The organism is Ruegeria sp. HKCCE4148 (genome assembly GCF_017872495.1).
Classification (GTDB): Bacteria; Pseudomonadota; Alphaproteobacteria; order Rhodobacterales; family Rhodobacteraceae; genus Ruegeria.
Genome location: NZ_JAEDOS010000001.1, coordinates 571,880 through 628,515, shown reverse-complemented (window position 1 = coordinate 628,515; position 56,636 = coordinate 571,880). Strand labels below are relative to the sequence as shown.

57 protein-coding genes and 1 riboswitch (2 of these 58 running past the window's edge) are annotated in these 56,636 nt (G+C 56.5%); of the genes, 25 read left to right on the top strand and 32 right to left on the bottom strand.

The features are described from left to right. Positions 1–197, top strand: the 3' portion of a protein-coding gene (locus I9187_RS03120) for a nuclear transport factor 2 family protein (RefSeq protein WP_171178054.1). It extends 160 nt beyond the left edge of the window; 197 of the gene's 357 nt are visible here — the last part of the coding sequence; its start codon lies beyond the left edge, outside the window; its stop codon occupies positions 195–197. Positions 198–219: 22 nt separating this feature from the next. Here the strand turns inward: I9187_RS03120 and ychF are convergent, their stop codons facing one another. Next, positions 220–1,317 (bottom strand): redox-regulated ATPase YchF, encoded by a 1,098-nt coding sequence (gene ychF, locus I9187_RS03115; RefSeq protein ID WP_171178056.1) that lies wholly within the window; start codon positions 1,315–1,317, stop codon positions 220–222. A 200-nt stretch (positions 1,318–1,517) separates the two neighbouring features. Here ychF and I9187_RS03110 point away from each other — a divergent pair, with 200 nt between their 5' ends. The 7 genes from I9187_RS03110 (at position 1,518) to I9187_RS03080 (ending at position 7,529) form a co-directional block, all read left to right on the top strand. Next, a complete protein-coding gene (locus I9187_RS03110) occupies positions 1,518–2,006 on the top strand; it encodes an acyloxyacyl hydrolase (protein WP_209509523.1) in 489 nt (162 codons plus the stop codon). 78 nt (positions 2,007–2,084) lie between these two features. Next, positions 2,085–2,876 carry a tryptophan synthase subunit alpha gene (gene trpA, locus I9187_RS03105; protein WP_171178058.1) on the top strand — a complete coding sequence of 264 codons (792 nt, stop codon included), beginning with the start codon at positions 2,085–2,087 and terminating at the stop codon, positions 2,874–2,876. 147 nt (positions 2,877–3,023) lie between these two features. Next, positions 3,024–4,190 carry an alpha-hydroxy acid oxidase gene (locus tag I9187_RS03100; RefSeq protein ID WP_171178060.1) on the top strand — a complete coding sequence of 389 codons (1,167 nt, stop codon included), beginning with the start codon at positions 3,024–3,026 and terminating at the stop codon, positions 4,188–4,190. A gap of 247 nt (positions 4,191–4,437) precedes the next feature. Further along, positions 4,438–5,091, top strand: coding sequence for a 50S ribosomal protein L25/general stress protein Ctc (locus I9187_RS03095; RefSeq protein WP_171178062.1), 654 nt, complete (start codon positions 4,438–4,440; stop codon positions 5,089–5,091). A gap of 126 nt (positions 5,092–5,217) precedes the next feature. After that, entirely contained in the window at positions 5,218–5,898 is a 681-nt protein-coding gene (pth, locus tag I9187_RS03090; RefSeq protein WP_171178064.1) for an aminoacyl-tRNA hydrolase, read from the top strand. Positions 5,899–5,981: 83 nt separating this feature from the next. Next, on the top strand, positions 5,982–7,145 hold the full coding sequence (locus tag I9187_RS03085; protein ID WP_171178066.1) for a serine hydrolase: 1,164 nt from the start codon (positions 5,982–5,984) through the stop codon (positions 7,143–7,145). Positions 7,146–7,154: 9 nt separating this feature from the next. Continuing rightward, the gene (locus I9187_RS03080; RefSeq protein WP_171178068.1) at positions 7,155–7,529 is read left to right on the top strand and encodes a DUF2237 domain-containing protein; all 375 of its coding nucleotides are present in this window, start codon (positions 7,155–7,157) and stop codon (positions 7,527–7,529) included. 28 nt (positions 7,530–7,557) lie between these two features. Here the strand turns inward: I9187_RS03080 and I9187_RS03075 are convergent, their stop codons facing one another. The 10 genes from I9187_RS03075 to I9187_RS03030 form a co-directional block, all read right to left on the bottom strand. Next, positions 7,558–9,504 (bottom strand): Ig-like domain-containing protein, encoded by a 1,947-nt coding sequence (locus I9187_RS03075; RefSeq protein WP_209940056.1) that lies wholly within the window; start codon positions 9,502–9,504, stop codon positions 7,558–7,560. 521 nt (positions 9,505–10,025) lie between these two features. Continuing rightward, the gene (gene trpB, locus I9187_RS03070) at positions 10,026–11,273 is read right to left on the bottom strand and encodes a tryptophan synthase subunit beta (protein WP_171235355.1); all 1,248 of its coding nucleotides are present in this window, start codon (positions 11,271–11,273) and stop codon (positions 10,026–10,028) included. Positions 11,274–11,342: 69 nt separating this feature from the next. Next, positions 11,343–11,678 (bottom strand): hypothetical protein, encoded by a 336-nt coding sequence (locus tag I9187_RS03065; RefSeq protein WP_171235356.1) that lies wholly within the window; start codon positions 11,676–11,678, stop codon positions 11,343–11,345. A gap of 47 nt (positions 11,679–11,725) precedes the next feature. Then, positions 11,726–12,367, bottom strand: coding sequence for a phosphoribosylanthranilate isomerase (locus tag I9187_RS03060; RefSeq protein WP_209509884.1), 642 nt, complete (start codon positions 12,365–12,367; stop codon positions 11,726–11,728). An 11-nt stretch (positions 12,368–12,378) separates the two neighbouring features. Continuing rightward, a complete protein-coding gene (locus I9187_RS03055) occupies positions 12,379–12,729 on the bottom strand; it encodes a LapA family protein (RefSeq protein ID WP_171235358.1) in 351 nt (116 codons plus the stop codon). A gap of 7 nt (positions 12,730–12,736) precedes the next feature. After that, the gene (ihfB, locus tag I9187_RS03050) at positions 12,737–13,021 is read right to left on the bottom strand and encodes an integration host factor subunit beta (protein WP_050603110.1); all 285 of its coding nucleotides are present in this window, start codon (positions 13,019–13,021) and stop codon (positions 12,737–12,739) included. Positions 13,022–13,291: 270 nt separating this feature from the next. Further along, on the bottom strand, positions 13,292–14,968 hold the full coding sequence (gene rpsA / locus I9187_RS03045; protein WP_068337749.1) for a 30S ribosomal protein S1: 1,677 nt from the start codon (positions 14,966–14,968) through the stop codon (positions 13,292–13,294). A gap of 263 nt (positions 14,969–15,231) precedes the next feature. After that, positions 15,232–15,534, bottom strand: coding sequence for a DUF6525 family protein (locus I9187_RS03040; protein ID WP_256368693.1), 303 nt, complete (start codon positions 15,532–15,534; stop codon positions 15,232–15,234). Positions 15,535–15,680: 146 nt separating this feature from the next. Next, a complete protein-coding gene (locus tag I9187_RS03035; protein WP_171181428.1) occupies positions 15,681–17,366 on the bottom strand; it encodes a tryptophan halogenase family protein in 1,686 nt (561 codons plus the stop codon). Between the two features lie 310 nt (positions 17,367–17,676). Beyond that, positions 17,677–18,225, bottom strand: coding sequence for a hypothetical protein (locus tag I9187_RS03030; protein WP_171181430.1), 549 nt, complete (start codon positions 18,223–18,225; stop codon positions 17,677–17,679). Between the two features lie 218 nt (positions 18,226–18,443). Here I9187_RS03030 and I9187_RS03025 point away from each other — a divergent pair, with 218 nt between their 5' ends. Further along, positions 18,444–18,920 carry a YHS domain-containing (seleno)protein gene (locus tag I9187_RS03025; protein ID WP_171181432.1) on the top strand — a complete coding sequence of 159 codons (477 nt, stop codon included), beginning with the start codon at positions 18,444–18,446 and terminating at the stop codon, positions 18,918–18,920. A 24-nt stretch (positions 18,921–18,944) separates the two neighbouring features. Here the strand turns inward: I9187_RS03025 and cmk are convergent, their stop codons facing one another. From cmk to miaB, 11 genes are all read right to left on the bottom strand, one after another. Next, complete coding sequence (gene cmk / locus I9187_RS03020; protein ID WP_171181433.1) at positions 18,945–19,562, bottom strand: (d)CMP kinase; 618 nt, start codon at positions 19,560–19,562, stop codon at positions 18,945–18,947. Then, the gene (gene aroA / locus I9187_RS03015; RefSeq protein WP_171181435.1) at positions 19,559–20,905 is read right to left on the bottom strand and encodes a 3-phosphoshikimate 1-carboxyvinyltransferase; all 1,347 of its coding nucleotides are present in this window, start codon (positions 20,903–20,905) and stop codon (positions 19,559–19,561) included. The genes cmk and aroA overlap by 4 nt, the downstream gene beginning before the upstream one ends. A gap of 85 nt (positions 20,906–20,990) precedes the next feature. Then, on the bottom strand, positions 20,991–22,064 hold the full coding sequence (locus tag I9187_RS03010; RefSeq protein ID WP_171238955.1) for an amidohydrolase family protein: 1,074 nt from the start codon (positions 22,062–22,064) through the stop codon (positions 20,991–20,993). 85 nt (positions 22,065–22,149) lie between these two features. Then, positions 22,150–22,863, bottom strand: coding sequence for a tRNA (guanosine(46)-N7)-methyltransferase TrmB (gene trmB, locus I9187_RS03005; RefSeq protein WP_171181440.1), 714 nt, complete (start codon positions 22,861–22,863; stop codon positions 22,150–22,152). 97 nt (positions 22,864–22,960) lie between these two features. Continuing rightward, complete coding sequence (gene metK / locus I9187_RS03000; protein WP_209940055.1) at positions 22,961–24,142, bottom strand: methionine adenosyltransferase; 1,182 nt, start codon at positions 24,140–24,142, stop codon at positions 22,961–22,963. 5 nt (positions 24,143–24,147) lie between these two features. Continuing rightward, a riboswitch (SAM-SAH riboswitch) is annotated at positions 24,148–24,196 on the bottom strand. Positions 24,197–24,233: 37 nt separating this feature from the next. After that, positions 24,234–25,742 (bottom strand): apolipoprotein N-acyltransferase, encoded by a 1,509-nt coding sequence (gene lnt / locus I9187_RS02995; RefSeq protein WP_171181445.1) that lies wholly within the window; start codon positions 25,740–25,742, stop codon positions 24,234–24,236. Next, positions 25,739–26,626, bottom strand: a complete 888-nt coding sequence (locus tag I9187_RS02990) for a hemolysin family protein (RefSeq protein ID WP_171181446.1) — start codon at positions 26,624–26,626, stop codon at positions 25,739–25,741. Before I9187_RS02990 ends, lnt begins: the two co-directional genes overlap by 4 nt. A gap of 35 nt (positions 26,627–26,661) precedes the next feature. Then, a complete protein-coding gene (ybeY, locus tag I9187_RS02985) occupies positions 26,662–27,156 on the bottom strand; it encodes an rRNA maturation RNase YbeY (protein WP_171181455.1) in 495 nt (164 codons plus the stop codon). Between the two features lie 36 nt (positions 27,157–27,192). Further along, positions 27,193–28,215 (bottom strand): PhoH family protein, encoded by a 1,023-nt coding sequence (locus I9187_RS02980; protein ID WP_171181457.1) that lies wholly within the window; start codon positions 28,213–28,215, stop codon positions 27,193–27,195. 124 nt (positions 28,216–28,339) lie between these two features. Continuing rightward, entirely contained in the window at positions 28,340–29,104 is a 765-nt protein-coding gene (locus I9187_RS02975) for an outer membrane beta-barrel protein (RefSeq protein WP_348540065.1), read from the bottom strand. A gap of 173 nt (positions 29,105–29,277) precedes the next feature. After that, entirely contained in the window at positions 29,278–30,597 is a 1,320-nt protein-coding gene (miaB, locus tag I9187_RS02970; RefSeq protein ID WP_171181461.1) for a tRNA (N6-isopentenyl adenosine(37)-C2)-methylthiotransferase MiaB, read from the bottom strand. 122 nt (positions 30,598–30,719) lie between these two features. Between miaB and I9187_RS02965 the strand changes: the two genes are divergently transcribed. Continuing rightward, positions 30,720–31,583: a hypothetical protein gene (locus I9187_RS02965; RefSeq protein WP_209509883.1), complete on the top strand. Its 864-nt coding sequence runs from the start codon at positions 30,720–30,722 to the stop codon at positions 31,581–31,583. A 6-nt stretch (positions 31,584–31,589) separates the two neighbouring features. Here the strand turns inward: I9187_RS02965 and I9187_RS02960 are convergent, their stop codons facing one another. After that, on the bottom strand, positions 31,590–32,387 hold the full coding sequence (locus I9187_RS02960; protein ID WP_171181465.1) for a phytanoyl-CoA dioxygenase family protein: 798 nt from the start codon (positions 32,385–32,387) through the stop codon (positions 31,590–31,592). Positions 32,388–32,471: 84 nt separating this feature from the next. Between I9187_RS02960 and I9187_RS02955 the strand changes: the two genes are divergently transcribed. Next, positions 32,472–33,368 (top strand): LysR family transcriptional regulator, encoded by an 897-nt coding sequence (locus I9187_RS02955; RefSeq protein WP_171181467.1) that lies wholly within the window; start codon positions 32,472–32,474, stop codon positions 33,366–33,368. 4 nt (positions 33,369–33,372) lie between these two features. On the opposite strand, the gene irrA is transcribed toward I9187_RS02955, so the two are convergent. After that, positions 33,373–33,789 carry an iron response transcriptional regulator IrrA gene (gene irrA, locus I9187_RS02950; RefSeq protein ID WP_171181570.1) on the bottom strand — a complete coding sequence of 139 codons (417 nt, stop codon included), beginning with the start codon at positions 33,787–33,789 and terminating at the stop codon, positions 33,373–33,375. Positions 33,790–33,976: 187 nt separating this feature from the next. Between irrA and fabA the strand changes: the two genes are divergently transcribed. The 4 genes from fabA to I9187_RS02930 are packed head-to-tail and all read left to right on the top strand — an operon-like array spanning position 33,977 to position 36,799. Next, complete coding sequence (gene fabA, locus I9187_RS02945) at positions 33,977–34,486, top strand: bifunctional 3-hydroxydecanoyl-ACP dehydratase/trans-2-decenoyl-ACP isomerase (RefSeq protein ID WP_093964585.1); 510 nt, start codon at positions 33,977–33,979, stop codon at positions 34,484–34,486. Between the two features lie 48 nt (positions 34,487–34,534). Beyond that, positions 34,535–35,764 carry a beta-ketoacyl-ACP synthase I gene (fabB, locus tag I9187_RS02940; RefSeq protein ID WP_171181469.1) on the top strand — a complete coding sequence of 410 codons (1,230 nt, stop codon included), beginning with the start codon at positions 34,535–34,537 and terminating at the stop codon, positions 35,762–35,764. 5 nt (positions 35,765–35,769) lie between these two features. Further along, on the top strand, positions 35,770–36,561 hold the full coding sequence (locus I9187_RS02935) for an enoyl-ACP reductase (RefSeq protein WP_171181471.1): 792 nt from the start codon (positions 35,770–35,772) through the stop codon (positions 36,559–36,561). Positions 36,562–36,619: 58 nt separating this feature from the next. Then, on the top strand, positions 36,620–36,799 hold the full coding sequence (locus tag I9187_RS02930) for a hypothetical protein (RefSeq protein ID WP_171181473.1): 180 nt from the start codon (positions 36,620–36,622) through the stop codon (positions 36,797–36,799). A gap of 33 nt (positions 36,800–36,832) precedes the next feature. Here I9187_RS02930 and I9187_RS02925 read toward each other — a convergent pair whose 3' ends face one another. Further along, positions 36,833–37,261 carry a peptidylprolyl isomerase gene (locus I9187_RS02925; protein ID WP_171721911.1) on the bottom strand — a complete coding sequence of 143 codons (429 nt, stop codon included), beginning with the start codon at positions 37,259–37,261 and terminating at the stop codon, positions 36,833–36,835. A 126-nt stretch (positions 37,262–37,387) separates the two neighbouring features. Between I9187_RS02925 and I9187_RS02920 the strand changes: the two genes are divergently transcribed. The 9 genes from I9187_RS02920 to I9187_RS02880 all read left to right on the top strand — a co-directional run bounded on the left by I9187_RS02920 (position 37,388) and on the right by I9187_RS02880 (position 45,579). Continuing rightward, positions 37,388–38,074 (top strand): haloacid dehalogenase type II, encoded by a 687-nt coding sequence (locus tag I9187_RS02920; protein WP_209940054.1) that lies wholly within the window; start codon positions 37,388–37,390, stop codon positions 38,072–38,074. Continuing rightward, the gene (locus I9187_RS02915) at positions 38,074–38,904 is read left to right on the top strand and encodes an alpha/beta hydrolase (RefSeq protein ID WP_171181479.1); all 831 of its coding nucleotides are present in this window, start codon (positions 38,074–38,076) and stop codon (positions 38,902–38,904) included. The genes I9187_RS02920 and I9187_RS02915 overlap by 1 nt, the downstream gene beginning before the upstream one ends. Then, complete coding sequence (locus tag I9187_RS02910; protein ID WP_171181481.1) at positions 38,901–39,875, top strand: threonine/serine dehydratase; 975 nt, start codon at positions 38,901–38,903, stop codon at positions 39,873–39,875. The genes I9187_RS02915 and I9187_RS02910 overlap by 4 nt, the downstream gene beginning before the upstream one ends. Positions 39,876–39,936: 61 nt before the next feature. Then, a complete protein-coding gene (gene pcaD / locus I9187_RS02905) occupies positions 39,937–40,725 on the top strand; it encodes a 3-oxoadipate enol-lactonase (RefSeq protein WP_171235377.1) in 789 nt (262 codons plus the stop codon). 12 nt (positions 40,726–40,737) lie between these two features. After that, positions 40,738–41,454 carry an alpha/beta fold hydrolase gene (locus I9187_RS02900; RefSeq protein WP_171181485.1) on the top strand — a complete coding sequence of 239 codons (717 nt, stop codon included), beginning with the start codon at positions 40,738–40,740 and terminating at the stop codon, positions 41,452–41,454. A gap of 96 nt (positions 41,455–41,550) precedes the next feature. After that, positions 41,551–42,750 carry a TCR/Tet family MFS transporter gene (locus I9187_RS02895; protein WP_171181487.1) on the top strand — a complete coding sequence of 400 codons (1,200 nt, stop codon included), beginning with the start codon at positions 41,551–41,553 and terminating at the stop codon, positions 42,748–42,750. Between the two features lie 82 nt (positions 42,751–42,832). After that, positions 42,833–43,927: a Zn-dependent alcohol dehydrogenase gene (locus tag I9187_RS02890; protein ID WP_209940101.1), complete on the top strand. Its 1,095-nt coding sequence runs from the start codon at positions 42,833–42,835 to the stop codon at positions 43,925–43,927. A 19-nt stretch (positions 43,928–43,946) separates the two neighbouring features. Further along, positions 43,947–45,179 carry a mandelate racemase/muconate lactonizing enzyme family protein gene (locus tag I9187_RS02885; RefSeq protein WP_171181491.1) on the top strand — a complete coding sequence of 411 codons (1,233 nt, stop codon included), beginning with the start codon at positions 43,947–43,949 and terminating at the stop codon, positions 45,177–45,179. A gap of 112 nt (positions 45,180–45,291) precedes the next feature. Continuing rightward, complete coding sequence (locus I9187_RS02880) at positions 45,292–45,579, top strand: metalloregulator ArsR/SmtB family transcription factor (protein WP_171181572.1); 288 nt, start codon at positions 45,292–45,294, stop codon at positions 45,577–45,579. Between the two features lie 4 nt (positions 45,580–45,583). On the opposite strand, the gene I9187_RS02875 is transcribed toward I9187_RS02880, so the two are convergent. Further along, positions 45,584–48,580, bottom strand: coding sequence for a cyclic nucleotide-binding domain-containing protein (locus I9187_RS02875; RefSeq protein ID WP_171181574.1), 2,997 nt, complete (start codon positions 48,578–48,580; stop codon positions 45,584–45,586). 245 nt (positions 48,581–48,825) lie between these two features. Here I9187_RS02875 and I9187_RS02870 point away from each other — a divergent pair, with 245 nt between their 5' ends. Beyond that, a complete protein-coding gene (locus I9187_RS02870; protein WP_171181576.1) occupies positions 48,826–49,188 on the top strand; it encodes a DUF3307 domain-containing protein in 363 nt (120 codons plus the stop codon). A gap of 5 nt (positions 49,189–49,193) precedes the next feature. Here the strand turns inward: I9187_RS02870 and I9187_RS02865 are convergent, their stop codons facing one another. The 6 genes from I9187_RS02865 to I9187_RS02840 all read right to left on the bottom strand — a co-directional run. Then, on the bottom strand, positions 49,194–49,925 hold the full coding sequence (locus I9187_RS02865; RefSeq protein WP_171181492.1) for a hypothetical protein: 732 nt from the start codon (positions 49,923–49,925) through the stop codon (positions 49,194–49,196). A 56-nt stretch (positions 49,926–49,981) separates the two neighbouring features. After that, positions 49,982–51,286 (bottom strand): FAD-dependent oxidoreductase, encoded by a 1,305-nt coding sequence (locus I9187_RS02860; RefSeq protein ID WP_171181495.1) that lies wholly within the window; start codon positions 51,284–51,286, stop codon positions 49,982–49,984. Beyond that, complete coding sequence (locus tag I9187_RS02855; RefSeq protein ID WP_171181497.1) at positions 51,283–51,957, bottom strand: TetR/AcrR family transcriptional regulator; 675 nt, start codon at positions 51,955–51,957, stop codon at positions 51,283–51,285. Before I9187_RS02855 ends, I9187_RS02860 begins: the two co-directional genes overlap by 4 nt. Beyond that, entirely contained in the window at positions 51,958–53,502 is a 1,545-nt protein-coding gene (locus I9187_RS02850; protein WP_171181500.1) for a trimethylamine methyltransferase family protein, read from the bottom strand. Between the two features lie 2 nt (positions 53,503–53,504). Continuing rightward, positions 53,505–55,907: an FAD-dependent oxidoreductase gene (locus I9187_RS02845; protein WP_171721908.1), complete on the bottom strand. Its 2,403-nt coding sequence runs from the start codon at positions 55,905–55,907 to the stop codon at positions 53,505–53,507. Positions 55,908–56,020: 113 nt separating this feature from the next. Then, on the bottom strand, positions 56,021–56,636 hold the 3' portion of the coding sequence (locus tag I9187_RS02840; RefSeq protein WP_171181504.1) for a glutathione S-transferase. Its footprint extends 14 nt past the window's final position; 616 of the gene's 630 nt are visible here — the last part of the coding sequence; its start codon lies beyond the right edge, outside the window — the gene reads right to left on this strand; the stop codon is at positions 56,021–56,023.

Sequence of the window (56,636 nt, the reverse complement as noted above, 5' to 3'; positions counted from 1 at the left end):
ATGCCGCGTGGATAGAAGAGGATGCCAAGTCCAAAGCTATCGAGGTCGTACAAGCCGATATCAACGGCCATATTGGCTGGTGCCTTGCGCGTTTCAGCGAAGGCGAAGCCGATCATGGGACATTGCTCAACGTGTTATACAAACAGCCGGACGGCAGGTGGCTGATCACCCACTGCAGTCTAAACGAAACGCCCTGAAATACGCGTTTAACAAGCGACCTTAAGTATTAAACAAGAAATGCATCACATCGCCGTCCTTGACGATGTAGCCCTTACCCTCTGCCCGCATCTTGCCCGCCTCTTTCGCGCCCTGCTCGCCATTGGCGGCGATATAGTCGTCATAGGCAATTGTCTCGGCGCGGATGAAGCCTTTCTCGAAGTCACCGTGGATCACGCCAGCGGCCTGTGGCGCGGCGGTGCCGGTGCGGATCGTCCAGGCGCGGGCCTCTTTCGGGCCGACGGTGAAATAGGTTTCCAGCTTCAGCAGGTCGTAACCAGCGCGGATCAGACGGTCGAGGCCGGGTTCTTCCAGACCCATCTCTTCCAGGAACATCTGGGCTTCGTCTTCTTCCAGCAGGCTGATCTCTTCTTCGATCTTAGCGCTGATAATGACGTGGGAATTGCCCTGCGCCGCAGCCATCTCGGCCACTTTCGCTGAATACTCGTTGCCCTCAGCAGCTTCTTCTTCGGACACGTTGCAGACATAAAGCACCGGTTTGGTGGTCAGCAGTTGCAGCATCTTCCATGCCTTTGCGTCTTCGTCGCTCACTTCGACCAACCGCGCCGGCTTACCGTTTTCCAGCATAGCTTGCGCCTCGGCCAACAGGCGATCCTGCTGCTGCGCCTCTTTGTCGTTGCCCTTGAGCTTGCGCACCAGGTTCGCGCGACGCTTTTCGATGCTTTCCAGATCGGCCAGCATAAGCTCGGTCTCAATCGTATCAGCATCGGCCACCGGATCGACACGGCCATCCACGTGGGTCACGTCGCCGTCTTCGAAACAACGCAGCACATGCGCAATGGCGTCAGTCTCGCGGATGTTGGCCAGAAACTGGTTACCCAGACCCTCACCCTTTGAGGCGCCTTTGACTAGGCCGGCAATATCCACGAACGTCATCCGCGTTGGGATGATCTGCTTGGACGACGCTATCGCGGCCAGCTTGTACAGTCGATCGTCCGGCACAGCCACGTCGCCCACGTTGGGCTCGATGGTGCAAAACGGGAAGTTCGCCGCCTGCGCGGCTGCGGTTTTGGTCAACGCGTTGAACAGGGTCGACTTGCCTACATTCGGCAAACCCACGATTCCCATTTTAAAGCCCATCACGGCCTCCTGCATAGAATACGAACGCAGCTTCTATGCAGGTCAGCCTCAATGCGCAAGCCATTGCTGGGCTTGCCACGGCTGAGTCCAAATCGTCACATCACAAAAACGTTCCAAAAACGTGTTCTAGGCTGAAATGAAAAAATGCCCCTTCGATAACCAACTAGCATTGAACGTCGAGAATTCACTGGCAGAATAAAATGAAACAGCTCTTACTTGCGACCGCGTTGACAGTATCCGCATATGCGACAGCCCAAGCCCAACAAGTCATATTTGCCGCTGGACATGCAGACTTCTCTGACAATGCATCCGAGGACCAAGCGCTTTTCTCCCTTGAATACCACCATAAGCCGTTTCATCAGGCGACCCGGTTCAGCGTAGGTTGGGGAACAGCATTGTCTCTTCATGAGAATGGCGATTTTCACATCGGCCTGGGGGTGGTCGGACTGTATGCGCTGAACGAACGCTGGTTTGTCGAAGGCAGCGTTATGCCAGGGTATTTTAACCCAAGTATTGATCTGAACGACTTGGGGGGTGACTTTCAGATCCGCAGTCTCCTTGGCCTTGGCTATGCACTGGACAACGGAAACAGCGTGTCGTTTGCGATCACACATAAATCCAACGCCAGCACAAACGACGATAACCCTGGCGTAAACGCGGTGCTACTGCGCTATCATCTGGGCTTCTGATCTATTCCTGCCCTGGCGGGATTGATTTTCGGTCAAAGTTTCTGCACACGGGTCGAAACCCGACTGCAAGGACATCCGATGACCCGTATCGACGCCAAGTTCGCCGCCCTGAAAGCCGAAGGTAAAAAGGCTTTTGTTGCTTATGTCATGGCAGGAGACCCCAACTATGACACCTCGCTTGAAGTGGTCAAAGGCCTGCCGGGTGCTGGAGTGGACATCATCGAACTGGGTTTGCCCTTCACCGACCCGATGGCCGATGGCCCCACGATTCAAGCCGCGGGGCAACGCGCGCTGGATGGTGGCATGACCTTGCAGCGCACCTTGGATTTGGCACGTGCGTTCCGGGAAACCGACGATACAACACCAATAGTGCTGATGGGGTATTACAACCCGATTTACAGCCGGGGCGTTGACGCATTTCTGGCGGATGCCAAAGAAGCCGGAATCGACGGTCTGATCGTTGTCGACCTTCCCCCCGAGGAAGATGAAGAACTGTGCCTGCCTGCACAGGCAGCAGGTTTGAATTTCATCCGTCTGGCAACCCCCACCACAGATGACAAACGTCTGCCACGCGTTCTGCAGAACACATCGGGCTTCGTATATTACGTTTCGATCACCGGGATCACCGGAGCGGCCGAGGCGCAGGCGACGGATGTCGGCCCAGAGGTCGCCCGCATAAAGGCCGCAACAGATTTGCCCGTGATCGTAGGCTTTGGCATCAACACGCCCGAGAAGTCCCGCAATATTGCATCAGTGTCCGACGGTGCTGTGGTCGGATCCGCCATTGTCAGCCAGATCGCCGCGGGCAAGCCGGTCGCTGAAGTCTTGGATTTCGTAAAATCCCTGTCGGATGGGGCACACAGCGTCTGATCTCAGCGATACATCTCAAAGCTCAAAAAAAACCGTCGCAGTGCCTTGTGCGGCGGGTTTTTGACACCTAGGCACAGGGTCAATCCGTTGCAGGCGGCGCGCTGGATTGGTAAGAAAAAATAACCAGACAGCCCGGAGGTCCGCCGCATGCCCGTAATAACCAATATCGAAGACCTCAGGCGTATATACGAACGCCGTGTACCCCGGATGTTCTATGATTACGCTGAAAGTGGCAGTTGGACAGAACAAACGTTCCGCGAAAACAGCAGCGATTTTGAACAGATCCGCCTGCGCCAGCGGGTTGCGGTCGATATGTCCGGGCGCTCGACGGCCTCACATATGATTGGCGAGGATGTCTCGATGCCGGTCGCGCTGGCTCCGGTCGGGTTGACAGGAATGCAACACGCGGACGGAGAAATGAAGGCCGCAAAAGCGGCCGAGGAATTTGGCGTACCCTTCACGCTTTCGACCATGTCAATCAACTCGATCGAAGACGTGGCTGAACACACCATCAAGCCATTCTGGTTTCAGCTTTATACGATGAAGGACACGGATTACGTCAGCCGACTGATCCAGCGCGCCAAAGACGCCAAATGTTCAGCGCTGGTGATCACTCTGGATCTGCAGATTCTGGGCCAACGTCATAAGGATCTGAAAAACGGCCTTTCCGCCCCGCCGAAGCTGACTGCCAAAACCATTGCAAACCTAATGACAAAATGGGCTTGGGGAATAGAAATGCTGGGTGCCCAAAGGCGTGAGTTCGGCAATATCGTCGGCCATGTCGACGGGATATCGGATGCGTCTTCCCTTGGTGCCTGGACCGCAGAACAGTTCGATCCCAGCCTGGATTGGGCCAAGGTCGAAAAACTGATGGAACAATGGGGCGGCAAAGTAATCCTGAAAGGTATCCTGGACGCAGAGGATGCAAAAATGGCGGCCAAGCTGGGCGCAGACGCCATAGTCGTATCAAACCACGGCGGTCGTCAGCTTGACGGCGCACTCAGCTCGATCCGCGTCCTGCCCGAGATCATGGACGCCGTTGGCAGTGATATCGAGGTTCATCTCGACAGTGGTATCCGATCTGGTCAGGACGTGCTTAAGGCTTTGGCGCTTGGGGCCAAAGGTACCTATATCGGCCGTGCTTTTGTCTATGGCCTTGGCGCAATGGGTCAGAATGGCGTGACCACCGCGCTTGAGGTTATCCGGAAGGAATTGGACACGACAATGGCGCTCTGCGGTGAAAAAACTATCGAAGGGCTGGGGCGTCACAACCTGCTTGTCCCCGAAGACTTCGGAGGCCGTTGGCAAGGCTGAACCGGCTGGACATTGGGGGCTCTGCCCCCGTCGCCCTAAGGGCGCCTCCCCCGAGGTATTTTCCGCCAGATGAAGTAGGGATCCTGTATTCATCTGGCTAAAAATACCTCGGAGCGCGAGGCAGAGCCTCGCAAAACAAAAAACGGACTAAAACCCCCTTTCCAAACCAATTGAATCAAGCTAAGGACGCGGCTTCACGCGGGCATACAGCCTTGGAGGATGCCCGCCCTAACATTGGAGAATTATCATGGCTGGAGAGATTCCTGATCTCGTAGCTCTGGAACGGACGGGGACAGGCAAGGGCGCCGCTCGTCAGGCACGCCGCGACGGCATGGTTCCGGGCATTGTTTTTGGTGGCGATAAAGAGCCGCTTCCTATTCAGATCCCGTTCAACGAGTTGTTCAAGCGCCTGAAAGCGGGCCGCTTCAAGTCGACACTGTGGAACCTGAAGGTTGACGGCCACGAAGATGTCCGCGTCATCTGCCGCGATGTCCAGCGTGATATCGTCAAAGATCTGCCGACCCACCTGGACTTGATGCGTCTGCGCCGGACCACCAAAATCGCGCTGTTCATCCCCGTTGAGTTCATCAACGAAGACGAAGCGCCCGGCATCAAGAAAGGCGGCGTTCTGACTGTTGTCCGCCCTGAAGTCGAACTGGTCTGCACCGCGGGTGATATCCCTGAGAAGATCACCGTTGATGTGACCGGTCTGAACATCAACGACGTTGTCACCATTTCGTCGGTTGACCTGCCCGCAGGCACCAAGCCGACCATCGACCGTGATTTCGTGATTGCCAACATCTCGGCACCCACAGGTCTGTCCACAAGCGACGACGAAGAAGGTGAAGAAGTGGCAGCTGACGAGGTTGAAGTCGTCGGTCAGGACGCTGCAGAAGAATAAGCTCGAACTTCAAGAGTTCGGATTTGGAAACGGGGCCCTGTTGGGTCCCGTTTTCTTTTGCCGCTCGGGCTGGAAACAGGTGGCATTCCGTGCCATCAACCACCTGCATCGCACAAGGATGAGACTATGAAACTGTTTGTCGGATTGGGGAACCCAGGGTCGAAATACGCCCGCAACCGGCACAATATTGGCTTCATGGCCGTGGAGCGGATCGCCGAGGATCACGGCTTTGGCCCATGGAAATCCAAATTCCAGGCCGAAATCGCTGAGGGGCGTTTGGGCGATGAAAAAGTTCTGCTGATCAAACCGCAGACCTTCATGAACCGGTCGGGTCAGTCGGTGGGAGAAGCGATGCGGTTCTACAAACTGGATTCGACCGATGTGACCATCTTTCACGACGAGCTGGACCTCGCCCCTGGCAAAGTCCGTGTGAAGGCGGGTGGCGGCCATGCCGGGCATAATGGCCTGCGCTCGATCCATGATCATATCAGCCCGGCCTATGACCGCGTTCGGTTGGGGATCGGGCATCCAGGGCGGAAAGAGATGGTCTCACCCTATGTTCTGGGTGATTTCGCCAAGGCGGATGCCGACTGGCTGGATGATGTTCTACGCGGGGTTTCAGACGGCGCTGCATATTTGGCAAACGGAGATGGAGGCAAATTCATGAACGCAGTCGCGCTGCGCACTGCTCCGCCGCGATCTTCAAAGACCTCGACTCCGAAATCCCAAACAAAGCCTGATACACCAACCGAACCAGTGGTTGATGACCGCTCTGCCATGCAGAAGCTGTTGGACAAATTCAAATAGCAGATCCAAAACGTTCCGTTACGTAGCCATTGCAGAATGAAGGCGTCCGCGATCCAATACCCAAGAATAAGGGAGGCTATGCGATGAGATCCATCTTGAAATGGGTGCTGCGCATCGTTTTGGCGCTGGCTCTGGCCAGTGTTGTCGTTGGGCTGTGGAAACGTGAAGAATTGCAGCGCCTGATGGCTGTGAACTCTCTGTTTTCAGCAGAAAAGATCGTTCATAATTTTTCGCATATGGACGAGGCTTTTTTAACCGTTGACCTGCCTCGTGGCGACGCCCCTACTTGGGAGTTGCCTTATGGGGATGGGTTCGATCTGCCGGACGGCGCTGACGCCTGGATCGAAGAGCGCTCTGTAACCTCGTTGTTGGTGATGCAGGGCGGAAGTATCCGGTTCGAGGAGTACTATCTGGGAACAGGCCCGGATGATCGTCGAATTTCGTGGTCGGTGGCCAAAAGCTATTTGTCAGCGCTGTTTGGGATTCTGCTGGATGAGGGCGCAATCAAGTCGCTGGACGATCCGGTGGTGAAATACGCGCCAAAACTCAAGGGCAGCGCCTATGACGCCGCGACAATCCGCAATGTTCTGAACATGGCCAGCGGGGTCACGTTTGACGAGGATTACCTGGACCCAAACTCTGACATCAACCGCATGGGCCGCGTGATCGCCTTGGGCGGTGAACTGGACGATTTTGCGGCATCTTTGAAAGACAGCTTTGCGACACCGGGCGAAACCTGGCAATACGTCTCGATCGATACGCATGTGTTGGGCATGGTGATACGCGGCGCGACTGACCGGAGCGTGGCAGAGTTGTTGACTGAAAAAGTCATTCAGCCTTTGGGCCTGGAACACGGCGGGTATTACGTTACTGACGGTACTGGTGTTGCTTTTGTTTTGGGCGGCCTGAACTTCACCACGCGTGACTTTGCACGGTTCGGGCAAATGATCCTGCAGGACGGTAAAGTGAATGGGCTACAAATGGTCCCCGCCGAATGGATATTTGAGGCCACGCAACCCAGCGCCCCCACAGCACAGGGCAAGATCGGGTATGGCTATCAATGGTGGATACCCCGCGGCGCACATGAGGGTGAGTTTCTGGCACGTGGCGTTTACGGTCAGTATGTCTATTTCAATCAGCCCCGCGGCGTCTTGATTGTCTCAACCGGTGCAGACCGACTGTTCCGTGAACCCGGCGTTAATGATCAGAACATCGAAATGTTCCGCAAGATCGCAGAAAGCCTGTAAGGTAGCCTCATGCAAAAGCAAGACAGTATCAATGTGCTGGGTGGTGTCCTCGCCCCCTGCTCAAGAAACCCCTTAACCGGCTTTTTCCGCGACGGCGGGTGCAACACCTGCCCCGAAGATCAGGGCAGCCACACCGTCTGTGCAGTGATGACAGCCGAGTTTCTGGCATTCTCAAAATATGTCGGCAATGATCTGAGCACGGCACGGCCCGAATTCGACTTTCCGGGCCTCAAACCCGGTGACAGCTGGTGCCTGTGTGCCAGCCGCTTTATGCAAGCGCACGACGAAGGATGTGCGCCGCAGGTCCATCTGGAGGCCACACATCAGCGCGCGTTAGAGATTGTGCCATTGGATGTTCTGCAACAGCACATAGCCGAAGAGTAACGATTCTCTGCGGCGCACCTAAGTTGGTTCAGAAGGACATTTGCCAGATCAGGCTGAGGCTGTAGTTTTCGAACCCGCTTTCACCAATGCCGTCATAGAACACATTGGCCGCAAGCAAGCTGTTGTTTTCCAAGAGGTAGTCAAAGCCCAGATCCGCACGCGCACGCGCCGTGTCGCCAATCGGCGTTACGCCGGGGACAGTGCCCGTGCCCGAAGTCGTGCTCCATATGCCTGACAGGCCACCCGTCAGCATAAAGTCACCGCGCGAAACCTGAACGGGGTGTTTGAAATCCATACCCAACCGCGCCGTGGTTAGACTGAAGTCCTGCTGCGGTATCAGATTCCCCAGACTGTCGGTGTAGCTTTCTTGATCATCGCTGGCATAGCTGACGTCCAGCAGTGGCATCAGCGTCAGCGCACCGCGTTTGATTTCGCCGGTCACACGTGATTGCACCAACCAACGCTCGCTGTCGAAACTGTCAGTATAGGTCCCAAGCGGAGAGATGTCGTTGTCAGCCTGTCCATACAGAGCGCGCCCTTCAAAAAACACCGGCTGGCTGGGCAACTTGGCGACCACGTAAGGGCCAATCAGCCACCCTGTACCGTCCACGCTGGCCGGTCCGTTATCCGTTTCTGCATAGTCGAGTTGCAGCATTGCCCCGATCAGAAGGTTCGCGTTGATCTGACGATGTGCCCCCAAAACAGCCAGCGCATAGGAGCTGTCGAAATCGTCCTGAGAGCTCCAGTTGCCGGTCAAATTGAACCAGACCGGGTTGGATGGATCTGAGGCAAAATTCAGATAACCCGAACCTCGCGTCACCGACGTGTCCAACACGCCAGAACCCGACCGCTGCAAGAACCGGGTCAATCCCGGCTGGTTAGTTGCAAGGCTGGTGGCCCGCGCATTCTGAAACGCCTGTATCAGTCGCCTTGTATCGGCAACTATTTCGTTGACAACCGTAACTTGGTCCGAAGCAACACTTGGGTTACCCGCTAAATCCACGGCGGCACCTGCCAGTACGACAAGAGAAAGGTTGCCCGACCCAGATGGCGTTACGGTTGCCATGTAAGTTTGCGGCCCCCCTGAAACCGCACCAATCGTCCCGTTTGTCACTGAAATACCGGCGGTACTGAAATTTGTGACCTCTTCAGAAAACGTAAAGGTGACGGTGATTGGGTTTAAGTCAGTGAAATTTGGCGGAAGGCCGCTAATAGTGACCTTTGGCGCGTTCGCGTCGTAGATCACGTTGACGACGTTAGAAGCCAGATTTGCGTTTCCGGCCGCGTCCGTGAAGACCCCGGCAGGAATGGACAACTCAACAAGCCCGTTTGCTTGTGCTGTAAGTGTCGCCGTATAGTTGCTGCCCGACCCGGACAATGTCGCTGTAGCGTTGGTCAAAGCCAGATCGCCCACCGAGAAATCGGTGCTGGGATCGCTAAGAGTGATCGACGCTTGAAACGTACCGTTTCCGGTGGCTGTCAGTGCACCGATTGTGGCCGTCGGTTGGGTTGTGTCCACAAGCGTCCGTGTGTTGATAACCTGAGTGGTCGTGACACCCGACAGCGCGATCTCATAGCGGTACAGCGGTCCACCAACGGTTTCCTGAGCTGTGAAAACCACGCCAAGATACCCATCAATTGCGTAAGTCGAGTCCGCGCCGTTTTGGTTGATGTTGGTTGCGTTGAGGTACCCCAAAGTCGCCAAACCACCTGGTGTAATCGCGCTTGCCGGGATGGTACCGAAATTGAAATAGAAAGATCCTCCGGGAACTTCTGCCGAGCCACCCAAGGATATGAAGGCGGTTTCAGTACCTTGGAGATTGCTTAGGAAAATCTGCCCACCATTTGGGGTCGTAATGATCTGAGCAGGAAATGAAGGTCCGCCAAGTGCATGGCTTTCCTTGGCGTTTGTGAGGATAAGCATCGAAACCAGAAGCACGAGGCTCAAAAACCTCAACATAGAAGACCTTACCATTTTACCTCCTACAGCATTCCTTGGGCGCCAAACAAAGAGTGGCTTGAGTCAAAACAGCAACCCAAGCGTGTCACCTCTTGTTCCAACAAGTAGAGACATCCCCAAAAAACCGGCCCCATAAGCCGATTATCAAAACGTTAAAACAATTCTTATAAGTTGTATAGAATTTGAAGTCGCTCGACTGAACACTTAGTGCAGCGAATGTGTTTTGCTTGTTTTGCAGTACACAAGCGCCACGCAATACAAATGGCCATAATTGAGTGATTTGGGCTTAAAACCACCGCGTAGCAACGTACACAGAAGCGGCTACAAAAGTACAATCGAACCCGCCAAAAACTAGCAAAATTGCAACAGTTGAAGGGATTGCGTCAGTCTTTGTCCGATCAGGAAACACGCGTGTTCATGCCAACTACTAGCTGAGAACCACGCGCTTCCTGGCTTTAGACGACTCAATCAAAAGAAGAGTTCCACAGTGCAGCTGCCCGGAAATGAAAAACCGTGGCAACATCTGCGGCTTTACTTTAGTCAGCAGTGCGGCCTTCGGTGTCTGACATGTCGAAGTTCAGATATTTTGCCACGGTCTGAACGTCCTTGTCGCCCCGCCCGCACATGTTCATGCAGATCAGGTGATCCTTGGGCAGATCGGGCGCAATCTTCATCACATGGGCCAGCGCGTGGCTGGGCTCCAGCGCGGGGATGATGCCTTCAGTCGCACAACACAGTTGGAACGCCTCAAGCGCCTCTTTGTCGGTGATCGAGACATAATTGGCGCGGCCAATGTCATTCAACCAGGAATGCTCGGGCCCGATTCCCGGATAATCCAGACCAGCTGAAATCGAATAGCCCTCAAGTATCTGACCATCATCATCCTGCAGCAGATAGGTGCGGTTACCGTGCAGCACGCCCGGACGGCCTCCGGTCAGCGAAGCGCAATGCTCCATCTTCTCGTTCACACCTTTGCCACCAGCTTCAACACCGATGATGTTCACCTCTTTGTCGTCGAGGAAGGGGTAGAACAGACCCATCGCATTCGACCCACCACCGATGGCAGCGATGATCGTATCGGGCAGACGGCCTTCGGCCTTCATCATCTGCTCTTTCGCTTCTTTTCCGATGATCGACTGAAAATCGCGGACCATCGCCGGATAGGGATGCGGACCGGCCACGGTACCAATGCAGTAGAACGTGTCGCGCACATTGGTCACCCAATCACGCAGAGCGTCGTTCATCGCATCTTTCAGCGTACCACGACCAGAGGTTACTGGAATCACCTCGGCCCCCAGCAGACGCATGCGGAATACGTTCGGGGCCTGACGCTGAACGTCATGCGCACCCATGTACACGATGCATTTCAGACCAAACTTGGCGCAAACGGTTGCAGTTGCCACGCCGTGCTGCCCTGCCCCAGTTTCAGCTATGATCCGGGTTTTGCCCATGCGCCGCGCCAGAATGATCTGGCCCAACACGTTGTTAATCTTGTGCGCGCCGGTATGGTTCAGCTCGTCACGCTTCAGGTAGATCTTTGCGCCACCCAGATGCTCAGTCAGGCGTTCCGCAAAATACAGCGGCGAAGGGCGACCAACGTAATTCGCCCAAAGATCATCCATCTCGGCCCAGAAGGTGGGGTCATCCTTGGCTTTGTTGTATTCCTCTTCCAGCGACAGGATCAGCGGCATCAGCGTTTCGCTGACAAATCGCCCGCCGAAGATGCCAAAGCGGCCTTGCTCGTCAGGGCCGGACATGAAGGAATTGAAAAGATCGTTGGCCATGGGTGTCTCCACTCGTCGTACCCGTTGTTCATAGGTTGTGGCGACAAGATTTGCCATGGGCAAAACGCATCATTCCGCAACCCGTATGTTTTGTCGCCAGACCTGAATTGCCTGTTCCGCAGAGGGCACGCCTATGCACGGAAAGTGGTAGAACCGGTTCACATCCGCCAGCCGATCGGCTGCCAGCATGACACGTCGATGAGGACCCGATTGTGCAAACGTCAGCATCGCCTCGATATCGTGCCAAACGCTCAGCGAAAAATAGAGCCCATCCTGCCGGAACACAGCTGCGTGCAGACACAACGGGTCGCCTTTTGCTTGCCTGTACGCCTGACCCGCGCGCCAGAAAAATTCGGGCGCGTTGTACCAGTGTCTCAGGGAAACACCACCTATTGCCGCCAACATACTGTCTTCCTCCCCAAACGGGGATACGCGGCAACTAAAGGATCAGATCACTGCAAAGCGGCTGCAAATTCGCCGATCAGGGTTGCGTCCTTTACACCCGGCGCGCTTTCCACGCCCGAAGAGACATCGACCTGCCGCGCGCCGGTCATCCTGGCAGCTTCAGCAACGTTCTGCGGCGTCAGACCACCGGCCAGCATCCAAGGACGCCGCCAGTATTTCCGACCGGCCAGCAAGCGCCAGTCAAACGCCAGCCCGTTGCCTCCTGGCAGTTCCGCGCCCCGAGGCGGCTTTGCGTCGATCAACAATTGATCGGCCACTTCGGAATACAGATCTATTGCGTCCAGATCCTCGGCCTCGGCAACACCTATCGCCTTCATCACAGGCAAACCGAACCGGTCCCGGACCTCAGAAACCCGTTCAGGACTCTCTTTACCGTGTAACTGCAGCATATCCAGCGGAACCGCAGACACGATGCTGACCAGCTCTTCGTCAGTGGCGTTTACCACCAATGCCACCTTGGCGACGCCGGGCGGAACCATTTTGGCCAGTTCCGCAGCCTGCGCAACGTCCAGATGGCGAGGTGACTTCGGAAAGAAAACAAAACCGACATAGCCTGCCCCGACCTCAACGGCTGCACGCACGTGATCAGATGCGGTCAAGCCGCAGATTTTGAACCTAACATCGGGCATGGGAATTGGGCTCAGCTTGCCTCATCCAGAAGGGCCAGAACGTCATCTTTGCCCTCGTTTTGCTTTTTCTTGAGCTTATTGACCTCTCGCTCGAGCTTGCGCACTTCGCTTTTCTTCGCGGTCGCGTCACGGCGATGCTTGTGTTCACGCATCCATTCCCAAATGAAGCCAATGATCAGACCGGCCACAACACCACCCAGAACCACCAGGAACAACGGAAGCGAAGCGGTCAGATTGAATCCCAACAACTCAGCCAGCGGATCCGGCATCAGCTTGAGTTCAACCGACTCAACATTGGCCAGAGACACCGAAATCAGGATGATCCCAAGCGTCCCAAGAAAAGCATATCGAATGTAGCGCATCATACGGTCAGGCTTTACCGTTCAATCGGTCCCTAAGCAACTTACCAGTTTTGAAAAACGGTACACATTTTTCCTCGACCTGCACCGTCTCTCCTGTGCGTGGGTTACGCCCCACACGCGCATCGCGCTTTTTGACCGAAAACGCGCCGAAACCACGCAGTTCAACACGATCGCCGCGGGCCATGGCGTCGGTGACTTCTTCGAACACGGTATTCACAATCCGCTCAACATCACGCTGATAGAGATGTGGGTTTTCGTCAGCGATTTTCTGAATCAATTCTGAACGGATCATGCGTGATACCCTCCCAGGCAGCCGGTGTGTCAGGTCTACTGATTTGACAGTATAGGAAAAAATCCGGTTTGGGGGAACGCATACTCTGCGCGCTGAGGCTTTATTTTGCCATATTCTCACGCGATTTTTTGCCGGACAGGGGTTTTTCCGCACTTAAAGCGCAAACATTACCGAAATTAACACGACCGATTGGAACACATTGATTCGCAACAAAAACGGCCCCGCGCTGAAGCGCGAGGCCGAAAAGCTTGTTTGGGATGTGTCCCGGAATTAGTCGCCCGACTTCAGCGCTGCACCCAGGATATCGCCCAGCGACGCGCCCGAATCGGAAGAACCGTACTGTTCCACGGCCTCTTTCTCTTCGGCGATCTCGCGTGCCTTGATCGACAGGCCCAGACGGCGGGTCTTGCTGTCAACGTTGGTGACGCGGACGTCGACCTTGTCACCGACCGAGAAACGCTCGGGGCGCTGTTCGGCACGGTCACGCGACAGGTCGGAACGACGGATGAACGACTTCATGCCTTCGTACTCGACCTCGATGCCGCCATCTTCGATTGCGGTCACTTCGACAGTGATAACCGAGCCACGTTTCACGCCGCCCACGGCTTCGGCGAACTTGTCACCGCCCAGGGCTTTGATCGACAGCGAAATACGCTCTTTCTCGACATCCACTTCCGAGACAACCGCCTGAACGACGTCGCCTTTGCGGTAGTTCTGGATCGCATCCTCGCCACGCTCGTCCCAGGACAGATCCGACAGGTGAACCATGCCGTCGATGTCGCCTTCGAGGCCAATGAACAGACCGAATTCGGTGATGTTCTTGACTTCGCCTTCGACCTCGGTGCCCTCGGGGTGAGTTTCTGCAAACACTTCCCATGGGTTGCGCTGAGTCTGCTTCAGGCCCAGAGACACGCGACGCTTGGCGCCGTCGATTTCCAGAACCATGACGTCGACTTCCTGGCTGGTCGAAACGATCTTGCCGGGGTGGACGTTTTTCTTGGTCCAGGACATCTCGGAGACGTGCACCAGACCTTCGACACCGGCTTCCAGCTCGACGAACGCTCCGTAGTCGGTGATGTTGGTGACGCGACCCTGATGAACAGAGCCCAGCGGGTATTTCGCAGCAACCAGATCCCACGGATCTTCCTGCAACTGCTTCATGCCCAGGCTGATGCGGTGGGTTTCTTTGTTGATCTTGATGACCTGAACCTTGATGGTTTCGCCGATCGTCAGGATCTCGGACGGGTGGTTCACACGACGCCATGCCATGTCGGTGACGTGCAGCAGGCCGTCAACGCCGCCCAGGTCAACGAATGCACCGTATTCGGTGATGTTCTTGACAACACCCTCGACGGTCTGACCTTCGGACAGGTTGCCGATGACTTCGGCGCGCTGTTCGGCACGCGATTCTTCCAGGATTGCGCGGCGCGAAACAACGATGTTGCCACGGCGGCGGTCCATTTTCAGAATCTGGAACGGCTGCTTCAGACCCATCAGCGGGCCAGCATCGCGCACAGGGCGAACGTCAACCTGCGAACCGGGCAGGAACGCAACTGCGCCACCCAGATCGACAGTGAAGCCACCTTTGACGCGGCCAAAGATCGCACCTTCGACGCGCTGGTCGTCGGCATATGCTTTTTCCAGACGGTCCCATGCCTCTTCACGGCGGGCCATCTCGCGCGAGATGACGGCTTCGCCACGGGCGTTTTCTGCGGCGCGCAGGTAGACTTCGACCTCGTCACCAACAGCGATTTCAGGGGCTTCGCCGGGATTTGCGAATTCTTTCAGATCAACGCGGCCTTCCATTTTGTAGCCTACGTCGATGATGGCCTGGCCGGCTTCGATCGCCAGAACCTTGCCTTTGACAACAGAACCCTCTTCGGGTGTGTCCATTTCGAAGCTTTCGTTAAGGAGGGCTTCGAATTCCTCCATGGATGCGTTAGCCATGTGGCGTTGTTTTCCTTTACAGTACGTTTTTGCTGGCCGAGCGGTTGTCTCCGCCGGTCTTGTTTCATGATGCCGTCTGGCGTGACCCGGTGCGCCCCTGAGCAAACAAACACAAAGGGCCGAGGTAACCCGGCCCTGCTCAGAAACGTCATCCGGACGTTGACCGCCCTTGTATCGACAGCGCGCGTATAGGCGGATTCCTCGACATGTGCAAGGGTAAAGCCCATGTTTTCAAGGTTCGGCAGGTCTTTTCAGAGGGCTGTTTAGCGTTTGGCGCTCCAAACCCCGGCATCGCGCTGCAACATCGCCTGTTCTATCTCATCCAAGCGCATCAACGCGGCAGACGGATCGCGTGCACCTCCGGCCCGGTTCCATATTTTCTGAGCGGACACCGGGCTCCACGGCAAACTGGCAGCAGCCAACCATTGCCGCAAGCCCGGCGGCAGCGAGTCATAAACCTGCATCGGTGCAGTTTCTCTTTGCCGACGTTTGAGGCCGCTCCGCAGATTTCGGCGGAATTTGCAGCCGTGATCTGACTGTCTTTGCAATGCACATATCCTTCGCATCCATTATGTAATTACATAACGATAATAGGCTGCGCAAGTGCCTACTAGGCTGCTTTTTCGCCCACCCAAGACGAGCCTGAGGCAGGGGCGTTCACCCCAACCTTCATTTTTGCAAAAGTGGGTTCTGCCCCGAGCTCACAGGGCCTCTAGAACAACTGCAGATCTTTTGCACCGCTTTGGATTTCTGCAAAGTTCGGCATGTTCTGAATCCTAACAGGCGCTGGCGTGGTGCCGGGCATCGCAACAGTCGGTTGCGCTACCTTCGCCTTGCCAAAGGCAGGGCGCTCCAGCTCGCCGCGGATATCGCGCAGCAGCGTTTTGTGGTCAGGCATTGATCTGATGATCTGAGCAAGATCTTCCTTCGCGCGCTGCATACCCTGATACCAGATCACCTTCTTCAATGGTCGCACTCGATCCCGGATGCCTGGCCCATACCCCGTATCATAGACCTGCTTGCCCAACAGAACCGTCTGATACACGCGGTGGTCAAAAAGCGTGGCGAATTCCACATCGTGATCCATTGGCAGGCGGTGCTGCCATAGCTCCAAATTCTCGGCCAACCGGTCCGGCACCTTCATCTGTGTCCGCGCATCGATCCAATAGGGATCGTCCGTGCGATTGCCCAAACGGTAGTGCAGGCAGATAAACTCCAGCACCTCGTTGTACATCTTGTCCATCTGCCGATTGTATCTTGCCCGCAGCGATGGCTCGATGGCGCGCGTTGGCAAATGCTCGGCGAACCAGCGCACCGCATGATCAATCATGTGGATCGCGGTACTTTCCAGCGGTTCGATGAAGCCGCCAGACAGACCAATAGCGACACAGTTCTTGACCCAGGCATTGCGCACACGTCCAACGCGCATCGGAATGACACGCGGCGTCAAACCCTTGCCGCTGTCCCCAAGCCATTCGAGGTACTCATCCGCCGCCTGATCATCGGTTCGATGCGCCGATGAGAACACATACCCCGTGCCCACACGGTTGTAGAGCGGCACCCGCCATGTCCAGCCCGCGCCAAGTGCGGTGGATCGTGTCAGGCTCTCGATCTTTTTCGGATTCGGATGCTCGATCTGCAACGCCATGGCGCGATCATTGGGCAGGTAATCCGAGTAATCCAAAAACGGCTCGCCCAGCGCCTTGTTGATGATCAATCCGCGGAAACCGGTGCAGTCAATAACCATCTCGATGTCATGGCGACCCCTACGCTCGAGCGTCAGATGGCTGACATTGCCCTGTTCATCCAGTTCAACTGATTGCACCTCATCCCGGATATGTTCAACACCTCGATCTGTGCAGACCTTGGTCAGCATCCCGGCAAATTTCACTGCATCCAGATGGTAAGCGTAACCAAACCGCTGCTCAAACTCAGGCTGGCCCAACTGTCGTGCGCCCTTGCACAGCCGACCCAGATCGTCATGCGGCGAGATTGACTGGGTAAAGTCCCGATCCCCATTGCCGAACCGCAGGAAATACTCGGCAGCATCCAAACCTTCCAACATCTGGCCGTGTGCAAAGGGATTCACATAGTCGATACGATTACCCTTGCGGTCCTTATTCCAATTACAGAACTTCACGCCCAGTTTGAAGGATGCGTTGGTTTCGCGGAAAAAATCCCGCTCTGTAATGCCTGCCTGGCGCAGCGTAACCGGCATGCGGGGCACCGTGGCCTCGCCCACCCCGACGGTCGATATATTGGGGCTTTCAATCAGGCAGATCCGTGGGCGATCTTTTTGCGACGACGTTCGGGAAAACACCATGTCCAGGATCAGCGCGGTCATCCATCCCGCCGTGCCGCCGCCCACGATGGTGATTTGGTTCAGACGATTATTCATGTGGTTTTGTCCCTGTTGGCTCGGGGGATTTTGCAGCTGCTTCCCCCTTTTTTGGGGTTATTTGGCAGCTTTCCCTTTTTTGCTTGAGGGAAACTATAACAGCTTTCCAGCGTCCATCTAGGGCTTATCGCGGCATATTGCGCACGCATATGCGACCGGCTTGAACCGTATCTGCGGGTAAGCGACTTTTCTTGGCGGGCACGACGCGATCTGTGGCATGTGGAATCTTTCCTGGCCGCGCAAATAACGCAGCAGAGCGGTACGAATGAAGCGGATTAAGATAAGGACATGCGCTGGGTTCAGGCGCCGGTTAGATTTCTTCACCCTTCTTCAAAAGCTCTTCGATCAGGGCACGTTGCAGATCCGTACTGTCACCCCCACCAAATTCCGCAGCCCCGCCGGAATAAAGCGTGCCATACGTCTTCGCGATATTCACCGTCTGCGCCAACCCCGAGATTAGCTGATCCTTTTCCAGCAACGACAAAGGGTGGATAAACGCAGCCCACAATATGCCATTTGCAATCGCATAACGCGCGTCCAGAGTGCTGTCGAAATTGGCCTGCATCACCCGGATCAAGTCTTCTTCGGACAGATCTGCGGCATTGCCGACCGCAACCATGGCTCGCATCCGATCTGCATTGATGTCAGTGATGACCAAAACCTGAACACCGGCCACTGTCATCTGAAATCCAGGCCCATGGGGCTGTGCTTCGGGGTCCAGTGCAAAAAGGATATTACCCAGCCGCTCGTATGTCATTGGAGGCTCGGCATTTAGGCCATCAGGCGAGGCTTCGGGCGCGACCTCCTGCGCAGCAAGGCTTCCGGCGGCGAAAATCAGAAAGATGGCTATGCGAAACATGAGGTCACTCCTGCAGACATGCTTTGACAATAAGTAGTGAAGCTCAAACTGGCCAAACAAAGCTTAGTGATCTGCGAAGCCCAATAATTCTGTCAATTGTACGATCTGCAAAATAACGCGTTCTTTCTGAGATTACACGTTCAGAAGCTTAACCTTAACTGTTTTTCATCGGTCGACACACCGGTCGGTCCGAAACTGAAATCAAAAGGAAAACCACTATGAAATCGCTCATCCTGCCCGTTCTTGCGGCTGCTGTCGCCCTATCCACACCGGCCTTTGCCGCTGACGAGATCAACGTCTCCAACGGCATCTCGGCCGCAGGTGCGCCGCTGGCCGCGCACGGCGTTGATCTGGTTGCACTGGTCAATGACGGCAATCCCGTGGAAGGCTTCGCAACCCACTCAGCAACTTATGACGGTGCTTCTTACTACTTCACGACCGCAGCTAACCGGGAAGCGTTTGAGGCGAACCCGGCGGCTTTCTTGCCGCAGCATGGCGGCTTCTGCTCGTTCGGCGTATCAGTTGGTAAGAAATTTGACGGCGATCCGGATCAGTACCTGGTGGCAGACGGCAAACTGTACCTTTTCCTGAATGCTGAAACCCGCGCAGCCTTTCTGAAAGACGTTGTCAATACGGCAAAAACTGCTGACGATCAGTGGGCAAACATCAAAAGCGTTGCCGTGGGCGAGCTGTAAGCTCTGTCCCCTTTGCCTGCGGTGTTAACGCGCCGCAGGCAGTTTAGCGTTGATGACCTCAAGCGCTTTTGCCAATGCCGCGTCGATGCTCAGTTCGGTTGTGTCCAAGTGAACCGCATCTTCCGCAGGTTTCATCGGAGCAGTGCTGCGCTCAGCATCGCGCGCGTCGCGTTCTTTGACATCTGCCAGAACCCGTCCGCGCGTCACGTCAGCACCCTTGGCGCTGAGCTCAAGATACCGGCGTTCGGCACGCACTTCGGCGCTGGCCGTCACAAACAACTTCACCTCGGCATTAGGACAAATCACCGTCCCGATATCACGCCCATCCAAAACAGCCCCCCCAGCCCTACGGGCAAAGGCGCGTTGAAAATCCACCAACGCGGCGCGGACCTCGGGAATGACTGCCACTTTGGACGCGGCTTGTGCGATTTCGGCAGTGCGCAGATCGCCTTGCGACAATTCTTCGGCGGTCAAAGCCTTTGCCGCGTCGACAGGATCGACACCCTTCAAAACGCGTCGACCCACCGCACGATAGAGCAGCCCTGTGTCCAGATGGGCAAACCCAAAATGCGCTGCAACGGCCTTTGAGATTGTGCCCTTGCCCGCTGCCGCAGGCCCGTCAATCGCGACTGTGAAGCTCACGAGCGTTCGACCTTAGCACCCAGCGATGCCATCAACGGTTCAAAAATCGGGAAAGACGTTGCAATCGGGCCGCCATCGTCCACGCTAACTGGCTTCTGCGCGCCCATGCCCATCACCATGAAAGACATGGCAATGCGGTGATCCAGAAAGCTTTCGCAGGTGCCGGCCCCGGGAACGTTGCCGATACCCAGCCCTTCGACCGACCACCAATCGTCACCCTCATTGACCGTCACACCGTTTGCGCGCAGGCCACGCGCCATGGCGTCGATGCGGTCGCTTTCCTTGACGCGCAGCTCTTTTACACCGCCCATCATCGTGGTGCCGGTTGCGTTGGCCGCAACCACGGAAAGAACCGGGTATTCATCGATCATCGAAGCCGCGCGTTCCGGCGGCACGGTGATCCCCTTCATGTTCGGCGAATATTTTGCACGCAGATCGGCAACAGGCTCGCCACCCTCCTCGCGCTCATTCTCGTAAGTCAGGTCTGCACCCATCTCACGCAATGTGGTGAACAAACCAGCGCGGGTCGGGTTCAGGCCAATGCCGGGCACCAGCACATCCGAGCCGGGTGTGATCAGCGCAGCGCACACTGGGAAGGCCGCGCTGGACGGATCACGCGGCACGGCGATAACCTGCGGCTTCAATTCAGGACGTCCTGTCAGGGTAATGACACGACCTTCATCGGTATCTTCAACCGTGATCTCAGCGCCGAAGCCAGCCAGCATACGCTCAGAATGGTCGCGGGTCGCTTCTTTCTCGATCACAACGGTTTTGCCGGGGGCATTCAATCCCGCCAGCAACACAGCAGATTTGACCTGGGCCGAGGGTACGGGCACTTCGTAGCGAACCGGCACGGGGTCTGCCGCGCCCACGATGGTCATTGGCAGACGCCCCCCGGACCGACCAACCGATTGCGCACCAAACAGGGCCAGAGGGTCAGTCACCCGCGCCATTGGGCGTTTGTTCAGGCTGGCATCGCCCGTAAAGGTCGCCGTGATCGGAGAGGTTGCCATAGCGCCCATGATCAGTCGCACGCCGGTGCCTGAGTTGCCGCAATCGATCACCTGATCCGGTTCGGCAAATCCGCCAACGCCCACGCCATGCACGGTCCATTCCCCGCCACCGTGATCCGTAACCTCAGCCCCAAAGGCCCGCATCGCCTTGGCCGTGTCCAAAACGTCTTCGCCCTCCAGCAGGCCCGAGATCCTGGTCTCACCCACAGCCATCGCGCCAAGGATCAGCGACCGGTGCGAGATCGACTTGTCACCCGGCACCTCGGCCGTGCCGGTCAGCGGGCCGCAGGGATGCGAAGTCATCGGGATGGGCGTGCCGTGTCCGGACATGGGGGCTCCTTTTGCGCTATCAGTTCAAGGCGGATTAGCGAATTGGAGCGGCTTGGTCCAGCGGCAATGAGCGCAAAGCGGTCTCTCAGGCTTCACCCAGCCATTTCGCTGGGTTTTCTTCGGCGATCTGCCGGAAAATCTCCTCGCCCAAGATGTTGCGCAGCCGGAAACAGACCGCCTTTTCTGACAGCGCTTCTTGCCGGGTCATGTAGTAATCTGATCCAAACAGGACACGCGACCTGAGGCGCTCACCTTCTTCATCCTCGCCGGTTAGAAAAATGCGCAAGAAGGGGGCGTAATCCTCGAACTGGAACAATGTGTAAGAGATATCCGTCCAGAGGCCCGGGTAATTTCCGCTGCCGATCATCTGCCGGATCGCCACTTGCCAGTTCCTGTTGAAGGCGTCGTCCAGCGGGTTCTTGCGATCTGGATTGACATAGGCGTCCCAGTCCCGCTGCCCGCCAAAATGCGCCAGGCAAATCCGTAGCTTGGGATGAGCACGCATTACGGGAATAAACGCCTCTGGCTCGGTATAGCGGTCGGCCCAATAGTTCGAAAGATAGCGCCCCTGAACGCCGCCGCGTGAGCAATGCGACATGACCGGCAGGTTCAACTCTTCTAACCGTGGGTAAACATGCTGCATTAGAACCGGATCGTCCGGTGCGAATCCAAGACGCGGATAGAGTTTTAGGCCGCGAAACTTCAAACCATCGATGGCCCGCCAGAGTTCTGTGGCCTGTGGGTCCGCCCGCGGGTCAATCGTTGCAAAGGGTATCACTGATCGGCCGACCTCGGGGTCGCCAGACAGCTTCGCCAACTCGTCATGTTGCGCGCTCAAGGAAACCTCTGGCGTCCCAAAGCCAAAGGCTGACATCTCCATTGGCAGGACGACAAAGCGGGTATCGCTCGGATAGTGTCGCCTCAGGTTGTCCAGAATATCTCGCTGGCTGCCCGCGTCCGTTTCCTGCTGAAAGCGATAGAGCCTGTCCAGTTTCTCGGCGGCTGTATGCTGACCAACCACACGGGCACCAAATGCCAGGGCTTTGATCAGCCAAGGCATCTTCTTGAATGGCCTGAGCGCCGGATAAGGGTAATCCTCGGGCACATGGCGCGCGTGAAACAGGTGCGTGTGGCAGTTCGTGATCCGTATGTCAGACATGGCAATCCTGGAAAAAACAATGCTGAAATGCGTGCTCCGCACACAGACTAACATAGTGTTCAGGATTACAGAAATTTGAAACTGATCAGGGTTCAATCCGACGGAAGGTCAGGTAATGTGGCACCCGCCCTTCCCGCAGGGCTTTTTGTTCGTATCGGGTTGAAATCCAGTCATTCCAGGGCTGACGCCAATCCGCTGGGCGTTCCGCCAGCCATTCGAATTCCGCGCGTGGAACTTCTTCCAGCGTTTGGCGCACATAGTCGGGAATGTCGGTGGCAACGCGAAAGATCGCACCCGGCTTCAACACCTTTGCCAATGGCTCCAGATGTTCAGGCGTCACAAAACGGCGGCGATGATGGCGGGTCTTTGGCCAAGGGTCCGGATAGAGCAGGAAGGCGCGCGAGATGCTGGCTTCGGGCAACACATCGAACAGATCGCGCGCATCGCCGGGATGTACAGCCAGGTTCTCGACCCCCGCTTGCCGGATTTTACCCAGCAGCATCGCAACACCGTTGATATAAGGTTCTGCCCCGATGATGCCGATATCCGGGTTGCTTTGCGCCTGATGCACCAGATGTTCACCGCCGCCAAAGCCAATTTCAAGCCAAACAGGCTTGCCTCCGAACAGCCCATCCAAGTCCAATGGGTTGCGTTCGGGGTTGGTTTCCCAATCCACGGCACCTGGCGACAGCGCGGCCAAGTCTTCATTCAGATAAGTCTTTTGGCTGGGCTTCAGGGTCTTACCCTTGAAGCGGCCATAGAAATTTCTGCGCGGGCGTTGTGGGGTCTCGGTGCTCATGGCGGTGGCCATACTGCGCGGGCCTTGGCGTTGCAAGTGCGCGACGTGCCCGCAACAAAAAAGCGCGCCCGACAGGCGCGCTTTCTTTCTGTTTGGATCAGACTGCGGCTTTCAGCGCGTCAACCAGATCAGTGCGTTCCCAGCTAAAGCCGCCATCTGCATCAGGTTCACGCCCAAAATGGCCGTAAGCTGCAGTGCGCTGATAGATCGGCTTGTTCATTTGCAGATGCTCACGAATGCCGCGCGGTGTCAGATCCATGACCTGCCCAACGGCCTTTTCGATAACTTCATCTGAAACGTGACCTGTTCCATACGTGTCAGCATAAATCGACAGCGGCTTGGAAACGCCAATCGCATAGCTCAGCTGGATCGTGCAACGCTCTGCCATGCCAGCAGCGACAACGTTCTTAGCCAGGTAACGTGCGGCATAAGCAGCGGAACGGTCCACCTTGGTCGGGTCTTTGCCCGAGAACGCGCCGCCGCCATGCGGGGCCGCGCCACCATATGTGTCAACAATGATCTTGCGACCGGTCAAACCTGCGTCGCCATCCGGGCCACCAATCACGAATTTGCCCGTCGGATTCACATGCCATTCAGTATCAGCAGACAACCAGCCTTCGGGCAGAGTTTCGCGAATATAGGGTTCAACGATTTCGCGGATGTCATCGGATGTCAGCGCTTCATCCAGATGCTGCGTCGACAAAACGACCGAGCTTACGCCGACCGGCTTGCCATAATTATAGATGACGGACAATTGTGACTTGGCATCGGGGCCCAGCGCAGGTTCGGCACCGCTTTTGCGCACTTCGGCCAGACGACGCAGGATAGCGTGCGAGTACTGGATCGGTGCGGGCATAAGCGCGGGGGTTTCGGTTGTGGCGTAACCAAACATGATGCCCTGGTCGCCTGCACCTTCGTCTTTGTTATCCGCAGCATCAACACCTTGTGCAATGTGAGCGGATTGTTCGTGCAGCAGGTTTGTTACCTCGACGGTTTCGTGGTGAAACTTGTCCTGCTCATAGCCAATGTCTTTGATACAATCGCGGGCAATCTCTTCAATACGACCCATGTAGTCGTGCAGCTTGTCTTTATCCGACAGGCCGACTTCGCCGCCAATAACGACACGGTTGGTCGTGGCAAAGGTCTCGCAGGCCACACGTGCTTCGGGTTCTTCATTCAGAAATGCGTCAAGGACGGCATCCGAAATGCGGTCACAGACCTTGTCAGGGTGCCCTTCGGAAACGGACTCCGAAGTAAAAGTATAGTTCTGTCGGGACATAAATGTGCTCCATTAGGGTTTCTCTGCCACGCCAGGAAGCCGTTGTGACAGGTCAAAGACGCATACGCCCACGTGCAGGTGCGGTCAATCTCTAATAGTTCTCGCGCAAGCGAGCACTGAATAGGATGATGGCGCCAAGAAACAAAAGGATCACAAGAACGGCACTGTCTCCTGTCCGCGAATAAATAGTCGACTGTTGCGGCAATGGAAGGACGGCATCGAGATATCCGGCCTCGCCCAAAGACAAAGAGGCCGTGACACGGCCCAGAGGGTCGATCATGGCCGATATACCAGTATTCGCTGAACGGATCATCGGCAGGCCCTGTTCGATCGCCCTCATCCGAGCTTGAACCATATGCTGATACGGGCCAGATCGGGTTCCGAACCAGGCATCATTGGTGATCTGCAAAAGGAAATCCGCCCGCCCCGATGCACCGTTTACATCTTGTGGAAAAACGGCTTCGTAGCAGATCAGCGGCAGAGCATTCCCCAGCTCTCCCATATCCATCAATTCGGGGCCAGGGCCCGCGCTGAATCCATGGCCTGTCGTTGCTGCCATTCCGTGAATGCCAAAACGCCCCAACAGGTCGCCGAAAGGAACATATTCTCCGAAAGGGGCCAGATGGTGTTTGTCATAAAGCCCTGCCTGCTGCCCGTTGGCATCAAGTTGGATCATCGAGTTGAAAATCCTCGGCCCGTCTCCGCGCTGTATGCCCAGTACAACCGGGGTTCCCTGCGCGGCATCTGCAATCGCGGCTAAAAACGGTTGTGCACTGCCAAGCCAAGCGGGCACAGCAGTTTCAGGCCAAACGATCAGATCAGGCTCTGGTCGGGCGGCGGTGTACTCAATCTGCCTTGAAAAGAACAAAGGGGCGTATGCCGGATCCCATTTTTGATGCTGAGGCGCATTTGGTTGCACCACCCGAACGACGTGCGGTCCGTCGTGAACCGTTGGCCGTATCGCGGCATAGCTTAACGCGACGACGGCCAATCCGGCTGTAAATACCAGTGACTGCACCAGCCCTCGAAAAGGTCTGGGGTGCATCATTGCCGAACCGATTGGGAAGGTCGCGGCGAACGTCAGGGCGTTTAACCCAAACGGCCCGAACAAAGACAACAATTGCGCTACTGGTGTATCGATCCAGACCTGCGAAACCCCTGCCCAAGGGAAACCGGTTAGCACGTAGCCTCGGGCCAGTTCAGCCAAGGACAGGGTAACGATCAAGAGCAAGCTTTGGTGAAAAGGTGACGCGCCCGGGCGGCGAGACATCCAAAAAGAAACGGCCCAGAACAGGGCGAGGCCCCCTGCCATAAACAACAGCGCAAACGGTGCCATCCAGGCGTGGCGTTCCGCGTCCACCTGAAACGGCTCGATGATCCAACTAAGCGCATGCGCGAAATAGCCCGTCGCAAAGACCCAACCTATCCAGCCAGCCCGCGCGCGGGTTTCACTAGCCAGAAAAATCGGTACGATCAGGATCAGAGACAGGATAGTAAGTGCCCAATAGCCATAAGGCGCCAAACCAAACCCCGCCACTCCGCCCAGCATGGCGACGGCCAGTAACCTCAGCGGGAAAGGCCAGCCCCGCGTGGGGGTCATGCAGCGATATCCGGCAGCATGACGCGAAGCCTTTTTATACGTCGCGGATCGGCGTCGATGACTTCAAATTCCGGTCCTTCAGGGTGGATCACAACCTCTCCCCGTGCGGGCACACGGCCCGACAGCATGAACACCAAGCCGCCCAGAGTATCGATTTCTTCTTCATCCACGTCTTCATGGCTGGTCAACGAGCGGCCAATCTCGGCCTCGAAATCCTCAAGAGGGACACGGGCCTGAACGACATAACAACCGGGCTTCTCTTGCACCCAAAGCTGATCTTCATCTGCATCATGTTCGTCTGCGATTTCACCTACGACCTGCTCGATCAGGTCCTCGATGGTCAACAGGCCATCAACGCCACCGTACTCATCGATCACCAACGCCATATGGCGTCGCTCCGTCTGCATTTTGGTCAGCAGGACGCCGATCGGCATTGAAGGCGGCACGAAAAGCAGCGTGCGCAGCATCGAAACGAGATCAAAGTTGCTACCTCCGCCATTGAACCCATGAGTCAAGGCAAAGTCTTTGAGGTGGACGAACCCCAGCGGCGTATCCAGGGTACCTTCATAGACCGGGATTCTGGAAAGCCCGCTTTCGCGAAAGACATCCGCCAGCTCGTCCTTGGAGATCGTCGAAGGGACGGAAATGATTTCTGCCGTAGGAATGGCGACATCTTCCACGCGCATCCGACGCAGGTTAATCATCCCTCGGGATTGGGGTACCGTTGCATCCTGCCCGTTCAACACCGGTTGCGGTTGGGACTCATCACCCGAAAACGCATCTATGATCCTTGAAAAGAAACCGCTTTTCTCTTCGGTCGCATTGCTGCTGTCCTGTGGTTGCGCGCTGTGCGCCGCCCTAGAACTGCCGTCTGTCTCGCCCATTATCCTGTTCCAACTGATCGGGTCATCTGACCCCTTCATACCTTATATGGGTCATCGATACCTAATTTGCCAAGTATCTCGACCTCAATCCCTTCCATCAGGGTGGCATCAGGATCACGAATGTGATCATACCCCAGTAAATGCAACGTTCCGTGAACAAGCAAATGGATCACGTGATCGTCCATCGCCTTCCCAGCCTCCGCCGCCTCACGCGCGCAGGTGTCGAAAGAAATCGCGATATCACCTAAGGGGATTTCACCTGTAAAGTCCGGCTCCGGTGAAACCGGCTCCTGACCCGGCTCTTCCGGGGCCAGATCCTCGGCTGGCCAACTCAGAACATTGGTGGCACTTGGCTTGCCGCGAAACTCTGTATTCAGGTCTGCGATCCGCGCATCGTCGCAGCCCAGAACGCTAACTTCACAGACCTCAGAGTCCAGCTCGACAAACGTCAAAACAGCAGAAATCGCCTTATGCGACAAAGCCTCAAGACCTTGCCACCGATTGTCTTCGACAGTGAGTTCCAGCTTCATCTTACCGCACATCAGCCCTTGCAAAGGGCCTTGCACTCAACTGGTATCGCGGCCCGCATCGGCCTCATACGCTTCGATGATGGCGGCGACAAGCGGGTGACGAACGACGTCTTTTGAGGTGAAGTAGTTGAAGCTGATATTTGGTATCGTTTTCAACAACCTTTCAGCATCCGCCAAGCCTGACTGCACCCCGCGCGGCAGATCAACTTGCGACCTGTCGCCGGTAATCACCATACGACTACCCTCACCCAAACGGGTCAGGAACATCTTCATCTGCATGGTCGTCGCATTCTGCGCCTCGTCCAGAACCACAAAGGCGTTCGCCAGCGTTCGACCGCGCATGAATGCCAGCGGAGCGATTTCGATTCGTTTTTCCTCAATCAGCTTGGCCAGTTGCTTGCCCGGCAAGAAGTCGTTCAGCGCATCATAGAGCGGCTGCATATACGGATCGACCTTGTCCTTCATGTCACCGGGCAAGTAGCCCAGCTTTTCACCCGCTTCGACCGCTGGGCGGCTCAGGATGATTCGATCCACGTGGCCGCCGATGAACATCGAAACACCCACAGCCACCGCCAGATACGTTTTCCCCGTTCCCGCAGGACCAATGCCAAAGGCCAACTCGTTCTGGAAGAGCGACTGAACATAGGCCTTTTGGGCATCCGTGCGCGGTTCAACCAGTTTCTTGCGGGTCTTGATCTCGACCGATCCGCCCTTGAACATTTCAAGCTGATCGCCGTCGCGGGAGCCAGTGCCTTGTTCCGAGGCCCCCATGCGGAGCTCGCGATCTACATCCGCAGCCTCTACCTCGCGCCCACCTTCCAGGCGAGTATAGAGCGACTGCAGAACCTCCACGGCGTGTTTCTGAGCATCTTCATCCCCCATGACAACAAGCTGATTGCCACGACGTACAATCTGGACGGAAAGCTTGCTTTCAATATCCGTCAGATTGCGGTCATATTCACCACACAGGTCAATCAACAATCGGTTGTCGGGAAATTCTACAAACGCCTCGCGCTGGGGCATTTCATCTTGCGGTGGGGTCAGGGCACCGATGGCCAATCCGTTCTCCTGTCTTGGCTGTTCACCCTGAGCGTAGACAACAAAACTCGGTGGGCGCAAGCCACAGTTTCAAAAATTAGTGCTTGGATGACAAAACAGCCGAAATATGCCGTTCGGGTCTACATCAAAAGGTGTAGTTCAGCCCAAATCTCAGGCCGCCATATTTAGGTGTCGACTTAGTGGAAAACCCCGAGCTGAACGCAATGGTTTTCGAGTCGAATTGGACGTATTCGTATTCACCGGTAATCGACCAGCTGTCGCTCAGTTTATGTTCGGCCCCGATGCTGGCCGAGTATCCGTTCCGCCGATCAGTAACCGCGAAATTCTGCGTCGAACTGCCTGATGTGATGCTGTTGGTCGTGTCAACGTCACCCCACAAATAGCCGATGCTGACAAAGTACAGGATTCGTCCGCTGCGGTTGGTCAGACCATTTCTAAACCGGATCGCCAGCACATCTGACACCTCGGTCCCACCCTGAACATCGAAACCTCCAATCCGGGCACCGACACTGTCATCGAAGGATCCGAGCTGATACCCGATTTCAAAGCCATATACGTAATCACGGCCACCTCTGGCGGGCAGGATGCCGCGCCAGCCTCCACGAATCTCTCCGTAAGAGCCGGACAAATCCTGTTCGCCGATATCGAACAATCCGGCGGGTGTCCTGAGGCCGAAACGATCATCGCCACCCGCGCCATACCCACCGGCCAAACCCAGATAGAATGCGCTGACGTCGCTGCCGAATCTGGACGGGCTGATCACTTCGGGTTCCGTCACAGTTTCCTTCAGATCACCTGCTATTGTCGCACTGGCAAGAAGAGTGGCAACCGATGCCGCAGGCAATGTTCTGCCAAGTTTTGAAATCCTGAAGTTCGTAAGGGTCGTCACTCGTGCCTCCATAACTCCGGCCGCAAGATTGGCCTAAAACCGTTTTTTGCACGCAAAACTTCACGCCCGGAAAAACTTGGCCCTTCTCCGAACATAGTTCCCAGCGATAAATCAAGGGTAAATTTTGGAAACAAACACCAATTATGGTGGCTGGTTGGTGGATATTTGACGATCTACAGCAACTCACCTGCCAGTGAATTTGCACCCGACTTGGTGATCCGAACTTCTTTCAAATCTCCAATCGCGATCTCGGGACCTTTTACGTGAACCGAATGAAGATACTCGGATTTTCCGACCATCTGTCCGGGCAGGCGGCCCGGCTTTTCGAACAGAACACGCACAGTACGGCCCACCATGGCATCCTGAATTTCCCGCTGATGCCGAGTGATCAGTGCTTGAAGCCTTTGCAACCGTTCATCCGCCGCCGCGGGGTCCACTTGCGACCGTTCGGCCGCTGGCGTTCCGGGGCGGGTCGAGTATTTGAACGAATATGCGTAGCCGTATTTGACCGCTTCGACCAAATCCATAGTCGCCTGGAAGTCCTCTTCCGTCTCTTCGGGGAAACCGACGATAAAGTCGCCGGACATCACAATATCCGGGCGCGCCGCGCGAATTCTTTCGATCAGACGCAGATAGCTTTCGGCTGTATGGCTGCGATTCATCCGCTTGAGAATGCGGTCCGAGCCCGACTGCACCGGCAAGTGCAGGTAAGGCATCAGCTTGTCGCAGGTGCCATGTGCCTCGATCAGATCATCCGCCATGTCGTTGGGGTGTGAGGTAGTAAAGCGAATCCTCTCTAACCCGTCGACCTTGTTCAACTCCCAGATCAGACCGGCCAAAGTCATGTCCCCGTTCGGGCCCGCGCCGTGATAGGCATTCACATTCTGCCCCAGCAGAGTGATCTCGCGCACGCCGCGCTCGACCAGATCATGCGCTTCGCGAATAATGCGATCAGCCGGGCGGCTGACCTCAGCACCACGTGTATAGGGCACGACGCAGAAGGCGCAGAACTTGTCACAGCCTTCCTGAACAGTCAGAAACGCCGTCGGGCCTCGCTTGGCCTTGGGGCGGTTCTTTAGCTTCTCGAACTTGTCCTCTTCGGGAAAATCCGTATCCAGCGCCTTTTCGCCGGCGCGTGTCTTGGCCTCCATCTCTGGCAAGCGATGATAGCTTTGCGGGCCAACGACCAGATCGACCAGAGGCTGGCGGCGCAAGATCTCTTCACCCTCGGCCTGCGCGACACAACCCGCAACGCCGATTTTCAGATCCGGCTTCTCGGCCTTCAGACCCTTGAACCGACCCAGTTCGGAATACACCTTTTCCGCGGCCTTTTCGCGAATGTGGCAGGTATTCAGCAGGATCATGTCCGCATCATCGGGCGTTTTGGTTTCAACATAGCCCTGCCCGCCCAAAGCCTCGGACATGCGTTCGCTGTCATAGACATTCATCTGACAGCCATAGGTCTTGATAAACAGCTTCTTCGGTTCAGACATGGATCGGGCCTTTGCATTCGCGGGACCGGCGTCATCTATATGCTTCGAACGCCGCTTGCAATGCGGGCGCAATTACCCGAATTTGGCGGGACTTTCCAGCAAGGCAAAACCGAAAACACGCGATGAAGTACGAATCCCCGGACCATTTTCTGAAATCGGGTCAGACTGCATTGGCCATAGGGCCCATCGCATTGATTTTTGCCGAAGACGAAGTCGAGCTGGACAGCACCGTGCGGCATCACCTGAGGTTGGGGTTCAAGTCAGTGCTTGTGTTTATGCCTCAGAACCTCGCTCTCGACCCGGAACTGGCCGATCACGTGCATCGGATCACGCTGAAATGCACGCCCCGTACCGTGGTGTTTGACACCATAAACAGGATTATACAGGCCGCGCCCGGCCTTTGGATGTATTACTGTTACAACGCCGAATACTTATTCTTTCCCTTCTGCGAAACACGTAGCGTCGGCGAAATGCTGGTCTTTCACAGCGAAGAACGGCGCCATGCCATGCTCAGCTATGTCATCGACCTTTATGCTGATGATCTGAGCGCTTTTCCCAACGGAGTCGCTCCCGATCAGGCACTGTTCGACAGCACGGGCTATTATGCCCATACCCGCCACGACCCAAGCGGCCAACCGTTGGATCGCCAGGTGGATATCTCGGGCGGTTTGCGCTGGCGCTTTGAAGAGTACATTCCATACGAGCGCCGCCGTATCGATCGGATTGCCCTGTTCAAATCGAAAAAAGGTTTGGTGCTACAGCCTGACCACACGTTCAATGAACCGGAATACAACACCTATTCCTGCCCCTGGCATCACAACATGACTGCGGCCATATGCTCTTTTCGGGCGGCAAAAGCCTTGAAGAAAAATGCAGACTCCACATTCGATATTCCCAGTTTTCGCTGGCGAAACTCGGTGCCGTTTAAATGGCAGTCCCGCCAGCTCCTGGATTTGGGTTTGATCGAATCAGGTCAGTGGTTCTGAGGCTCTTCAGCGTTGCAACAGCATAGGGAACCAATCCTCGCGCAGGCGCTGACCCGGCGTCATGTCGTGACCGGGGAACGGGGGCGAGGTCCGGCCCGGGCGTTCAACGTAACGCGCGTCATCCCCGACTAGGCGCAGCGAGAATGCACGGCGACGGCTGTCCGACTGGTTGCCTCGCGCGCCGTGCAACGTGCGATAGTTGAACGCCACGGCATCACCAGGCTCCATTTCGAATTCAACAACCCTCATGCCTTCGGCATCTGGGTCCGGGACGGGAATGTACTGGCCTTCATCCGGGAAGAACCCCTCCTCTGACACCCAACGGGTCGGTAGAACTTCTTTCTCCCATTGATGCGATCCGGCGACACAGCGCAGCGTTGCCTGCCGCACCGTGTCCAGTGGAGACCAGAAGCTGATGGTTTGCTGACCTTCGACGAAGTAATACGGCCCGTCCTGATGCCAGGGGGTGGCCATCGATGTGCCTGGCTCTTTGACCAGCACGTGATCGTGGAACATCTGAACGCTTTGCGATTGCATCAGATCAGCTGCGACCTCGGCGGCGGGCGACTTTTCGATGACCTCACGGAACTGGGGAATCCGGGTCCAATTGCAATAATCATCAAAGAAACGCCCTGTTTCGCCGGACTTCTTGTTTTCAGACGCATAAGGGCCGGGCTCAGCCATATTTGCCGCCACGCCGTCGCGCAGTTGATCGACATAATCAGCGAACAATCCCTTGATCAGGACAACGCCATCTTGCTGATAGGTATCGATCATCGCTTGAGAAACAAGTGGGTGAGGCATCCGGGTCTCCTTTGGCTATGTCCCGGTTTTGATCCGAACATGCATTCTGTTCAAATCATATCTTTCGAAGTTATAAATAACTTCATGTTATATATTTCACTTCGCCAATACGAATACGTCTGCGCTATCGGGCGCCATGGCAGCCTCTCGGCGGCGGCGCAGCACCTGAATGTGTCGCAACCCGCCCTGTCTACTGCGCTGACACGTGTTGAAGAACATATTGGCCATCCGCTGTTCTCCCGCCGCCGGGGTGCAGCCATGGCTCTGACCCCACAGGGGCGCAGGTTTATCGAACAGGCCGAGGCATTGTTGAATGACGCAGCCCGAATCGAAACGTCTGAAACCCCCACACCGGGGATGACTCAATTGCGGTTGGGGTGTTTCACGGATCTCGCCCCGTTTTTGCTGGCCCCAGCCCTGCATCAATTGCGCGTTGCTTTTCCAAATCTCGCGATCAGCTATGTCGCCGCGTCCTTCCAAGGGTTGTTGAATGGCATGATCGCCGGACAGATCGACATTTCGGTCACATATGATCTGACCATGGATGCCGGGTTCGCCCGTGCAAAACTATTTGACAGCAGACCAAAAGCTTTGATGTCCCCGGACTATCCGTTGGCATCAACGAATGGTGTTACCCTGGCAGACGTCGCGACCCACCCCTTGATCCTGTCAACCGAAGGGCTTTCGGCGCAACATATCCTCGGCCTGTTTCGTCGCAAAGGTCTGCGCCCAACAGTCGCGCACCGTGCAGCGTCACTTGAAATTCAGCGCAGCCTTGCTGCTCATGGAGAAGGAATCGGAATCAGCTATGCCAGCCCGCCTAGTCCTGTCAGCTATGACAACCGGCATCTAATCGGTATTCCAATCACCGACCCGGATGCCGCAGAGTCTGTTGTATTGGCGCGCCACGGCACAGGACCCGCCGACCCGGTTATTGATCAGGCCGAACACGTTCTAACAAATCGTTTGAAGCAGGATTGAAGCCCTATTTCTTGCGCAGTCGGATCACTACGTCGACTGACGCGATCTCGACCCCTTCGGGCGCCTCGGGCAAGCGATGAATCACCAGCTGATCCGAGGGCGCATCACTCAGACGGGCCTCGTCTTCCCAAAAAAAATGGGGGTGATCGTAGGTATTGGTGTCGAAATAGCTTTTCGATCCATCCACGGTAATTTCCTGCAGAACACCTGCATCGCAAAAGGCACGAAGGGTGTTGTAGACCGTTGCAAGGGAAACGGCATCACCGTTTGCTTTAGCGGATTCAAACAGGCTTTCTGCAGTCACATGGCGATGACGGCCATCGCCCACCAAAAGCTCAGCAAGCGCCACACGCTGACGCGTCGGCCGCAAGCCGGCATTCACCAGCCAACCCGTTGCTATTTCCTGGCTCTGAGGTGTCATCTGTCCGATACCCATAGTTGCTGCTTTTATATATAGGGGCGCATAGTTGGGAATTTCAAATGAAATTCATTCGCAAAGATGGGTATACGCACAATATGATGTGGCGCACCACTCTTGCAGGACCTTGCAAACGGGTGATAGACGAGGCCAGATATAAAGACAGACCCTCGGCAGGAAAGGCGGCAGAATGGCCCAGTTCCCTAGCAGTTTTGACAAAGATGATCTGCTGAAATGCGCCCGCGGCGAATTATTCGGCCCCGGCAACGCACAATTACCCGCCCCGCCGATGCTGATGATGGATCGGATCACCGACATCTCGGGCGATGGTGGCGCGCATGGCAAAGGCCATGTGGTGGCCGAGTTTGATATTACGCCGGATCTTTGGTTCTTTGACTGTCACTTCCCCGGCAACCCGATCATGCCGGGCTGTCTGGGTCTGGACGGCCTGTGGCAGCTCACCGGTTTCAATCTGGGGTGGCGCGGCTGGCAAGGACGTGGGTATGCGCTGGGCGTAGGCGAAGTTAAATTGACCGGAATGGTCCGCCCCGACCGCAAAATGCTGACATATTACGTCGACTTCACCAAAGCCGTTCAGACCCGCCGTCTGACCATGGGTGTGGCGGATGGCCGGGTCGAAGCCGATGGCGAAGTGATTTATCAGGTTAAAGACATGAAGGTTGCACTGTCGGAAAGCTGACCCCAGCTCTCGGACACGTCACAGAAAACGAAATACAGGAGTACGCTTATGCGTCGCGTCGTCGTCACCGGTCTGGGGGTTGTCTCCTCCATCGGGAACAATGCCGAAGAGGTTCTGGCCTCGCTTAAATCAGGCAAATCCGGGATCGAGGCCAACGAGCAGATGGTCGAACATGGTTTTCGCAGCCAGATCGCCGGGACGCTCAAAATCGACGTGGCCGAGCATGTAGACAAACGCACCCTGCGCTTTATGGGCCCCGGCGCGGCCTATGCCCATATCGCCATGAGCCAGGCGATTGCTGATTCCGGCCTGGGTGAAGATCAGGTGGTGAACCCACGCACCGGTCTGGTGGCGGGCTCTGGCGGGCCATCCACCAGCGCCATGCTGACGGCACATCAGACGGTTCTGAAAAACGGCGCGACCAAGAGGATCGGGCCGTTTGCCGTGCCGAAATGCATGTGCTCGACAATATCAGCAAACTTGGCAACGGCGTTCAAGATCAAGGGTATCAACTACTCGATCACATCCGCCTGCTCGACCTCGCTGCATTGCATCGGCAACGCTGCAGAACAAATCATGCTTGGCAAACAAGACGTGATGTTTGCAGGCGGCGGCGAGGAACTGGACTGGACGCTCTCCTGCCTGTTCGACGCCATGGGCGCAATGTCCTCGAAATACAATGACACGCCCGAGAAAGCCTCGCGCGCGTTTGACGAAAACCGCGACGGTTTCGTGATTTCCGGCGGCGGCGGCATCGTTGTTCTGGAAGAGCTGGAGCATGCACTGGCACGCGGCGCAAAGATCTATGCCGAAGTCACCGGATACGCGGCCACTTCGGATGGCCATGACATGGTGGCTCCGTCCGGCGAAGGCGGCGAACGCGCCATGCGACTGGCTCTGGGCACCCTTCCCGAGGGCCGCAAAGTGGACTACATCAACGCCCATGGCACCTCGACCCCAGTTGGTGATGTGGGTGAGGTTGAGGCCGTGCGCCGTATCTTTGGCGAAGGCAACGTGCCACCGATTTCGTCGACCAAGTCGATGACCGGGCACGCCCAAGGTGCAGCAGGCGCTCTTGAAGCGATCTTCTGCCTGCTGATGCTGGACAATGATTTCATAACGCCGTCGATCAACGTCGACACGCTTGCCGAGGGCATCCTGCCCGGTGAAATTGCGACCGAAGTGGTTGAAAACGCAGGATTGGACAGTGTCATGACCAACAGCTTCGGCTTTGGCGGCACCAACGGGTCCATGATTCTGTCAAAGTATAATGGGTGAAAGTGATGTCGGATCTTCTAAAAGGTAAACGCGGCCTGATCATGGGCGTGGCCAATGACCGCTCAATCGCGTGGGGCATTGCCAAAGCCATGCACGAGGCTGGTGCCGAACTGGCATTCACCTACCAGGGCGAAGCGTTCGGCAAGCGGCTGGAGCCCTTAGCCCAAAGCCTCGGCAGCGATTTTATGGTCGATGCGGATGTTACCGATGACGAATCGCTGGACCGCGCATTTGATGAACTGGCCCAGCGCTGGCCAACCATCGACTTTGTCGTCCACGCCATCGCCTATTCGGACAAATCCGAACTGACGGGCCGTTTCCTGAACACCACGCGGGCAAATTTCAAACACTCAATGGATGTGTCGGCCTATTCCTTCATCGAAGTGGCGCGGCGCGCCTACCCGCTGATGAAGGACAATGGCGGTTCACTTTTGACCCTGACCTATCAGGGATCAAACCGTGTTGTTCCGAATTACAACGTCATGGGTGTAGCCAAGGCGGCTCTGGAATCAGCAACCCGCTATCTGGCCAATGACCTTGGGCCAGACGGCATTCGCGTGAACGCGATTTCACCTGGGCCGATGAAAACCCTCGCCGGTGCGGCCATCGGCGGCGCGCGCAAGACCTACAAGTTCTGCGACCAAAACGCTCCGATGCGGGCAAATGCAACGCTTGAGGCTGTGGGTGGAACCGCTGTCTACCTGACTTCGGATGCAGGGTCCTGCACCTCGGGCGAGATTATCCGCGTTGATGGTGGCTTCCACGTTCTGGGCATGCCGCAGCCTGACTTTATGTGACTATATCTTTCCCTGCCGCCGCCAAGTTTTCACCATCTTTGGGCGGCAGGAAACTGATATGAGCAAGCTAGATCAAATCATTGCGAACAATGCGCGCACAACAGCCGGTCGAAGAAAGCCCGGTTTCCTCAGCCAAAGGGCCCGAGTCCTTTTGTTGACGCTGACATGTATGCTGTTGGCGTTTATCTTCTTTACTCAACCGCAAGTCCGTACGGCGATCGAAACGTTGATCGGGTAAATCCCGGGCCGGAAAACCAGCCCGAACTGAACATCAGTTGATCGAGACGACCTCAATTTCAAAAACCAGATCCTGACCCGCCAATGGATGGTTAGCGTCCAACGTCACGGTCGCCTCGTCTGCGCCCACCACTGTCACCGGCACGGCCTGGCCATCCGGAGCCTGCATTTGCAACTGCGTTCCGGGCTCAAGCGGGATGTCATCGGGAATGCCTTCGCGCGGAATTTCCTGACGCATCGCCGGATTAATGGGGCCATAGGCATCCACGCAAGCAATCTCGACCCGTTTTTTGTCCCCTAAGGACAGGCCGGGCATGGCGCTGTCCAAGCCGGGAATTATCTGGCCAGATCCGACCACAAACTCCAACGGATCGCGCCCCTCTGAGCTGTCAAAGGTTTGGCCGTCCAGCAGCGTCCCGGTGTAGTGGATGCGAACCGTGTCGCCTTTTTTGATTTCGGTCATCGTGGCCTCCGGCCGTTTTACAGGATTGAGCGGCCAACCCTAGGGCCTGATACGATCTTGTAAACCCTTGGCTCTTTCACCCCCCTCATTGTTGTGCCAACCTGCGCGCGATCAGAGGAGGATCATATGCCGATCACCACCTGTGTCTTCGACGCTTACGGAACACTTTTTGACGTTGCAGCAGCAGCCCGCCAAGCTGCGGACGAACCGGGATTTGAGGCCCTCAAAGACAAATGGCCCACGGTTGCGGGTCATTGGCGTCTCAAGCAATTGCAGTACACATGGCTGCGCGCCGTAGCCAATGCACATGCCGATTTCTGGGACGTGACACAGGACGGGTTGGATTGGGCGTTAGACGCCACTGACATGCAAGGCGACCCAAGGCTGCGCCAACGCCTGCTTGATTTGTATTGGGAGTTACAGGCCTATCCCGAAGTGCCCGACATGTTGAAGGCCCTCAAGGAGGGCGGGATGCAAACGGCAATCCTGTCAAACGGATCGCCGCCAATGCTGAATGGCGCGGTGCAATCTGCCGGAATCGGCGATGTGCTGGACGATGTTCTGTCGGTAGAAAGCGTTGGTGTTTTCAAACCTCATGCCCGGGTCTACGATCTGGTACCGGAACGGTTCAACTGCGCGCCTGATGAGGTGTTGTTCGTCAGTTCAAACGGTTGGGACGCCGCCGGCGCCAGCGGGTACGGCTTTGTCACCGCCTGGGTCAATCGGGCTGGCGAACCGATGGACCGCCTGCCGTGGACACCTGCGCATGTGCTGTCCGATTTGACTTCGATCCCAAAACTGGCGGGGCTTTGATGTCAGACTTCACAACCACTGACGGCATGCGCATCTATTTCGAAGACACCGGCACGGGCACGCCGCTTTTGTGTTTGGCTGGCCTGACCCGAAATAGCCGCGACTTTTCGTTTTTTGCGCCCCATGCGGCTGACTTGCGCATGATCGCAATGGATTACAGGGGGCGTGGTCGTTCGGACTATGATCCCGACTTCATGAACTACAACATCTTTCGTGAATCGCATGACGCGATCGAACTGCTGGATGTACTGGGGATCGAGAAGACTTTTGTTCTGGGCACCTCGCGGGGCGGTCTGATCGCCATGGCCCTGGCCGCAAGCCATCCCGAGCGGCTAGCCGGGGTGATCCTGAATGATGTTGGACCTGTCGTTGAAACGTCTGGTATCGCCAAGATCATGGCCTATGTGGGGGCACAGCCGACTGCGCAAACCTATGATGAGGCCGCTTTGACTCTGCAAAAGGTAATGGAACCTCAATTCCCCGGCGTTTCCCTGGAAACCTGGCGCATGCAGGCCGAAATTCAGTACGAAAAACGCGACGATGGGTTGGCGCTACGCTACGATCCCGCACTACGCAAGGCGCTGATCGAACAGGCTGCAAGCGGCGCCACACCTGATCTGTGGATGTTCTTTGAAGCCCTGCGCGAGATTCCGACAGGTGTAATACGGGGGGCAAATTCCGACGTTCTGAGTGCCGACACAGTTGCCGAAATGCACGACCGCCATCCGGGCCTAATCTCAACCGAAGTTCCTGATCGTGGGCATGTTCCGTTTCTGAACGAACCCCAATCCTTGGATCTCATACAAAAGGTATTGAAGAGCGCCGCATGAGCACAATTGAGATGATCGAGGCCGCAGCAGAACGGCTAAACGGACACATCCGAAAAACACCGATCCTGTCTTCGCCCTTTCTCGACAAGCTTGCCGGTCGTCGGGTTTTGGTCAAACCAGAATGTTTGCAACATACCGGCAGCTTCAAGTTTCGCGGGGCTTGGTCGGCCATTTCGGCACTGAAAGAGGCCGAACGCCAGCGCGGTGTGATTGCGTATTCCTCGGGCAACCACGCACAAGGCGTTGCAATGGCGGCATCAAAGCACGGCATTTCTTCGGTTATCGTTATGCCGTCGGACGCCCCACAGTTGAAGATCGAAAACACCCGCGCGCTTGGGGCCGAAGTTGTTCTTTATGACCGTGCGAATGAAAAGCGAGAAGAAATTGGCGAAGCCATCGCGGCGGAGCGCGGACTGACCCTGATCCGACCTTATGACGAACCGCTGGTTATCGCAGGCCAAGGCACCACCGGCCTTGAAATCGCCGGTCAGGCCGCGGATTTAGGTATCACTCAGGCAGACGTACTGGTCTGTTGCGGCGGGGGCGGCCTGACCTCGGGCATCGCCCTGGCCCTAGAGAAACATGCGCCGAACCTGCGCGCGCGCCCTTGTGAGCCAGAGGGGTTCGATGACGTCAAACGCTCGCTGGCCTCAGGACGGATTGAAAAAAACAACGCAGCTTCGGGTAACATCTGCGACGCCATTCTGACGCCACAACCCGGAGACATCACGTTTCCGATTCTCAACCGCCTGTGCGGTCCGGGCCTATCCGTCACCGAAGAAGAAGCTTTGCGCGCCATGGCCCTGGCCTTTCTGCGCCTCAAGATCGTTCTGGAACCCGGCGGCGCGGTGGCTCTGGCCTCGGCCCTGTTCCGAGGCGACCAGATCGAAGGCGATGACGTGATCGTTGTTGCATCTGGCGGCAATGTCGATCCGGCAGTATTTTCCAGGGCGTTGGAATTCCTGACCTGACAGGGCTGCACAAGATGTGCATGTTGCACCCCAAAAGTTCATGGCGACAAGGAAGCCAGTCATGAAGATCGCTGATCTGGGCGACGTGAAATTGAATTACCGCATCGACGGCCCAACAGACGGTGCGCCGTTAGTCTTTGCCAATTCCCTAGGAACCAACCTGCACTTGTGGGACGCTGTACTGCCACATCTGCCAGCAGAGCTGCGCATCATCCGATACGACAAACGTGGTCACGGGCGGTCCTCGGTGCCGCCTGCGCCGTATTCGATGGGCGCATTGATACGCGATGCAGAGGCATTGCTGGATCACCTGCAGGTCCGCGATTGCGTCTTCGTTGGTCTGTCCATTGGCGGGATGATTGCACAAGGGCTTGCCGTCAAACGCATGGACCAGATTCGTGGTCTGGTTCTATCAAACACTGCCGCCAAAATTGCCACCCCTTCGGTCTGGCAGGATCGGATCAAGGCCGTGCGCAAGGACGGGATCGAAGCATTGGCCGACGCAACGATGGAACGTTGGTTTTCGCGTGATTTCCGCGCCGCACAAAACCACCTGCCTTGGCGCGACATGATGGTGGGCCAACCGGCTGAAGGGTATCTGGGCTGCTGCTCGGCCATTGCAGGCACCGATTTCTATACCCCAACGAGTGGGCTGCGCCTCCCGACCTTGGGCATTGCAGGCAGCGAAGACGGATCGACGCCCCCCGATCTGGTGCGAGAGACCGTCGATCTGATCCCGGGATCCCGGTTCCGGCTGATCCGCCGGGCAGGGCATTTGCCCTGCGTTGAAAAGCCAGCGGAATATGCAGAGATCCTGACTGATTTTCTGACCGAAATCGGACATATCTGAAGGAGAACGGCAATGGCGTCTTTCCTGTTGGTCCACGGCTCTTGCCACGGTGCATGGTGCTGGCGCGACCTGATACCCGCGCTTGAAACTCTGGGGCATTCTGCCAAAGCCATCGACATGCCCAGCCATGGTGCGGACCCCACGCCCGTAGCCGAGGTCACGCTGGACAGTTGCCGCGACGCCGTGCTGCATGCCAGCACATCAGATACAATCCTCGTTGGCCATTCCTGGGGCGGCTACCCGATCAGCGCCGCCGCCGAAGCGCAACCCGATGCCATGCGCGCGCTGATCTATCTGTGCGCCTATGTGCCCAAAGACGGCCTGACCATGGCAGATATGCGCAGGCTTGGCCCAAGGCAGACCATCGCCCATGCGGTCGAAAAATCCACCGACGGGCTGTCATACACTGTATCTGCCGAGGCTATTCCCCAGCTGTTCTACCATGATTGCCCCGACGACATCCTGCCTTACGCCTATGCGCGCCTTTGCCCTCAGGCCATTCGTCCACAAGAAACGCCCCTTCCGACCGGTGCGAATTTCGACAATGTGCCCAAGGCGTATATCCGCACCACGGACGATCACACTATACCACCCGAATACCAAGCAACTATGAGCGCCCTTATCCCCGAAGATATGCGCCGCACCATCGACAGTTCGCATTCCCCGTTCTTCTCGCACCCGCGCGAGCTTGCGCAAATCCTGTCAGAACTGGCAGACAAACTGCCCTGACCTGTCGCAACGGCAATTCGACCCGCAATCAACTCTCGCTTTTCTCGGTTATCATCTGTGCTTAGGGTGCGTTGAACAGATCACTTGCCGGGTCCTATGCGTCTGCCGTTTTTCTTCATCCTCAGCATTGTCATGATCGACGCCATGGGCATCGGTCTGGTGATGCCGATCATGCCGGAACTGATCGTCGAGGTTCAGGGCGGCTCGCTCGCCAATGCAGCGATCTGGGGCGGCGTGCTGAGCACAGCCTTTGCCGCGATGCAGTTTATCTTTGGGCCCATACTTGGAAACCTGTCAGACGCGTACGGACGCAGAACCGTCCTTCTGGTGTCCCTGTTTGTTATGGCGCTGGACTATGTCGTGATGGCTGTTGCGGGCAGCATTTGGCTGTTGCTGATCGGTCGGATCGTAGGCGGTATAACTGCTGCCACGCATGCCACCGCTGCGGCGTTTATGGCGGATGTGTCCGAGCCCAAGGATAAGGCTGCAAACTTTGGCCTGCTGGGTGCCGCTTTTGGCATGGGCTTCGTCCTTGGGCCCGTCATTGGCGGATTGCTCAGTGAATACGGCACGCGCGCGCCGTTTTGGGCCGCTGCCGGTTTGGCGGCGTTGACCTTTTGCATCGGTTTCTTCGTGATGCCCGAGACCGTAACCGACAAGACCCGACGCGCCTTCAGCCTGAAACGCGCAAACCCTCTCAATTCGCTGAACGCCATCGCTTCTTTGCCCGGTATCCGGCCGCTGCTTTGGGTGTATTTCCTGTATTCAGTATCCATCTACGTCTACCCCGCTATCTGGTCCTATTTCACGACCGAGCGATTCGGATGGTCGCCACAGATGATTGGCCTGTCCCTGGGTGTCTACGGTATAGGCATGGCCATTGTGCAGGGCGGATTGATCCGGCCTGCCATCCGGTTTCTGGGCGAGAGGGGCACAATCATCTACGGAATGGGTTTTGAGATCATTAGCTTCGCATTTCTGGCCTTCCTCACCAACGGCCTCATCGCGCTGCTTCTCATTCCAATAACTGCCATCGGGGCGGTCATCACACCTGCTCTTCAGGCCATGATGTCCAAGGCCACGCCCGATTCGCAGCAAGGCGAATTGCAGGGCGTTCTGACGGCGCTGCACGCGCTGTCGATGGTGATCTCGCCTTTGCTTATGACTTCGATTTTCGCGCAGTTCATCCGGCCCGACACGCCACTCTACCTGCCCGGCGCACCGTTTCTATTAGCGCTGGTACTAATGCTGGCAGGTTTCTTGTTGTTTCGCCGGTCCCGCCCTGTCGTTGCGTAACAACGACATCCAAATGGCGGTTTCCGCCTTGCGAGACGTCATTTCCCGCGCCACCGTGAACCCAACGGGAGAGAGTGACAACATGCAAACAATCAAAGCCGCAGTCTGCCGAGCTTTTGGCGAACCCTTGGTGATCGAAGAAGTTCAACTTGCGCCCCCCGGCACGGGCGAAGTCGAGGTAACACTAGACGCCGTGGCCATCTGCCATTCGGACATATCCTACGCCGAAGGGGCATGGGGTGGGTTCCTGCCAGCCGTTTATGGCCACGAAGCCGCAGGCGTTATCAGCGCCGTTGGTGAAGCCGCCGGGGATTTCAAAATCGGCGACCCTGTGGTTGTAACGCTGATCCGTGCCTGTGGAACGTGCCCCAGCTGTGCGGGCGGAAAACCGACAATCTGCGGAACACCATACGATACGGTCAAAGGTCCGTTGAAGACCGGTGATGGCGGTCCACTCGAACAGGCCATGGCCTGTGGTGCCTTTGCCGAAAAGGTTGTGGTGAGCCACCGTCAGATCGTCAAAATTCCAGAAACTCTGCCCAAGGATCTGGCCAGCCTGCTCTCATGCGGGGTCATCACCGGGGTTGGAGCTGCTGTGAACGCAGCTGATTTGCGCCCCGGTCGGGATGTCGTGGTGATCGGCGCAGGCGGCGTTGGTCTGAACGCCATTCAGGGCGCGCGGATTGCAGGCGCGCGGCGAATCGTGGCCGTGGATACGACCGAAGAAAAGCTTGAGATCGCCAAGGAATTCGGCGCAACCCACGGCGTGTTGGCCAGTTTGGACCAGCCGTGGAAGGCCGCTTACAAGGCGTTAGGCGGGCGTGGTGCGGATGCGGTTCTGATCACGGTTGGTGCGATTCCCGCCTATGATCAGGCACCGCGCTATCTTGGACGTGGTGGCAAGGCGATCATGATCGGAATGCCGCATTCGGGTGACATGGCCAGTTATGAGCCCGTCGTTCTGGCGGCTCTGGGTCAGGGCGTTGTTGGGTCGAAGATGGGCGACGTGGTGATCCAGCGCGATATTCCGTGGATGGTGGATCTGTACGAACAAGGGCGGCTGAAGCTGGACGAGTTGATCTCGGGTCGTTGGTCCCTTGATCAGATCAACGAAGCCATCGCCGACACCAAAACCGGATCAGCCAAGCGCAATGTGATCCTGTTCGACAGGACCTGACCCACCGAGAGGATTTGGGATGAAACTGCAGGATCTCGACATTATCGTCACCGCCCCACCGGCGCCGGGTTGGGGTGGGCGATATTGGGTATTGGTTAAGGTGACGACCGATACTGGCATCACCGGCTGGGGCGAATGCTATGCCTCCTCCGTCGGGCCAGAGGCGATGCGCCATGTCATTCAGGACGTGTTCGAACGGCATATGCAGGGTGAAAACCCCGAAAACATCGAGCTGATGTTCCGCCGTGCATATTCCAGCGGCTTCACCCAGCGACCAGACCTGACCGTAATGGGCGCGTTTTCAGGGTTGGAGATCGCCTGCTGGGATATTCTGGGCAAGGATCGCGACCGCCCCGTCTATGCTTTGCTGGGTGGAAAAATGAACGCCCGAATCCGTGCCTATACGTATCTTTATCCCCTGCCCCAGCATAATCTGACTGATTTCTGGACTTCTCCTGAACAGGCCGGCGAAACGGCTGCTGCAATGGTGCAGCGTGGCTATACTGCCGTCAAATTCGACCCGGCAGGCCCTTATACGATCCGGGGAGGCCACATGCCCGCCATGAGCGACATTTCCATGTCGGTCGCTTTCTGCAAGGCGATCCGCGAAGCCGTGGGCGACAAGGCCGATCTGCTATTCGGCACGCATGGTCAATTCAACACCGCCGGGGCCATTCGGCTGGGGCAAGCGTTGGAACCTTATCATCCGCTTTGGTTCGAAGAACCCACGCCGCCGGACATGATCGAAGACATGGCTCGCGTCGCCCGCAATGTCCGCATACCCGTCGCCACCGGAGAACGCATGACAACCAAGGCCGAATTCGGTGCCGTTTTGCGCGCCGGGGCCGCGGAAATCCTGCAACCGGCGTTGGGACGCGCGGGCGGGATCTGGGAGATGAAGAAAGTTGCCGCAATGGCTGAGGTCTTCAACGCTCAGATGGCACCGCATCTCTATGCAGGGCCGGTGGAATGGGCGGCTAATATCCATCTGGCTGCGTCGATCCCTAATTTGCTGTTGCTGGAAAGCATCGAAACACCGTTCCATGACCAACTGATCAAAGGGTCTGTTCGGGTCGAGGACGGGTTCGTAACCGCGCCAACAGCGCCTGGCCTTGGGATCGACGTTGACGAAGCCCTGGCCCGCGCGCATCCCTATGAGGGCCGCGACCTGCACTTGCAAATGCAGGAGGACCCCTGCGATTACGCCAACGGCAACGCTTTTCAAGGCGGCGCACCGGCAACCGAGGGGTGACAACACCAGTGTGTTTAGGGCATATTGTTCCGATAAAAAGCGGAACAACGGTCACAACGTGGAACTCAAAGAAACCGATCCTCAGGCGCGCAGCACGGACACTCTGCCGGACATGAAAGACAATGCCGCCCGCGCGGCTGCCTACCTTAAAACACTGGCCCATGAGGGACGGCTGATGATCCTGTGCCACCTTGGGGACGGAGAGAAATCCGTGGGTCAGCTTGAGAATCTGCTTGAGCTGCGTCAAGCCGCTGTTAGCCAGATGCTGGCCCGCCTGCGTGAAGAAGGGCTTGTCTCAACCCGCAGAGAGGGCAAGACGGTCTACTATTCCTTGCGTGATGGGAACACGGAACAAGTGATCGGCCTGCTCTACAAACTGTTCTGCGCAGAAGACACCTGATCCCCTAGCTTGAAACGTAGCCTGCAATCACCTGAAGCAGCTTGAAGGCGGTTGCAGCGTCATTCTCGACGACGGCAAGGAATTCCTCTTCGCCAATCCGCAGACAAGACAGCTGAGTTTCTGCCACCATACTCAACGCGCGCGGCTCTTTGCGGATCAGGCCCAGCTCTCCGACCAAAGCGCCCGGTCCAACGGTGGTGATCAACTGATCCGGCCCTTGATCCTGCGGCAGGTACAATCCGGCCTCACCCTCAAGCACAACATAGGCACCATCGGTTGGCTGGTCGTCTTTTAGGAAAACCACTTGCCCGGGCTCGGCGTCAAACCAGCGAGCACCAAAGGCCAACAGGCGCAACTGACGTCGGTCCAGACCAGAGAACAACGGGGTCTGTTCCAGAGCACGCAATTTCCGCGCCAGATCTGCCGATGCTGCGCTGTCTTCCTCCACGTCTACCGGCCCTCCGTCCGAGACCACACGACCTTGCCTGATTTCAACGAACATGTCGAATACATCGGGGTTTTCAAACTGATCGTTCAAGTAGATGACAGTAGTCTCCGGCAGCAACTCACGCAGCTTTTTGTAGACGGCCACCTGCGTTTTCATGTCGTAACTGGCCAAGGCGTTTTCCAAGATCAGGACGTCCGGTTTCTTGATCGTTGCGCGCGTAAACGCAAGTGGCTCTGCAAACACCGCGGGCAGGTTCTGACCACCCAAGGCCACCGGCACGTCATAAATCAGTTCCGTCACCAATGGCCGCGCACCGTTTTCGGCCAACACATCGACAATCAGCTTGCGCGCCTCATCGGAACGGGCCCCGCCAATCTGACTGACTTTACCAAAAAGCGCGTTTTCCATGACTGTCAGACCGGGTGCGTATACCTCCGGGTCCAGCGGAACAAAAACATCCTTCAGACGTTCCATCAGCTTCTCAGAGTGGCTGTGTCGAAGTTCGAGAATCCGGTCCTTCAGCTCATCGGTGAAAGCTGGGCCGATCTGTTCCGCCGAAATAACAAACGGCACAGCCAGCATATTTGCCAACTGTGCATCGTCCAACCCGGCCGAGCCTTCTTTGCGGGTCTGCTCAACCAGTTCGACCGCAGCCTCATAGGTCTTTGCATCCAACCCGAGCTTGCGGAACAACGGGTGATCCGTACCGTCCAAACCAAAAATCTGGCGCAACATCTCGATCACGTCGCGGGTCAATGCGATCAGCGTTTCATCCAGCCCCAACTCTCGCAGCTGGCCCAGAAAGACCGTCTGTTCTACCAGCAAAGCGTGTGTCACCGGAACGCAGGGCGTGGCAAACAGAAGATTCTCGGCAACAGGCAGGGCGGGGTTGTACAGATTGCGGTCGAAGATCAACGCCTGTTGTTCCAGACCCGCGTCCTGAACGGCTTTGCGCACAATTGGACGCAACTCGACCAGTTTCTGAGCCAGTTCGCAATGCTCAGCGGCGTTAAAGCTTTGTTCTGCACCACGCTGGAACAGGGCCGCACCAGACCCCATCCCGTCGATCAGCTGCAACCACCAATCGCGCAAGGCCGCCGCGTCCGGAAGCCCTGCCAAAGACGGATCAAGCCAATCCACCTTGAACGGGTCGGAACTGTTTCCTGCCCGCAGGGTTTCGCGAAAATCGGGGTCATCTGCGCTCTCTGACAACGGTCTGAACCGCATAGGCATCATTACGTTGTCGCCCAAAGTGCCCTGAAACATCACAGGGCGGGACGTAGCATAACCTATACGTGAGGCCACAACGCCCTGATGCAGTTCGGCCAGGTTCACATCCCCGATACGCACCTTGCCACCACTGGGCAAGATTTCACGCGTCAAAAGTTCGGCGATGGCACGGCGGTCTTCCTCGCTGGGGGCGGAAATGCCGATCGTCTTGCCGCCCGGAAAGCTGAGGTTCAGATCGTCCAACACCTGATTGCCGTCCATGTCCCGAACCGAAACATGATCCAGCACAATATCATCGTTCAGATTGGGGCGTGCGTCAGCTTCGCCCTCAAACAAGGCTTCGTCCTGCATTCCGCTGGGCGCAAAGCGGTCAATCACCACGTCCCAACGCAAAGACATGTCCTGTGTCTGGTTGTAGTAGGTCAAAAGCTCTTTCCAAGGTGAGCTCAGATCTTTGTAGGCCGCAAGCGCTGCAACCAGCGCCCCCAGCGAGACCGAGCCTTGCAGCACCAGCAGACCGCCGATCAGATAGAACATGAATGGCGTCAATTGAGAGATGAAGTTGTTTATGAATTTCATAAAAAACTTCTTCTGGTAGATCTCGAACCGGATGCCGAACAACCGCCCCAACTGATCAGAGATCATCGCCCGGCGATAACGCCAGCCACCATTGGCGCGCAGCGTCGAAGCCCCTGCAGCGTTTTCACCGATTTGGGCCGCAAGCACCCGCACTTCTTGAATACGCTTTTTGTTCAGCAGGTTGATTTGGCGTTGCAGTTTGGGGATCAGCCAGGCTTGTACCGGAATCAGTGCCACCGCGGCCAAGCCGAACCAAAAGCTTTGCAGGAACAAAAAGGCAAGGATCGTGATCATCTGACCCGCCTGCAATACAGGCTGGCTGATCGCATCCCCCATCAACCCGCCCATCGGCTCGCTTTCGGCGGTGATCATCGACACCATCTCGCCCTGGCTGACGCGTTCGAAATAGGGTTGTGGAAATCGCAACGCACGGCTGATCAACTGATACCGAAAGCGCCGCAGCATCCGCTCGCTCAGCACACCTTTCATGGTGTTGATGCGCATTTTCATCAGGCCATGCCCCAATACGGCCGCTAAAAACGCAAAGCATAGAATAACCAGAAAATTCGTCTGCGACATCGTATAGCCCCAGATGGTTACTTCTGGGTTGGGTGCACCAATCGCATCATTGATAATGCGCTTAGGCAGTTCCAACGTCAGGTAAAGCAGCGGGAACAATGTCGCTGTCACAGCCAACAAGATCAGCTGGTCGCGTTTGGAGTACTTCCAGATAAAGCGGAAAATCGTGCGTTCTATGGAACCTGCCCCTGCTGCTGACCGACGACGCGGTTCAGATGTTATCCACGCAAATTCAACAGCATGACTCTAATGCCATCCAGACATAATTGGCAATTTTTTTCCCGATTGTGCGAATTCTTAAGCTTATGTGAACTAGTTCATTTACGTATGCCCATCTAATTGCCTAGAGTGGTCAGCAGGACGAGATCGGGAGGGTTCTTTTGGCTGCCAGTTTTGGCGCAGTGTTCGTTATGCTTTGCTTATTGCTTGTAAAGCACATGTTCGCTGACTTTTACCTCCAGACACCGAAAATGCTCTCTGGACGCGGTGAGTATTTTCATTGGGGACGTGCACAGCATGCAGCAGTACATGTTGCAGGCTCTATTATTGTGTTCTTGGTTTTTGGCGCACCTTTGGCGTTTATTCTGATTGTCGCAGCGCTTGAATGGATAATCCACTTCAACATCGATTTCGTCAAAGCCAGCTATTCTGACAAAAACCAGCTGGAACCTTCGCAAGCCGCCTTTTGGCGCGCGGCCGGGTTGGATCAGTTGATGCACAACCTGACATATGTGGCGATGGTCTGGGCGTGGGTTAGCTTTGCAGCAGCCTGAATAGGTTACGCCGCCTCTTTCAACGCACCCATTCTGTACGCCCGAAGCCACATTCGATCCAATGCGTCGATCTTTTCGGGATCGAATCTTTCTTCGACCTCCCAATACCGACCTGAGTCGACGTAATAGCCCAGATCGTGTTCTATTTGGCGTGCTGGACCCATTCCTAATGTGTCAATAAGTGGTGACGCGGACAGATTAGACCGGCTGGTTGAGGAAAAGACCAATCGGCTGGGCCCGTTGGACAACCGAACTGCTCTGCACCCCTGTTTGGCTGCAAAAAGAGCCAGACGCGCAGATTTAGCTTCGAGCGATCGCAGAGTCACATCGTCCCGCAACGGGTCCGCGGCCCCGGTTCCGTAAAAATGGGTCTTGCCAGAACCCGAATACATCATGTCGCATCCAAAAAACGCCAATACATCCGGATTCAGAGCCGCCAGCGCCCAATACCCGGCTGTAAAAGCCATCGTGCCGCCCGCGTAGACGAACCCGCCATATTCGTTCTGCTTGGGCACATAGTCTTGCGCAGTGACGATGCTTTGCGCTTTGGTAACGTCCTTCGGACATCTGTCAGTCGGAAAATCTTCGGGATGGATTAAGTAGTCCCAGTCCTCTCGAATGCGCCACGCGTTGTTGATGGCGACAATATGCGTGAAGGGCTGGCGCGACCAAGCCCTCGCTTCTAAGGCCGAAGGAGCACTGCCCAGAATCAGAACTTTGGTTTGTCGGTCGGTCATAGCGGGGCCACCCTCTTTGCCAGCCCCGCAAGACGTAGATCGTTTACAGGCCGTGACTAGCCCAGCACCGAGAAACTACTTTCTTCGTTGATCGGACGTTTGCGCGAATAAAAGCCGACATCGATGCTCCGCTTGATATAGGGCAGTTCGAACTGCAACGGTTCTGCGTCATGGTCGGCACCACCCTCGCAATACGAGATCAGAGCCGTCATCATCTTACCCGCAATCGGCGCGTTTTTGTATTGGTTCCCGCTGGAACCGCAGGCCATGTAGAACCCCGGCAGGCTGGATTTGTCATAGATCGGAATCCAGTCGGTGGACGCATCATACAGGTCAACAACGCCCCGCGTTTTCGACGGGATGCCAAGACTGGGGACACGTTGCGCATAGCGCATCGCCTGCGTGGTCCATTGGTCAGTGAACTCACGGTTATAGTTCACATCGTCCTCGCACCACTGATGCGGATCACATTCCGGGTCTTCTGATCCGACAAGGATATGGTTTCCATGTTCCGGGCGACAATAACAGGCGATGTCGCTGTCCGAGACGATGGTTCCGTCATTTTCAAAGTCGAACCCTTCTGGTGCCGGAACATGTACCACCTCTTGCCGCAAGGGTCGGGTTTTGATGGTCATGTCGTCCAGAACACCGGCCATCTCGTTGATGATCGCCGAACCCGGCCCCGCAACGTTGACGACGACCTTGGCGTGGATTTCCTCGCCCGAGGCCAGTTTGACGCCGGAAACGCGCCCGCCCTCGGTCAGGATTTCAGCAACTTCAGCGCCGGTGCGCATCTCGGCCCCATGCTGCTTCGCGGCATCCATCAGGTTCTGCGCAGACAAGGCCGGGTCGGTGACATACCCCGCTTGCGGCCAATATACACCCCCGGTCATCTTCCGCCCGTTGGACTGGCCAAACTCGGGATCATCCATACGGCGCGCCGGGGCAAAACTGTCCAGCGAATAAACCGGCAGGCGCTCCACCACTTTCTCAGCCGACCATTCCTCGAAGGGGCAGTCCAAATCCGACGAATTGCGCATGTGCTTTTCCAACATACCGTTCGCCTCGGTCTTCATGACCAGACAACCGGTTTCCCGGAACTGGGCCAGATTGGCATCTTCGGGCAGACCCAAATAGTCGGCCCAGTCGCGCCAGTAATGGTAGCCTTCCCAGGCAAAGGCCGTTCCGTCAAAGGTCGAATAATGCATTCGGATTATTGCACAAGACCCGGCGGTTGAGCCGTGACCAACCTGAGAATTGCGGTCTAAAGACAGGGTTTTCCACCCCGCCTTCGACATCTCGAACGCAATGGCCGCGCCGATCACACCCGTGCCAATGATGATTGCGTCTGGTTGACTCATTTCAAGTCTCCTTTCCAATAACGCATTGTATATGCGCTGAATTCTTCAACTTCTTCTGGCTTTGGCTCAACGCCGGTAAACGTGTAGAGGTAGTGCGCCAATAGCGAGATCCGCATCTCAATTGGTTCGTTCATTTGTGCCAGGTCATAGCCAATCTGCATGTAATACAGTACCCGCGCTCGAGTTTCGGCCTCGATCTCGGAATAGCCGTAGCGGGCAAACATTGCGTGCAGTGCCGCAAGGCGACGCGCGTCGGATTGGTCCAGCGCACGCCGCACCTTGCCGGATTTACGCGCCCAGTCACGTACGGCAAAGTCCAGCGCAGTGTCGAACAACTCGCTGTTTACCACACAACGATGCACGTTGCAGACAGCTGCTGTGATTGTCTCAGCCGGGGCCTCCGCCTGCTTGATCAATGCTGCCGTATTGGTGGCTTGCCAGCGGGCAAGCAGCGCATCCATCAGTTCTTGCCGAGATTTGAAGTACCAATAAAAGGATGAGCGCGATACAGCCATCCGCTCAGCAAGATTCAGAACCTTAATTTGATCTATCCCGTCCGAAATCAGCACGTCCATTGCCACATTCAACCAATCGTCACGCGTGACCTTGACGTTGCCGATCAAGGGTTCAGCCTTGGGATCATCGCGGTGAAGGACAGGTTTTGTATTCATTCAACTCTCCGGCGGCGCGCCGCCCTCGGCAGTCCGACGCGCAATAAAGTCGTGCATGGCACCCAAGCGGTCACTGTCAGTACTTGGTGCTTTGAAGTCGCTCAGGATGCCTTTCCAAACGTCAGTAGCCCGATTATTCGCATCAACCGCCCCACGTTCGGTCCAGGTGCCAAAGTTGGCATAGTCATGAAGATGCGGTTGATAGAACTCGGTATTGTACCGCTCCATCGTCTGGCTTGAGGCAAAGAAATGTCCACTGGGTTCGACCTCACGCAAGGCCGTATCATATCCGATCTCTGCCGCGCCTGCCTGTGCACCCGCGCAAAGTTCGGCCACCATGTTCAGGACCTCGGCATCGCAGACCAGTTTTTCGAAGGATACGGTCAGGCCACCCTCCAGCCAACCTGCGGAATGGATGATCACGGTTGCCCCGGCCATCAGGCAGCCCCAAAGGCCAAACTGGTTCTCGTTCGCGGCCTGCACATCGTTGATGTTTGACGCTGATCCTGCTGCCGACCGCCAAGGCAACCCCAGGTGCCGCGCCAATTGACCCGCAGCCAGAGACGCCTGGAAATGCGAAGGCGTCCCGAATGCAGGGGCACCAGATTTCATATCCACGTTGCTTGTAAACGTTCCATAACAGACCGGAGCACCGGGCTTGGCAAGCTGGGTCAGGGTCAAAGCGGCAAGCGCTTCGGCATGGGACAAGGTGATCGCCCCGGCCACAGTAATCGGAGCCATCGCGCCCATCAGGGTAAACGGCGTGATGATCGACATCTGACCATGCCGCGCGAAGTCGATCAGACCTTGCGCCATCGGAATATCCAAAGTGCGCGGGCTATTGGTGTTGATGATCGTGTAACAATGCGCATTGCCCTGGAATTCATCACTCGAAAGGCCACGGGCCGTGGACAGCATCTCAAAGCAATCCATCACCTGCGGCGTGCCGCGCGAGAAAAAGAACGGGAACTTGTCTGTAAGCTCCATCTGCGCTTGCGTGGTAAAATAGTGGCGCAAATGGGTTGGTACGTCCTGCGGCTCGACCTGAGGCGAGATCATCTGGAATACATCGAAATGGTGCGTGAGCTTCAGAAACTCCAGATAATCCTGCCCTGTCGCGGGGCGACGTCCACGTTCAAGGTCGGTCGCATTCGGAGCCCCGGCACCGGGTTGAAAGACCAAAGTGCCCAGTTCAAGCGTGAAATCCCGCCGCCGCGCTCCGGCTCGGCAATCAATAGATTTGGGGGCCGAGGCCACAGCGGCCCCAACCATCTCGCGCCCGATGAAGACCATTTCACTGTCTTCGTCCACGCGCGCACCACCTTGTTTGAAAAGCTTGCGCGCCTCGGGTAGCAGACATTTTACGCCCAATTCTTCCAACGTACGCAACGCAGTCTCATGCATGTCGGCGATCTGATCCGCCGGAAACACCTCCATTTGCGGGAAAGGGTTCTTGAGCTGGCGATAGTTCACATCGCGACTGGGTTGCGGGGCGGCTTCGGCCCCCCGCCCGCGCCGCCTGCGTCCTCGGTCCTGAGCGGTCATGATCAGCCTCGCATCGCTTTGCCTTGCGGGTCATAAGGCGACGGCGCAACCACGCGTGCCGACCGTTCCACGCCAACCACATGGACGGACAGTTCAGTACCCGGTTCAGCTTTGTCGCGGTCAATCAGCGCCATCGCTAGCGATTTGCCGGTGTAATGCCCATAGCCACCCGAGGTTACGAAACCAACGCGTTCACCATTGGCCCAGATCGGCTCGTACCCGCTGGCATCCGCGTCCACAGCATCGATTTCCAACGTCGCCTGTACCTGTGCCGGACCATTGCCATTGCGTTCGGCAAGCGCGGCCTCTTTGCCGACAAACTCTTTTTCCCAATCGATCCAGCGATCCATGCCAGTCATGCCGGGTGTATAGGCTTGCGTGAACTCCGCTGACCAAATGCCAAAGCTCTTTTCCAACCGGGTCGACCCCATGGCGTTGAAACCAACCTCGCGAAGGCCTTCTTCGGCACCGGCCTCCAACAAGATACGGCGCAGTTTGATGTGGTCGCCATAGCGGCAGTTGATCTCGTACCCCTTTTCGCCGGTCACGGACATGCGCGCCACGCGAGCACGAACAAGGCCGATGTCGAAATCGCCGCAGCCCATGAATTTCAAGCCCGAGATATCCTGCTCCGCCAGCTTTTCGACCACAGCCTGCGATTTCGGCCCAACCACGGCAAAGCCGCAATATTCCTCACCCAGATCACGCAGTTCGACACCGTCAATCATATGATCGTCAAACCAGCGCTTGTGCCAGGCACGCAGATAGTAGCTGCCCATGATCCACCAGGTGCCGTCGCCCCAGTTCAAAACGGTCAAATCGCCCTTAAGCCGCCCATCCTTGCCCAGCATCGGGGCCAGTTTCGCGCGCCCCGGGGCAGGCAGTTTCGAGGCCATCACCCTGTCGAGCCACGCTTCGGCATTCGGACCGGTCACTTCAAACCGAGAAAAGCCCGAGATATCCATCAGGCCCACGCCTTCACGGATGGCCTTGCATTCTTCAGTCACGATGTCATGTGCATTGGACCGCTTAAGCGTTGGTGTTTCCTCGAAACCCTTTGGTGCGAAATACAGCGGCACCTCCAGATCCCAGCTGACGCCCCATTTGCAGCCAGCCTCGGTCATCGCGTCATGCGCAGGAGCCATCTTCAGCGGACGGCCTGCAGGCAGTTGTTCGTTTGGATAGGTCATCACAAAACGGCGGGAATAGAACTGACCCGTGGTCTCGCGGATATAGCGCTTGTTCTGCGCATAGTCGCCGTAGCGGGCCACATCCATTGACCAGGCATCAGCCTCGGGCTCGCCATGGATCATCCATTCGGCCAAGGTCTTACCCACGCCTCCACCTTGAAGGAAGCCCGCCATCACCGCACAGGCAGACCAATAGCCACGTTTGCCCGGCACCGGACCGACCAAAGGGTTACCGTCGGGCGAAAAGGTAAATGCGCCGTTCACCCATGTCTTGATGCCGACATTCTGAATCGAAGGATAACGTTCAAAGCCCAGCGTCAATTCGTTCTCGATCCGGTCAAGCTGTTCCTGAAACAGCTCTTCGCCATAGTTCCACGGCGCGCCGTCCATGGCCCAATGCTCGTGATCTACTTCATAAATGCCGACCAGAACGCCCTTTTGGTCCTGCCGCATATAGGTGAATCCTTCCAGGTCCACGGTCATCGGCATCTCAAAATCGGCGGCTGCGACTTCGGGCACTGTGTCAGTGATCAGATAGTGGTGCTTAAGCGGTGATACCGGCAATTCGACGCCAGCCATGCGCCCGACCTGCTTGGCCCACAGGCCCGCCGCATTGACCACATGTTCGCAAGTAATCGTGCCCTTGTCGGTCACAACCTTCCAACCTTCATCGCTTTGAATCAGTTCCTCGACTTTGGTTTCTTCGTAATACTCAGCACCGCGTTTTCGGGCCGCTGTTGCATAAGCCTGCACTGTTCCGGTTGTGTCGATATACCCTTCACGATCCGCCCACATAGCACCCAGCACGCCCTCGGTGGACATGATCGGACAACGTTTCTGGGCCTCTTGCGGGGTCAGCAACTCGCAATCGTCAATCCCGATGGACTGGAAAATTCGGTAGTTGGCCTGCAACCACTCCCACCGTTCGGGCGTTCCGGCAAGAGTCAGACCGCCGGTCATGTGCAAACCGATATTCTGACCCGATTCCTTTTCGATTTCACTGAGCAGGTCGATGGTATACGCCTGCAGTGACGCCATATTCGGGTCGGCATTCAACGCGTGGATACCGCCAGCCGCGTGCCACGAAGAGCCCGACGCAAGCCGCCGCCGTTCAAGCATCACGACATCCGACCAGCCAAACTTGGCCAGATGATACAGAACCGAGGCCCCGACGACCCCGCCCCCAATGACAACAACGCGATACTGAGATTTCATCTGAACCTCCCCAAAACAAAATCTGGGAAAACGCTAGTGGCACTGTTCATTTCTGTCTAGACATTTCTGTACAGTGCAGGCCAGCAGGGATGGGCGCCTTGGAACGGTGGTCGCTAAAGCTTGGCGCTAGGACGCGACTGGATGCTTTCAAACCATGCGATCGTCGCAGTATTGCCTTCAGGGATTCGCGTTTTAATCACACGCGCGAAATCGACAAAAACAAAGGTCGAGATGTCAGCTAGAGTGAAGTCGTCACCCGCGATGAATGCGCTTTCGGTCAACCGCGCCTCGAGCAGATCAAAAAACTGAATCACACGGTCTTTTCCGCGCTGCGCCAGTTCCGGGATTTGGGCATAGTTGGACGGACCAGGAATAGCGCGGTCTCGAAAAGCCGGATGACTGTTGCGCAGCGTTTCGGCGATGGGCAAACCACCCTGCTGTTCGGCGATCGCATTCCACATCAGAACCAGACCTTTTTCATCGGGGGTCCGACCCATCAAAGGCGGTTCGGGAAAACGTGCCTCAAGATAAGCGGCAATACCCATGTTCTCGGTGAGAACTGTACCATCATCGGTTACCAGGACAGGCACGGTGGCGCGCGGATTGACGGCGCGGAATTTATCGCTCAGTTGCGCGCCTTCGGCGATCGAGACTTCTCGGGTCTCGATCTCAAGCCCTTTTTCCGCAATGAACATGCGGGCTCGCCTGGGGTTGGGGGCTGTTGAGCAG

What these genes read in the sequence shown, in the direction of transcription:
- ychF (WP_171178056.1), bottom strand. Translation starts at nt 1,317, where the DNA reads ATGGGCTTTAAAATGGGAATCGTGGGTTTGCCGAATGTAGGCAAGTCG.
- I9187_RS03110 (WP_209509523.1), top strand. Translation starts at nt 1,518, where the DNA reads ATGAAACAGCTCTTACTTGCGACCGCGTTGACAGTATCCGCATATGCG.
- trpA (WP_171178058.1), top strand. Translation starts at nt 2,085, where the DNA reads ATGACCCGTATCGACGCCAAGTTCGCCGCCCTGAAAGCCGAAGGTAAA.
- I9187_RS03100 (WP_171178060.1), top strand. Translation starts at nt 3,024, where the DNA reads ATGCCCGTAATAACCAATATCGAAGACCTCAGGCGTATATACGAACGC.
- I9187_RS03095 (WP_171178062.1), top strand. Translation starts at nt 4,438, where the DNA reads ATGGCTGGAGAGATTCCTGATCTCGTAGCTCTGGAACGGACGGGGACA.
- pth (WP_171178064.1), top strand. Translation starts at nt 5,218, where the DNA reads ATGAAACTGTTTGTCGGATTGGGGAACCCAGGGTCGAAATACGCCCGC.
- I9187_RS03085 (WP_171178066.1), top strand. Translation starts at nt 5,982, where the DNA reads ATGAGATCCATCTTGAAATGGGTGCTGCGCATCGTTTTGGCGCTGGCT.
- I9187_RS03080 (WP_171178068.1), top strand. Translation starts at nt 7,155, where the DNA reads ATGCAAAAGCAAGACAGTATCAATGTGCTGGGTGGTGTCCTCGCCCCC.
- I9187_RS03075 (WP_209940056.1), bottom strand. Translation starts at nt 9,504, where the DNA reads ATGGTAAGGTCTTCTATGTTGAGGTTTTTGAGCCTCGTGCTTCTGGTT.
- trpB (WP_171235355.1), bottom strand. Translation starts at nt 11,273, where the DNA reads ATGGCCAACGATCTTTTCAATTCCTTCATGTCCGGCCCTGACGAGCAA.
- I9187_RS03065 (WP_171235356.1), bottom strand. Translation starts at nt 11,678, where the DNA reads ATGTTGGCGGCAATAGGTGGTGTTTCCCTGAGACACTGGTACAACGCG.
- I9187_RS03060 (WP_209509884.1), bottom strand. Translation starts at nt 12,367, where the DNA reads ATGCCCGATGTTAGGTTCAAAATCTGCGGCTTGACCGCATCTGATCAC.
- I9187_RS03055 (WP_171235358.1), bottom strand. Translation starts at nt 12,729, where the DNA reads ATGCGCTACATTCGATATGCTTTTCTTGGGACGCTTGGGATCATCCTG.
- ihfB (WP_050603110.1), bottom strand. Translation starts at nt 13,021, where the DNA reads ATGATCCGTTCAGAATTGATTCAGAAAATCGCTGACGAAAACCCACAT.
- rpsA (WP_068337749.1), bottom strand. Translation starts at nt 14,968, where the DNA reads ATGGCTAACGCATCCATGGAGGAATTCGAAGCCCTCCTTAACGAAAGC.
- I9187_RS03040 (WP_256368693.1), bottom strand. Translation starts at nt 15,534, where the DNA reads ATGCGAAGGATATGTGCATTGCAAAGACAGTCAGATCACGGCTGCAAA.
- I9187_RS03035 (WP_171181428.1), bottom strand. Translation starts at nt 17,366, where the DNA reads ATGAATAATCGTCTGAACCAAATCACCATCGTGGGCGGCGGCACGGCG.
- I9187_RS03030 (WP_171181430.1), bottom strand. Translation starts at nt 18,225, where the DNA reads ATGTTTCGCATAGCCATCTTTCTGATTTTCGCCGCCGGAAGCCTTGCT.
- I9187_RS03025 (WP_171181432.1), top strand. Translation starts at nt 18,444, where the DNA reads ATGAAATCGCTCATCCTGCCCGTTCTTGCGGCTGCTGTCGCCCTATCC.
- aroA (WP_171181435.1), bottom strand. Translation starts at nt 20,905, where the DNA reads ATGTCCGGACACGGCACGCCCATCCCGATGACTTCGCATCCCTGCGGC.
- I9187_RS03010 (WP_171238955.1), bottom strand. Translation starts at nt 22,064, where the DNA reads ATGTCTGACATACGGATCACGAACTGCCACACGCACCTGTTTCACGCG.
- trmB (WP_171181440.1), bottom strand. Translation starts at nt 22,863, where the DNA reads ATGAGCACCGAGACCCCACAACGCCCGCGCAGAAATTTCTATGGCCGC.
- metK (WP_209940055.1), bottom strand. Translation starts at nt 24,142, where the DNA reads ATGTCCCGACAGAACTATACTTTTACTTCGGAGTCCGTTTCCGAAGGG.
- lnt (WP_171181445.1), bottom strand. Translation starts at nt 25,742, where the DNA reads ATGACCCCCACGCGGGGCTGGCCTTTCCCGCTGAGGTTACTGGCCGTC.
- I9187_RS02990 (WP_171181446.1), bottom strand. Translation starts at nt 26,626, where the DNA reads ATGGGCGAGACAGACGGCAGTTCTAGGGCGGCGCACAGCGCGCAACCA.
- ybeY (WP_171181455.1), bottom strand. Translation starts at nt 27,156, where the DNA reads ATGAAGCTGGAACTCACTGTCGAAGACAATCGGTGGCAAGGTCTTGAG.
- miaB (WP_171181461.1), bottom strand. Translation starts at nt 30,597, where the DNA reads ATGTCTGAACCGAAGAAGCTGTTTATCAAGACCTATGGCTGTCAGATG.
- I9187_RS02965 (WP_209509883.1), top strand. Translation starts at nt 30,720, where the DNA reads ATGAAGTACGAATCCCCGGACCATTTTCTGAAATCGGGTCAGACTGCA.
- I9187_RS02960 (WP_171181465.1), bottom strand. Translation starts at nt 32,387, where the DNA reads ATGCCTCACCCACTTGTTTCTCAAGCGATGATCGATACCTATCAGCAA.
- I9187_RS02955 (WP_171181467.1), top strand. Translation starts at nt 32,472, where the DNA reads ATGTTATATATTTCACTTCGCCAATACGAATACGTCTGCGCTATCGGG.
- irrA (WP_171181570.1), bottom strand. Translation starts at nt 33,789, where the DNA reads ATGACACCTCAGAGCCAGGAAATAGCAACGGGTTGGCTGGTGAATGCC.
- fabA (WP_093964585.1), top strand. Translation starts at nt 33,977, where the DNA reads ATGGCCCAGTTCCCTAGCAGTTTTGACAAAGATGATCTGCTGAAATGC.
- fabB (WP_171181469.1), top strand. Translation starts at nt 34,535, where the DNA reads ATGCGTCGCGTCGTCGTCACCGGTCTGGGGGTTGTCTCCTCCATCGGG.
- I9187_RS02935 (WP_171181471.1), top strand. Translation starts at nt 35,770, where the DNA reads ATGTCGGATCTTCTAAAAGGTAAACGCGGCCTGATCATGGGCGTGGCC.
- I9187_RS02930 (WP_171181473.1), top strand. Translation starts at nt 36,620, where the DNA reads ATGAGCAAGCTAGATCAAATCATTGCGAACAATGCGCGCACAACAGCC.
- I9187_RS02925 (WP_171721911.1), bottom strand. Translation starts at nt 37,261, where the DNA reads ATGACCGAAATCAAAAAAGGCGACACGGTTCGCATCCACTACACCGGG.
- I9187_RS02920 (WP_209940054.1), top strand. Translation starts at nt 37,388, where the DNA reads ATGCCGATCACCACCTGTGTCTTCGACGCTTACGGAACACTTTTTGAC.
- I9187_RS02915 (WP_171181479.1), top strand. Translation starts at nt 38,074, where the DNA reads ATGTCAGACTTCACAACCACTGACGGCATGCGCATCTATTTCGAAGAC.
- I9187_RS02910 (WP_171181481.1), top strand. Translation starts at nt 38,901, where the DNA reads ATGAGCACAATTGAGATGATCGAGGCCGCAGCAGAACGGCTAAACGGA.
- pcaD (WP_171235377.1), top strand. Translation starts at nt 39,937, where the DNA reads ATGAAGATCGCTGATCTGGGCGACGTGAAATTGAATTACCGCATCGAC.
- I9187_RS02900 (WP_171181485.1), top strand. Translation starts at nt 40,738, where the DNA reads ATGGCGTCTTTCCTGTTGGTCCACGGCTCTTGCCACGGTGCATGGTGC.
- I9187_RS02895 (WP_171181487.1), top strand. Translation starts at nt 41,551, where the DNA reads ATGCGTCTGCCGTTTTTCTTCATCCTCAGCATTGTCATGATCGACGCC.
- I9187_RS02890 (WP_209940101.1), top strand. Translation starts at nt 42,833, where the DNA reads ATGCAAACAATCAAAGCCGCAGTCTGCCGAGCTTTTGGCGAACCCTTG.
- I9187_RS02885 (WP_171181491.1), top strand. Translation starts at nt 43,947, where the DNA reads ATGAAACTGCAGGATCTCGACATTATCGTCACCGCCCCACCGGCGCCG.
- I9187_RS02880 (WP_171181572.1), top strand. Translation starts at nt 45,292, where the DNA reads ATGAAAGACAATGCCGCCCGCGCGGCTGCCTACCTTAAAACACTGGCC.
- I9187_RS02870 (WP_171181576.1), top strand. Translation starts at nt 48,826, where the DNA reads ATGCTTTGCTTATTGCTTGTAAAGCACATGTTCGCTGACTTTTACCTC.
- I9187_RS02865 (WP_171181492.1), bottom strand. Translation starts at nt 49,925, where the DNA reads ATGACCGACCGACAAACCAAAGTTCTGATTCTGGGCAGTGCTCCTTCG.
- I9187_RS02860 (WP_171181495.1), bottom strand. Translation starts at nt 51,286, where the DNA reads ATGAGTCAACCAGACGCAATCATCATTGGCACGGGTGTGATCGGCGCG.
- I9187_RS02855 (WP_171181497.1), bottom strand. Translation starts at nt 51,957, where the DNA reads ATGAATACAAAACCTGTCCTTCACCGCGATGATCCCAAGGCTGAACCC.
- I9187_RS02850 (WP_171181500.1), bottom strand. Translation starts at nt 53,502, where the DNA reads ATGACCGCTCAGGACCGAGGACGCAGGCGGCGCGGGCGGGGGGCCGAA.
- I9187_RS02845 (WP_171721908.1), bottom strand. Translation starts at nt 55,907, where the DNA reads ATGAAATCTCAGTATCGCGTTGTTGTCATTGGGGGCGGGGTCGTCGGG.